The sequence below is a fragment of the Flavobacterium calami genome (assembly GCF_038290035.1).
In the GTDB taxonomy this organism is placed as follows: Bacteria; Bacteroidota; Bacteroidia; order Flavobacteriales; family Flavobacteriaceae; genus Flavobacterium; species Flavobacterium calami.
In genome coordinates this window covers 1-57671 of record NZ_JBBYHS010000011.1, presented here as the reverse complement: position 1 = coordinate 57671, position 57671 = coordinate 1, and the positions used below count along the sequence as shown (strand labels likewise).

The 57671-nt window shown below is 35.0% G+C and carries 52 protein-coding genes and 1 pseudogene (1 of these 53 running past the window's edge); 10 read left to right on the top strand and 43 right to left on the bottom strand.

The annotated features are described in order from the left end of the window. On the top strand, positions 1 to 882 hold the 3' portion of the coding sequence (locus tag AAEO57_RS11480; RefSeq protein ID WP_341692703.1) for a LacI family DNA-binding transcriptional regulator. Its footprint begins 147 nt before the window's first position; the window shows 882 of its 1029 coding nt (coding positions 148-1029); its start codon lies beyond the left edge, outside the window; it ends in the stop codon at positions 880 to 882. Positions 883 to 1008: 126 nt separating this feature from the next. Here the strand turns inward: AAEO57_RS11480 and AAEO57_RS11475 are convergent, their stop codons facing one another. From AAEO57_RS11475 to AAEO57_RS11435, 9 genes are all read right to left on the bottom strand, one after another. After that, positions 1009 to 2622: a UxaA family hydrolase gene (locus tag AAEO57_RS11475; RefSeq protein WP_341692701.1), complete on the bottom strand. Its 1614-nt coding sequence runs from the start codon at positions 2620 to 2622 to the stop codon at positions 1009 to 1011. A 24-nt stretch (positions 2623 to 2646) separates the two neighbouring features. Beyond that, a complete protein-coding gene (locus AAEO57_RS11470) occupies positions 2647 to 4089 on the bottom strand; it encodes a tagaturonate reductase (RefSeq protein WP_341692700.1) in 1443 nt (480 codons plus the stop codon). A 211-nt stretch (positions 4090 to 4300) separates the two neighbouring features. Then, positions 4301 to 4969, bottom strand: coding sequence for a bifunctional 4-hydroxy-2-oxoglutarate aldolase/2-dehydro-3-deoxy-phosphogluconate aldolase (locus AAEO57_RS11465; protein ID WP_025571673.1), 669 nt, complete (start codon positions 4967 to 4969; stop codon positions 4301 to 4303). Positions 4970 to 4975: 6 nt separating this feature from the next. Then, on the bottom strand, positions 4976 to 5998 hold the full coding sequence (locus AAEO57_RS11460; protein ID WP_341692698.1) for a PfkB family carbohydrate kinase: 1023 nt from the start codon (positions 5996 to 5998) through the stop codon (positions 4976 to 4978). 13 nt (positions 5999 to 6011) lie between these two features. Further along, the gene (gene uxaC, locus AAEO57_RS11455) at positions 6012 to 7418 is read right to left on the bottom strand and encodes a glucuronate isomerase (RefSeq protein WP_341692696.1); all 1407 of its coding nucleotides are present in this window, start codon (positions 7416 to 7418) and stop codon (positions 6012 to 6014) included. Between the two features lie 22 nt (positions 7419 to 7440). Next, entirely contained in the window at positions 7441 to 8232 is a 792-nt protein-coding gene (locus AAEO57_RS11450; RefSeq protein ID WP_341692695.1) for a gluconate 5-dehydrogenase, read from the bottom strand. Position 8233: 1 nt separating this feature from the next. Next, the gene (gene kduI / locus AAEO57_RS11445; protein ID WP_341692693.1) at positions 8234 to 9073 is read right to left on the bottom strand and encodes a 5-dehydro-4-deoxy-D-glucuronate isomerase; all 840 of its coding nucleotides are present in this window, start codon (positions 9071 to 9073) and stop codon (positions 8234 to 8236) included. Positions 9074 to 9160: 87 nt separating this feature from the next. Continuing rightward, a complete protein-coding gene (locus AAEO57_RS11440) occupies positions 9161 to 10477 on the bottom strand; it encodes an MFS transporter (protein WP_341692692.1) in 1317 nt (438 codons plus the stop codon). A gap of 46 nt (positions 10478 to 10523) precedes the next feature. Next, positions 10524 to 11969, bottom strand: coding sequence for an MFS transporter (locus AAEO57_RS11435; protein WP_341692690.1), 1446 nt, complete (start codon positions 11967 to 11969; stop codon positions 10524 to 10526). A gap of 519 nt (positions 11970 to 12488) precedes the next feature. On the opposite strand from AAEO57_RS11435, the gene AAEO57_RS11430 reads away from it, so the two are divergent. From AAEO57_RS11430 to AAEO57_RS11420, 3 genes are all read left to right on the top strand, one after another. Continuing rightward, positions 12489 to 13367 carry an alpha/beta hydrolase gene (locus AAEO57_RS11430; RefSeq protein ID WP_341692688.1) on the top strand — a complete coding sequence of 293 codons (879 nt, stop codon included), beginning with the start codon at positions 12489 to 12491 and terminating at the stop codon, positions 13365 to 13367. Positions 13368 to 13445: 78 nt separating this feature from the next. Then, on the top strand, positions 13446 to 13745 hold the full coding sequence (locus AAEO57_RS11425; RefSeq protein ID WP_163408259.1) for an ArsR/SmtB family transcription factor: 300 nt from the start codon (positions 13446 to 13448) through the stop codon (positions 13743 to 13745). Between the two features lie 6 nt (positions 13746 to 13751). Then, entirely contained in the window at positions 13752 to 14858 is a 1107-nt protein-coding gene (locus AAEO57_RS11420) for an NADH:flavin oxidoreductase (RefSeq protein WP_341692683.1), read from the top strand. 112 nt (positions 14859 to 14970) lie between these two features. Here the strand turns inward: AAEO57_RS11420 and AAEO57_RS11415 are convergent, their stop codons facing one another. The 6 genes from AAEO57_RS11415 to AAEO57_RS11390 form a co-directional block, all read right to left on the bottom strand. Next, positions 14971 to 16116, bottom strand: a complete 1146-nt coding sequence (locus AAEO57_RS11415; protein WP_341692681.1) for an acyltransferase family protein — start codon at positions 16114 to 16116, stop codon at positions 14971 to 14973. Between the two features lie 201 nt (positions 16117 to 16317). Further along, the gene (locus AAEO57_RS11410) at positions 16318 to 18534 is read right to left on the bottom strand and encodes a glycoside hydrolase family 3 C-terminal domain-containing protein (protein WP_341692679.1); all 2217 of its coding nucleotides are present in this window, start codon (positions 18532 to 18534) and stop codon (positions 16318 to 16320) included. A 186-nt stretch (positions 18535 to 18720) separates the two neighbouring features. Further along, complete coding sequence (locus AAEO57_RS11405) at positions 18721 to 20364, bottom strand: DUF6377 domain-containing protein (protein ID WP_341692677.1); 1644 nt, start codon at positions 20362 to 20364, stop codon at positions 18721 to 18723. Between the two features lie 43 nt (positions 20365 to 20407). Continuing rightward, complete coding sequence (locus AAEO57_RS11400) at positions 20408 to 22672, bottom strand: acyl-CoA dehydrogenase family protein (protein WP_341692675.1); 2265 nt, start codon at positions 22670 to 22672, stop codon at positions 20408 to 20410. 100 nt (positions 22673 to 22772) lie between these two features. Further along, positions 22773 to 23177 (bottom strand): GNAT family N-acetyltransferase, encoded by a 405-nt coding sequence (locus AAEO57_RS11395; protein WP_341692673.1) that lies wholly within the window; start codon positions 23175 to 23177, stop codon positions 22773 to 22775. 67 nt (positions 23178 to 23244) lie between these two features. After that, entirely contained in the window at positions 23245 to 24708 is a 1464-nt protein-coding gene (locus AAEO57_RS11390) for a glycosyltransferase family 2 protein (RefSeq protein WP_341692671.1), read from the bottom strand. 440 nt (positions 24709 to 25148) lie between these two features. On the opposite strand from AAEO57_RS11390, the gene AAEO57_RS11385 reads away from it, so the two are divergent. Further along, positions 25149 to 25712: a hypothetical protein gene (locus AAEO57_RS11385; protein ID WP_341692669.1), complete on the top strand. Its 564-nt coding sequence runs from the start codon at positions 25149 to 25151 to the stop codon at positions 25710 to 25712. Positions 25713 to 25819: 107 nt separating this feature from the next. On the opposite strand, the gene AAEO57_RS11380 is transcribed toward AAEO57_RS11385, so the two are convergent. Together AAEO57_RS11380 and AAEO57_RS11375 are read right to left on the bottom strand one after the other, a co-directional pair. Further along, entirely contained in the window at positions 25820 to 27400 is a 1581-nt protein-coding gene (locus AAEO57_RS11380; protein ID WP_341692667.1) for an NADP-dependent glyceraldehyde-3-phosphate dehydrogenase, read from the bottom strand. A 72-nt stretch (positions 27401 to 27472) separates the two neighbouring features. Further along, positions 27473 to 27784: a rhodanese-like domain-containing protein gene (locus tag AAEO57_RS11375; protein ID WP_341692665.1), complete on the bottom strand. Its 312-nt coding sequence runs from the start codon at positions 27782 to 27784 to the stop codon at positions 27473 to 27475. 378 nt (positions 27785 to 28162) lie between these two features. Here AAEO57_RS11375 and AAEO57_RS11370 point away from each other — a divergent pair, with 378 nt between their 5' ends. Beyond that, a complete protein-coding gene (locus AAEO57_RS11370) occupies positions 28163 to 28789 on the top strand; it encodes a Crp/Fnr family transcriptional regulator (RefSeq protein WP_341692663.1) in 627 nt (208 codons plus the stop codon). Positions 28790 to 28984: 195 nt separating this feature from the next. After that, positions 28985 to 29770, top strand: coding sequence for a sulfite exporter TauE/SafE family protein (locus AAEO57_RS11365; RefSeq protein WP_341692661.1), 786 nt, complete (start codon positions 28985 to 28987; stop codon positions 29768 to 29770). Between the two features lie 216 nt (positions 29771 to 29986). Here AAEO57_RS11365 and AAEO57_RS11360 read toward each other — a convergent pair whose 3' ends face one another. From AAEO57_RS11360 to AAEO57_RS11340, 5 genes are all read right to left on the bottom strand, one after another. Beyond that, entirely contained in the window at positions 29987 to 30373 is a 387-nt protein-coding gene (locus AAEO57_RS11360; RefSeq protein ID WP_341692660.1) for a helix-turn-helix transcriptional regulator, read from the bottom strand. Between the two features lie 229 nt (positions 30374 to 30602). Beyond that, positions 30603 to 31007 (bottom strand): hypothetical protein, encoded by a 405-nt coding sequence (locus AAEO57_RS11355; protein ID WP_341692657.1) that lies wholly within the window; start codon positions 31005 to 31007, stop codon positions 30603 to 30605. A gap of 438 nt (positions 31008 to 31445) precedes the next feature. Then, positions 31446 to 32522: a cytochrome d ubiquinol oxidase subunit II gene (gene cydB, locus AAEO57_RS11350; protein ID WP_341692655.1), complete on the bottom strand. Its 1077-nt coding sequence runs from the start codon at positions 32520 to 32522 to the stop codon at positions 31446 to 31448. A gap of 2 nt (positions 32523 to 32524) precedes the next feature. Then, on the bottom strand, positions 32525 to 33871 hold the full coding sequence (locus AAEO57_RS11345) for a cytochrome ubiquinol oxidase subunit I (protein WP_341692653.1): 1347 nt from the start codon (positions 33869 to 33871) through the stop codon (positions 32525 to 32527). A gap of 267 nt (positions 33872 to 34138) precedes the next feature. Continuing rightward, positions 34139 to 34732 carry an HD domain-containing protein gene (locus AAEO57_RS11340; RefSeq protein WP_341692651.1) on the bottom strand — a complete coding sequence of 198 codons (594 nt, stop codon included), beginning with the start codon at positions 34730 to 34732 and terminating at the stop codon, positions 34139 to 34141. 200 nt (positions 34733 to 34932) lie between these two features. Here AAEO57_RS11340 and AAEO57_RS11335 point away from each other — a divergent pair, with 200 nt between their 5' ends. The 3 genes from AAEO57_RS11335 (at position 34933) to AAEO57_RS11325 (ending at position 37497) form a co-directional block, all read left to right on the top strand. Then, the gene (locus tag AAEO57_RS11335; RefSeq protein WP_341692649.1) at positions 34933 to 36348 is read left to right on the top strand and encodes an MBL fold metallo-hydrolase; all 1416 of its coding nucleotides are present in this window, start codon (positions 34933 to 34935) and stop codon (positions 36346 to 36348) included. 95 nt (positions 36349 to 36443) lie between these two features. Continuing rightward, positions 36444 to 37007 (top strand): YeeE/YedE family protein, encoded by a 564-nt coding sequence (locus AAEO57_RS11330; protein WP_341692931.1) that lies wholly within the window; start codon positions 36444 to 36446, stop codon positions 37005 to 37007. Between the two features lie 10 nt (positions 37008 to 37017). Further along, entirely contained in the window at positions 37018 to 37497 is a 480-nt protein-coding gene (locus AAEO57_RS11325; RefSeq protein ID WP_341692647.1) for a DUF6691 family protein, read from the top strand. Positions 37498 to 37604: 107 nt separating this feature from the next. On the opposite strand, the gene AAEO57_RS11320 is transcribed toward AAEO57_RS11325, so the two are convergent. The 21 genes and pseudogenes from AAEO57_RS11320 to AAEO57_RS20870 form a co-directional block, all read right to left on the bottom strand. After that, positions 37605 to 39191, bottom strand: coding sequence for an MDR family MFS transporter (locus tag AAEO57_RS11320; protein ID WP_341692644.1), 1587 nt, complete (start codon positions 39189 to 39191; stop codon positions 37605 to 37607). Positions 39192 to 39195: 4 nt separating this feature from the next. Continuing rightward, positions 39196 to 40275, bottom strand: coding sequence for an HlyD family secretion protein (locus AAEO57_RS11315; RefSeq protein WP_341692642.1), 1080 nt, complete (start codon positions 40273 to 40275; stop codon positions 39196 to 39198). Positions 40276 to 40286: 11 nt separating this feature from the next. Further along, complete coding sequence (locus AAEO57_RS11310; protein ID WP_341692640.1) at positions 40287 to 41606, bottom strand: TolC family protein; 1320 nt, start codon at positions 41604 to 41606, stop codon at positions 40287 to 40289. Beyond that, positions 41596 to 42225 carry a TetR/AcrR family transcriptional regulator gene (locus AAEO57_RS11305; RefSeq protein WP_078226211.1) on the bottom strand — a complete coding sequence of 210 codons (630 nt, stop codon included), beginning with the start codon at positions 42223 to 42225 and terminating at the stop codon, positions 41596 to 41598. Before AAEO57_RS11305 ends, AAEO57_RS11310 begins: the two co-directional genes overlap by 11 nt. 166 nt (positions 42226 to 42391) lie before the next feature. After that, complete coding sequence (locus tag AAEO57_RS11300; protein WP_341692635.1) at positions 42392 to 42874, bottom strand: hypothetical protein; 483 nt, start codon at positions 42872 to 42874, stop codon at positions 42392 to 42394. Positions 42875 to 42885: 11 nt separating this feature from the next. After that, positions 42886 to 43647 carry a tryptophan synthase subunit alpha gene (gene trpA, locus AAEO57_RS11295; RefSeq protein WP_341692633.1) on the bottom strand — a complete coding sequence of 254 codons (762 nt, stop codon included), beginning with the start codon at positions 43645 to 43647 and terminating at the stop codon, positions 42886 to 42888. A 114-nt stretch (positions 43648 to 43761) separates the two neighbouring features. Further along, the gene (locus AAEO57_RS11290; protein ID WP_341692631.1) at positions 43762 to 44079 is read right to left on the bottom strand and encodes a gamma-glutamylcyclotransferase family protein; all 318 of its coding nucleotides are present in this window, start codon (positions 44077 to 44079) and stop codon (positions 43762 to 43764) included. 149 nt (positions 44080 to 44228) lie between these two features. After that, on the bottom strand, positions 44229 to 45410 hold the full coding sequence (gene trpB, locus AAEO57_RS11285) for a tryptophan synthase subunit beta (protein ID WP_341692629.1): 1182 nt from the start codon (positions 45408 to 45410) through the stop codon (positions 44229 to 44231). Positions 45411 to 45422: 12 nt separating this feature from the next. Further along, complete coding sequence (locus AAEO57_RS11280; protein WP_481129030.1) at positions 45423 to 46055, bottom strand: phosphoribosylanthranilate isomerase; 633 nt, start codon at positions 46053 to 46055, stop codon at positions 45423 to 45425. Positions 46056 to 46130: 75 nt separating this feature from the next. Further along, a complete protein-coding gene (gene trpC, locus AAEO57_RS11275) occupies positions 46131 to 46910 on the bottom strand; it encodes an indole-3-glycerol phosphate synthase TrpC (RefSeq protein ID WP_341692625.1) in 780 nt (259 codons plus the stop codon). 13 nt (positions 46911 to 46923) lie between these two features. Beyond that, positions 46924 to 47580, bottom strand: coding sequence for a GDSL-type esterase/lipase family protein (locus AAEO57_RS11270; protein ID WP_341692623.1), 657 nt, complete (start codon positions 47578 to 47580; stop codon positions 46924 to 46926). Positions 47581 to 47603: 23 nt separating this feature from the next. Beyond that, a complete protein-coding gene (trpD, locus tag AAEO57_RS11265) occupies positions 47604 to 48596 on the bottom strand; it encodes an anthranilate phosphoribosyltransferase (RefSeq protein ID WP_341692621.1) in 993 nt (330 codons plus the stop codon). Between the two features lie 285 nt (positions 48597 to 48881). After that, on the bottom strand, positions 48882 to 49448 hold the full coding sequence (locus AAEO57_RS11260; protein ID WP_341692619.1) for an anthranilate synthase component II: 567 nt from the start codon (positions 49446 to 49448) through the stop codon (positions 48882 to 48884). 98 nt (positions 49449 to 49546) lie between these two features. Next, positions 49547 to 50947, bottom strand: a complete 1401-nt coding sequence (locus AAEO57_RS11255) for an anthranilate synthase component I family protein (RefSeq protein ID WP_341692617.1) — start codon at positions 50945 to 50947, stop codon at positions 49547 to 49549. A 302-nt stretch (positions 50948 to 51249) separates the two neighbouring features. Further along, complete coding sequence (locus AAEO57_RS11250) at positions 51250 to 52524, bottom strand: hypothetical protein (RefSeq protein WP_341692615.1); 1275 nt, start codon at positions 52522 to 52524, stop codon at positions 51250 to 51252. Positions 52525 to 52757: 233 nt separating this feature from the next. After that, the gene (locus AAEO57_RS11245; RefSeq protein ID WP_341692613.1) at positions 52758 to 53324 is read right to left on the bottom strand and encodes a YceI family protein; all 567 of its coding nucleotides are present in this window, start codon (positions 53322 to 53324) and stop codon (positions 52758 to 52760) included. 33 nt (positions 53325 to 53357) lie between these two features. Beyond that, complete coding sequence (locus AAEO57_RS11240) at positions 53358 to 53990, bottom strand: NAD(P)H-dependent oxidoreductase (protein ID WP_341692610.1); 633 nt, start codon at positions 53988 to 53990, stop codon at positions 53358 to 53360. 10 nt (positions 53991 to 54000) lie between these two features. Then, the gene (locus AAEO57_RS11235; protein WP_341692608.1) at positions 54001 to 54456 is read right to left on the bottom strand and encodes a MarR family winged helix-turn-helix transcriptional regulator; all 456 of its coding nucleotides are present in this window, start codon (positions 54454 to 54456) and stop codon (positions 54001 to 54003) included. A gap of 323 nt (positions 54457 to 54779) precedes the next feature. Then, complete coding sequence (locus AAEO57_RS11230; protein ID WP_341692606.1) at positions 54780 to 56357, bottom strand: glycerol-3-phosphate dehydrogenase/oxidase; 1578 nt, start codon at positions 56355 to 56357, stop codon at positions 54780 to 54782. Positions 56358 to 56585: 228 nt separating this feature from the next. Next, complete coding sequence (gene yaaA / locus AAEO57_RS11225; protein ID WP_341692604.1) at positions 56586 to 57344, bottom strand: peroxide stress protein YaaA; 759 nt, start codon at positions 57342 to 57344, stop codon at positions 56586 to 56588. A 164-nt stretch (positions 57345 to 57508) separates the two neighbouring features. Beyond that, a pseudogene (locus tag AAEO57_RS20870) lies at positions 57509 to 57671 on the bottom strand (IS982 family transposase); the annotation flags it as partial.

Sequence of the window (57671 nt, the reverse complement as noted above, 5' to 3'; positions counted from 1 at the left end):
CAAAACAAATTAGCTTTGGCTTTAAAAAGCGGAAGGAGTAATAATATTGGTGTTATTGTTCCTCGTATTGACAGTAATTTTTTCGCATCTGTAATCCGAGGAATCGAAGAAGAGCTTTACCCACATGGATATCAGGTTATTATTTGCCAGACACATGAAAACCCAAAAAGAGAAAGCGAAAACCTTTATACCTTAATTGACGCTCAGGTTGACGGGATATTAATGTCAGTTTCAGGAGTTAATAACGAAAACGACAGTGCTTTTCGCAATGTATTAGAAAAAAATGTTCCTTTGATATTTTTTGACCGTAGTAAACATATAGAGGGTGTAAGCTCAGTTACAATTAATGATTTTAAAGGAGGATACATAGCCACAAAACAACTCATCAATCAGGGATGTAAAAATATCGCACATTTATCCGGTGACCAATCCTTGGAGATTTTCAAAAACAGGTTTTTAGGATACAAACAAGCCTTGATTGATAATGGCATAGAATTTAATGAAAAATACGTTATTCAGTCTAAAAGTAGTGTTGAAGCCGGAAAAGAGGCAATTGACATCTTATTAGAACTTGAAACTCCTCCAGATGCTATCTTCTCATCAAGTGATTTTGCCGCATTGGGTGCCATTCAGGAATTAAAAGAAAGAAATATAAACATCCCGGATGATTTTTGCGTCGCAGGATTCAGTAATGAACCATTCACAAAATTTATGGAAATGTCAATAACTTCTGTGGATCAGTCTCCTCTTGAAATGGGAAGGATGTCTGCACGCGTATTCTTAGAACAGGTAGACAAAACTGACACCATTAAAATCGAAAAAAAGGTAGTTCTTGCTCCAGAATTACACATTCGTAAATCTTCAACAAGAACTACCTCTTAATAGTTTTTTTTAGATACGATTAACATATCAAATATTAATTATTTACCATATAAGTCATTTAAGAAAACAAGCCGTAATTTACTTAAATAAACTCACACAACTTATATGGTTGACCTTTGAAACTCCTTAAAGCGAAACCCCTCTTTTCCAAGGAATAAATACATCTTGTTTCAGCTGGTCTGCTTTTGTTTCTACGTTTCCGCTTGCCAATTCTATAATATAATCTACGAGTTCTGCTCCAACTTCGGTGATGTTTTTTTCACCAGTAATCACAGTTCCAGCATTGAAATCGATAATATCCGACATTCTATTAGTTAATGCGGTGTTTGAAGCAATTTTCACAACGGGTGCAACCGGATTACCCATCGGATTTCCTAAACCTGTTGTAAATAAAACAACGGTCGCTCCCGATCCAACTAATCCTGTGGTACATTCAGCGTCATTTCCTGGTGTATTTAGAAGATTTAAACCCGGTTGCGAAATGTATTCGCCGTAATCCAAAACATCTACAATAGGTGCAGTTCCACCTTTTTTAGAAGCCCCTGCCGATTTCATAGCGTCGGTAATTAATCCGTCTTTAATATTTCCCGGAGACGGGTTCATATCAAAGCCTGAACCTGCATCTACAACTGATTTTTCAAAAGCTTTCATCAAAGCTAAAAACTTATCAGCTTTTTCTTCGTCCACACATCGGTTCATTAATTCTTGCTCAACGCCGCATAATTCCGGGAACTCTGCCAAAATGGATTTCGCTCCCAAAGCTGCAAAAATATCTGAAACAACTCCTAATGCTGGATTAGCAGAAATTCCTGAAAACCCGTCAGAACCACCACATTCTAAACCAATAGTTAGTTTTGAAATTGGAGCAGGTTTACGTTCGATTTTATTAGCTCTTTTAATAGCTTCATAAGAATCCTTAATCACCATTTGAAACATTTGATCGGTAGTTCCAATTTGTTGTTGCTCATAGATCAAAATTTCTTTATCACAATTTGGACTAATTGCTTTCAATGCATCTTTAAAAATATTTACCTGCAAATTTTGGCAGCCCAAACTTAAAATTGTTGCTCCGGCAACATTTGGATTGTTCACATATCCTGCAAGCAGTTTTGCCAACAATTCCGAATCTTGTCGAATTCCACCACAACCACCTTGATGGTTGATGAATTTTACTTCAATATTGTCTAAAAGATTTTCATTTCTATTTCTATCCGAAACTTCTTCTACGCTTTTTTCTTCAATTAAAGAACGTAACAAATTTTTATAAGAAACATCTTTTTTTGGCAGTAATTCATTTTCGAAAATATCTTTCAGTTTTTCGATATTTTTGTTTTCACAAAAAACTAATGGAATAAATAACCAAACGTTTTTGGTTCCGACTTGCCCATCAGCACGGTGGTATCCGTTGAAAGTTTTATCTTTCCAACGATCAACATTTGGTGGCGTCCAACCTAAATTTCCGGTTTTACCAAAAACTTTTTCACTTTGATGTTTTACGTTTTCAGTGGTAATTACTTCTCCCTTTTTTACAGGTTCTACAGCTTTTCCTACCAAAACGCCATACATTATTATTTCATCACCAATTGCAAAATCTTTCTCTGCGATTTTATGTTTTGCTTTAACATCTGTTATTGGTATGACTGTAGTTCCTTCAAACGCTATTTGTTCGTTTTGTACCAAATCGGTTAAAGCAACAATTACGTTATCTGCCGGATTTACTTTAATTAATTTCTTTTGCATGATTATATTTTTTTTATCTCTGGACTAAAATTGTTTGCTGAAATTTACGAAACCATTTTCGATTCCATTAGCCTCAATTTCACTCAAAGCTACCACTAAAGCTTCAGACAAACCGTTAATTTTTGTTAAATCTTCTCCCCAGAAATCTGTGTTTTCAAGTGTTTGTTTAACAACTAAATCTATAGATCCAGCTTTCCAAATGTTATTAAATGCTTCAACTAACTCTGGAGTATCTTTTACTGGTAATGCTTCGTTATTCCAAGTTCCTTTGTAGAATTGAATCAAACAAGCTAATGAATAAGTTAAACTAACAGGTAGTTTTTTATTATTGTTGTAATACCCTAATAAACTAGGTAAAACTCTTACTTTGAATTTAGAGATAGAGTTTAACGCAATATCAGCAAGTGCGTGTTTGATAAATGGATTTCTAAAACGATCCATTACCTCTTCACAGTAGGCAGTGATTTCATTTTTGTCCATAGCAAGGGTTTCACTGATTTCGGCAATAACGTTATCAACGAATTTCCCAGTAAAATCTCCGTTAACGGTTTCCATTACTAATTTGTTACCGTACAAAAGTGAACAAGGAACCATTGCAGTATGAGCACCATTCAAAATACGAACTTTAATCATTTTGAAAGGACGAATATCATCAACAATCTTCACATTCAAATCCGTTTTGTGGAATGGTAATTTAGCTTTCAAATCATCTCCGCCTTCGATTGCCCATAGGAAAAATGGTTCAGCAGCAACAATTAAATTGTCTTGATAGTCTAATTTGCTATTGTATTCTTCAATATTAGCTCTTGGATATCCAGGTACAATTCTATCAACCAAAGTACTGTGATACGTACAAGCATCCGATACCCATGTTTTGAATGCATCTTCTAACTTCCACAAATCAACATATTGTAAAATGATTTTTTTCAAAGTCTCTGAGTTGTAATCAATCAATTCACAAGGAATGATAGTTACAGCTTTAGAAGCATCTCCATTGAAATGTTTGAATCTTTCGTATAACAAAACAGTCAACTTTGCAGGAAATGCTGCTGGTGGCTGCATATCCGGAGTATCCGTTCCGATAAATTCAATTCCAGCTTCAGTAGTGTTTGAAACAATAAATTGAAGTTCTTCTTCTTTTGCTAAAGCTAGGTAATCAGCAAATTCAGTATATGGATTGATGGCTTTTACAACATTGTCAATTAATTGAATATCCTGTATTTTTTCGCCTTTTTTGATACCGTTCATAAACAAAGTATAAAGGCCGTCTTGATCATTAATCATGTTTACCATACCGTCTTTCAATGGCTGAACCATTGCAATTCCTGCATTGAAATCAACTTCTTTATTTAGTTTATGAAAAGCGTAATCAACGAAAGCTCTCAAGAAATTACCTTCACCAAATTGAACTACTTTAATAGGTTGTTTTTTTTCTAAACCTGTATTTACTCTATTTAATTTTTTCATTTTAAATCTTCTCTAAAAGTGTTATAAATAACCTCATTAATTCCTTACCCGTTTCATTATTGTAAAAGAAACATTACACTTGTAAAAAACAAACAAAACTTGCTGTGAGGAGTGACAAATTTTATTTCAAGCGTAATGTTCAATTACAACCTTTAAAACTCTAAAAAAAACTGCTTTCCAAATAAGAAACAAACTGATTATTCCTTATTTATTATTTTCTAATATTTTTTATGATGTTCAAAACATCACTTACTTTATTTTTCAAACCTTCAAAATCCTGTTTATCCAACAAATCCTTTGAAATTAACTGAGAACCCAAACCTACACATGTAGCACCTGCATTCAGCCATGAAGACAAACTTTCTTCCGTTGGATAAACCCCTCCTGTAGGCATAATAGTAGTCCACGGACATGGCCCTTTTATTGCTTTAATAAACTCTGGCCCGTAAGTATCCGCAGGAAACAACTTCACAACTTCACAACCTAATTCTTCTGCTCTTGCAATTTCTGAAAGAGTTCCGCAACCAGGAGACCATAAAACTTTTCTACGGTTACAAGCTATTGCAATATCTTCTCTAAATACCGGAGTTACAATAAAATTAGCACCAAGCTGCATGTATAATGAAGCTGCTGCAGCATCAGTAACAGAACCAACACCTAACATCATTCCCGGCAATTCAGCCAATGCATATTTATTTAATGCTCCAAAAACTTCAAAAGCAAAATCACCTCTGCTGGTAAACTCCATTAATCTGGATCCACCATCGTAACAAGCTTTTAATACTTTTTTACTGATTTCAATATCCGAATGAAAAAACAAAGGAACCATTCCGTTATCTTTCATCGTCTGAGCTACTTCAATTCTTGAATACTTTGCCATACTTTTTTATCTTGATACTAATCCCGCAGAATTTCCTCCTGCCATGTTTTCAACTTCTTTTAATGTAACTAAATTATAATCTCCGGCGATTGTGTGTTTCAAGCAACAAGCAGCTACTGCAAAATCTAATGCCTTTTGTTTATCCTCTTTATATTCAACTAATCCGTAAATTAGTCCTCCCATAAATGCATCACCACTACCTACCCTGTCAATTACAGGAGTCACTTCCTGTACTGCTGCATTAAAAATAGTTTTTCCGTCAAATAAAACTCCGCCAATTCTTTGGTGCGAAGCACTAACTGAATAACGCAATGTAGTCGCTACCGTTTTCAAGTTCGGGCAAAGCTCATATAATTTAGAATATAAAACCGGCAATGACTCTTTGTTTTGATAATCAGGATTTACTTTAGGGATTCCCAGCATAAAATAGGCTGTATCAATATCACCTAAAATAACGTGACTGTATTTTAATAATTCTGGCATAACCTCACTTGGAGTTTTGCCATATTGCCATAATTTTGATCTGTAATTCAAATCACATGAAATGGTCAATCCTAATTCATGCGCTATCTTAACTGCTTCCAGACAGGCTTCTGCAGCACTTTGAGAAATTGCAGCTGAAATTCCGCTAAAATGAAACCATGTCGCACCTTCCAGTACTTTCTTCCAGTCAATATCTCCTTTCTGAATAGTTGCCATCGAACTGTGTGCGCGATCATATACCACATTACTTCCTCTGGTTCCTGCTCCTGTTTCTAAATAATAAGTTCCTAAACGTTCTCCGCCGTAAACAATACTTTTAGATTCAACATTCATTTTACGCATCTCCTGCACTGCACAGTAACCAATTTCGTTCTCAGGTAATCTGGTCACAAATTCTGCATTAATCCCGTAATTAGCCAAAGAAACACAAACATTAAATTCACCTCCGCCGTAAGACGCTGTAAATGCTTTAGCCTGAGAAAAACGCAGATGTCTTTCTGTAGAAAACCGCAACATTATTTCGCCGAATGCAACTACTTTACTCATTGTCAATATTTAATTAAAATTTAAAATATTCTTTTGCATTATTATATGAAATATCAGAAACCATTTTTCCAATCCATTCCATATCAGCAGGAAGTTCACCTCTTTGAATTTCATCTCCTAAAAGATTACAAAGAATACGTCTGAAATATTCGTGTCTTGGGAAAGATAAGAAACTTCTTGAATCAGTAAGCATACCAACAAAACAGCTGATTAAACTCATATTCGAAAGAGCATTCAATTGTTTAGTCATTCCGTCTTTCTGATCCAAAAACCACCATCCTGAACCGAACTGTACTTTTCCTCTTACACTTCCGTCATTAAAGTTACCAATCATGGTAGCCATCACTTCGTTGTCAGCAGGATTTAAGTTGTAAATGATAGTTTTTGTTAATTTATCTTTACTATCTAATGTATTTAAGAAAGCAGAGAGTTTTTGAGCCTGTGGGTAATCTCCAATAGAATCCCAGCCTGTATCAGGTCCTAAAATCCTGTGCATACGGGCATTATTGTTACGCAAAGCTCCTAAGTGAAATTGCTGAACCCATCCTAATTCATGGTATGTTTCACATAGAAATAATAATACAGCACTTTGGAATTTCAATGCTTCTTCCGGACTAACTTCCTGATTTTCTCTTTTCTTTTTGAAGATTGCAGCAACTTCAGATTCAGTAAAGTTTTCGAAATAAATCTGATCCAATCCGTGATCACTTAATTTACAGCCATTTTCATTAAAGAAATCTATTCTTTTTCTTAATGCATCACGTAAATCAGCATAAGTATTGATTGCTATACCGGACACATCCCCCAATGTGTCCAGATAAGCATTGTACCCATCATTTGAAATCAAAATTGCTTTATCAGGTCTAAAAGCCGTACTCATTTTAGTTTCAAAAGGATTATTGTTTAATTTTTGGTGAAATTCTAAAGTATCAATTGGATCTTCAGTAGTACAAACCAATTCAGCATTTACTTTTTTTAGCAGGTTTCTTGTACTGTATTCAGCTGAATTTACTTTTGCAGAAGCTTCTTCATATATTCTTTCAGCTGATTTTTCATTCAGCAAATCATAAATATCGAAGTAACGTGCTAATTCTAAGTGTGTCCAGTGATACAAAGGATTACGCATTGTATAAGGAACTGTTTTTGCCCAGTTCAGGAATTTGTCTTTATCAGCACCGTTTCCTGTAATAAATTGCTCATTAATCCCTAACGTACGCATTGCACGCCATTTATAGTGATCCCCGTTTATCCACACATTTGTGATATTATCAAAAATTTTATCTTCTGCAATAAACTGTGGATTTAAGTGATTGTGGTAATCGATGATAGGCTGATTTTTTGAGTAGTTATGGTACAACTCTTCAGCATATTTATTTTCAAGTAAAAAATTATCGTTTATGAATGTTTTATTAGAACTCATGTCTTTTAATATAATAGAAAAATTATTCTTCGCTTGATGGTTTTCCAATGGTAGCAAGGATACCACCATCTACGTATAAAATGTGACCGTTTACAAAATCACTGGCTTTAGATGATAAAAATATTGCTGCACCAGCTAAATCACCTGGATCTCCCCATTTTGCTGCCGGTGTTCTGCTAATAATAAAATCATTAAACGGATGTCCATCCACTCTGATAGGTTTGGTTTGTTCAGTAGCAAAATAACCTGGTCCGATTCCGTTTATTTGAACATTATATTTAGCCCATTCTGTTGCCATATTTTTAGTCAGCATTTTCAAACCGCCTTTTGCAGCAGCATAAGCCGAAACAGTATTTCTTCCTAATTCGCTCATCATAGAGCAAATATTGATAATTTTCCCCTGTCTTCTTTCGATCATTCCTTTTGCCACATGCTTAGAAACGATAAACGGACTCACTAAATCAATATCAACAACTTCTCTAAAATCAGCAACTTCCATTTCCAGTAAAGGAATTCTTTTAATGATTCCGGCGTTGTTAATTAAGATATCAATTGGCCCAACTTCATTTTCAATTTTGGCTACAGCGGCACTAACTTCTTTTTCTTCTGTCACATTAAATTTGTAACCAACAGCATTAATTCCTTCACTTTTTAATTCGGCTACAGCATTATCAATTTTTTCCTGAGAAGAATTTCCGTTTACAACAATCGTTGCACCAGCCTGACCTAATCCTTTTGCCATTGCCATTCCCAATCCGTGAGTACTTCCTGTGATAAGGGCAACTTTTCCTTTTATATCAAATAAATTTGTCATTTTATCTTAAATCAGTGATTTTACAAACATCCATATCTCCGTAATCTAAATTCTCTCCTGCCATTCCCCAGATAAAAGTATAATTACTTGTTCCTGAACCAGAGTGAATAGACCAAGGCGGAGAAATTACAGCCTGATGATTATTCATCCAGATATGTCTTGTTTCCTGCGGCTGCCCCATAAAGTGACAAACTGCCTGATTTTCCGGAATATCTAAATAAAAATACACTTCCATTCTACGATCGTGAACGTGTGCCGGCATTGTATTCCAAACACTTCCCGGTTTTAATTCTGTCATTCCCATTTGTAATTGACAAGTTGTAACCACACTACCAATAATCATTTGATTTACGGTACGGTGATTTGCCGTTTCCATTGCACCTAAGTGTAATTTATTAGCTTCTTCCAGACTTACTTTTACAGTAGGATAAGTCGTATGTGCCGGAGCTGAGTTAATATAAAATTTAGCCGGATTATTTTTATCATCACTTTTGAAGACAACTTCTTTATTTCCACTACCAATGTACAAAGCATCTTTAAAACCTAATGCATAAGATATTCCTTCAACAACTACAGAACCATTTCCACCAACATTAATAACACCTAACTCCCTGCGTTCTAAAAAATAAGGTGCTTTTAACGGATCAATCGTCTCTAAAGCCAAATCACTATTTACAGGAACTGCAGAACCAGCAATATATCTGTCGTAGTGAGAATAAACCAGCACAACTTCATCTTCCTGCATTAAGTCATCAATTAAGAATTCTTCTCTCAATTGCTGCGTATCATATTTTTTTACAGCTTCAGGGCTTGATGCGTATCTTGAACTATACTTTGTCATAATTTTAAATTAATGTAATCGATTGCACAAAATTATATTTTTATATTTAAATATCATAATAGAAACGGAAATTTATTTGTGTAAATATTACACTTCTACCTTTTTCATCCTAGGAACTAAAATATGCATAATAAGCCAGGCTAATAAATAAGCTGCTCCACAAATACAGAACATAATAAAATAACCTGTTTCTATCTTACCTATTTTAGTATAATAAACGAACATATTTTTTTGAACCAGTAAAGTTAATAAAATTCCACCAAGTGCCCCGAACATACCTCCAATTCCAGTAACAGAAGCAGTTGCTTTTTTAGGAAACATATCTGACACCGTGGTAAAAATATTAGCGCTCCATGCCTGATGCGCAGAAACAGCCAAACCTATAACTAAAATTGCCCACCATATATTTATTGTACCCAAATATTGAGAAAACAATACAGGCAAAACTGCAAACGCATAAATCAACATACTTGTTTTTCGAGCTTTATAAGCAGGCCAGTTTTTTTCAATTAATTTCAACGGAAGCCATCCGCCAAAAATACTTCCTACACTCCCAATAACATAAACTAAAGCACATGGCCAGATAATTTCCGTAGCAGAAAGCTTATATTCTTTCATTAGAAAATCAGGCAACCAGAATAAATAAAACCACCAAACAGGGTCTGTTAATAGTTTTCCAATTGCAAAGGCCCAGGTTTGACGAAAACTTAATAATTTAAACCATGAAACTTTCTCATTATCTTCTGCTTCAATTACATCAGTTTTATCTGCATTAATATATTCAAGTTCAGCTTGTGACAACCGCTTTTGTTTTTCAGGCACTTCATATAAAACAAACCATAAGGCTAGCCAAACAAAACCAATAATTCCGGTTGCAATAAAAGCCCATTGCCATCCATAATTTTCAGCTATAAAAGGAACCGAAAGAGGAACAATTATAGCTCCAATATTACTTCCTGAATTAAATATTCCCGTAGCCAGAGCACGTTCTTTTTGAGGAAACCATTCAGCTGTTGCTTTTATAGCTGCAGGAAAATTCCCTGCTTCTGTGATTCCTAAAAATATACGAGCAATTAAAAAGCCTCCTGTACCAGTTGCAAAAGCATGACCAACAGCCGCTAAACTCCACAAACCGGTTGCAATTGCATACCCTATTTTTGTACCTAATTTATCAATAATCCCACCTGCAACCAACATCCCCAGCGCATAGGCAATTTTAAAAGCTAATTCAATATTAGAATAATCTATTACCTCTTGTTCCGGAGTCCAGTGAAAGGCTTCTGCAAGAAAAGGCCTTAAATAACTGATCACATTTCGATCTAAATAATTTACGGTAGTAGCAAAGAAAACTAAGCTACAGATTGTCCAGCGATACTTTCCTATCGCTGCGTTGGTTTGGTTCATAATTTTGGTTGGTTTGGTTGGTTAGTTTAGTTAGCATGAAAATCTTTTAAAGATCTGTAATCGGCGCATATTTAGGAACCAAAGTTTTCATCACAATCCAGCCTGTTAAGTAACAAACCGCACAAATTGAAAAAATGATAAAATATCCAGCCTCAATCCCCTGAAAGCCCATAAAAGACATATTTGTATCTTTACTATAATCGAACAATAATCCAGAACCTTTATTAATCAAAGTAGAACCAATACCTCCAGCTAAACCTCCAATTCCTGTAATGGTTGCAATTGCTTTTTTAGGAAACATATCTCCTACTGTTGTAAAAATATTAGCAGACCAAGACTGGTGAGCTGCTCCGGCAATACCAATGATAATTACCGGAATCCAGTAACTAATATAACCTAATGGCTGAGCAATTAAAGCTAATAACGGGAAGAAAGCAAAAATCAACATGGCTCTCATTCTTCCTTCGTATGGATTCATCCCTTTTTTTTCAACAAAATAAGTTGGAAGCCATCCTCCTATAATTGATAATAAAGTAATCATATATAAAACAAACAAAGGTAAAGCCGCTTCAGTAGAATCCATTCCATAAACTGAACTCAAATAAGCAGGAGTCCAGAACAAGAAGAACCACCAAACACCATCAGTCATAAATTTTCCAAAAGCAAAAGCCCAGGTTTGTTTGTATTTAAAACAATCTACAAGAGAAACCTTTGTAGCTGTTTCTGGCTTATAACCTTCAATTTTACTATCTGCAAGATCATCCTGCTGGATATAAGCTAATTCTGCAGCACTAACTTTTGGGTGTTTTTCAGGCTTATCATACATAAAAACCCAGAATCCCATCCATACAAAACCTAAAGCTCCAATAATAATAAACGCCATTTCCCAACCAAAAGCCTTAGCAATGAAAGGAATTGTTATTGGCGCTGCTAAAGCCCCCACTGTTGCTCCGGCATTGAAAATACTTGTTGAAAATGCTCTGTCTTTTTTAGGAAAATATTCAGCTGTAGTTTTGATAGCAGCAGGAAAATTCCCAGCTTCTCCAACAGCTAGGACAAAACGAGCAAAAATAAACAGAGTAACACTCACATTAATTACCAGTGCAGTATCATTTACTGTATGGATTGCATCTTTCGCACCTTCAAAACCTACAAACCAGTCTCCTGTAATAATCCCTGAGGTTGCAATACCACAAAATGCATGTAAACACGCTCCTAAAGACCAAATTCCAATTGCCCAAAGAAAACCTTTTTTAGTATCCAGCCAATCCACAAATCTTCCGGCAAACAATAAAGAAACTGCATAAAAGATAGAAAATAAAGCAGTAATATTTCCATAATCATTGTTTGTCCAGTGAAATTCCGGTGCGATAAAATCACTCCATGTTAATGAAAGAACTTGTCTGTCCAAATAATTAATGGTTGTTGCAAAAAACAACAATGCACAAATACTCCAACGATAATTTCCAATAGATTGGTTGTTTTGACTCATAGTAACTATGTTTGTTTGGTTTATCTAAAACCTTTAATTAATTAAAAATGTATTTTTTACAATTACAAACAAACGTAATATTTTCATATTAACCATAAGTTTTTAAAATATAATTAATTTGCAAATAAAATACCAAAATGTAATCGATTGCACAAATATAGGTTTAAATACGTAGATTCCAAATAAATTACTTAAAAAATTATTTCAAACCACAAATTAAACATATATTGCAAAAAAAGAGATTCAAAATTACACATTAAACAATACATTTGTTAAATCAATCTCCCCAAAAGAAAGAACCAAAACATTGATATAAAACGAAATAAAACTTGTTAGCCTTACTCAATTTCGACTATTTATTTTATTAAACATAGTAACTTTAAGCAATCATTTAACCCCAAATTTTCAGACTCAAAAACTACTTAGTATTAAAAAATCTAACATCTTAAAAAATTGAAAACATTTAAAAAAAATAATCTGAGAAAAAGCTTTTTTATATGCAGTTTCTTATTTGTATCTATGCAAAATTTACATTCTCAAAACGAAATTTTACCTCTCTGGAGCAAAATACCTGATGAAATAAATACTCCGGATTATACCGAAAAAGAAGATATAAAAGAGGGTAAAATTCAACGCACAAGCCAGGTTATTATCCCTACATTAAATGTTTTTCTTCCAAAAGAAATAAAACCTAATCAAACAGCAGTTCTTATTTTTCCGGGCGGAGGATATTCACATTTATCAATGAATAAAGAAGGAACAAAAGTTGCAGAATGGTTTAACACTTTAGGAATTACTGCTTTTGTTGTAAAATATCGATTGCCAAGTGATTTAATCATGAAAAACAAATCCGTCGGACCTTTACAGGATGCTCAGGAAGCCATTCGTTATGTTCGGTCTAATGCCGCAAAATGGAATATCAATCCCAATAAAGTTGGTGTAATAGGTTTTTCTGCCGGTGGACATTTAGCCTCAACTCTGGCAACACATTTTGATGATAAAACCTATGAATCAAAATTCAACACTAGTGCCAGACCTGATTTTTCAATATTAATTTACCCTGTAATCTCAATGGACAGCAATATCACCCACAAAGGTTCTCAGTCCAATTTGTTAGGAAAAAATCCTTCTCAGACACTTATTGATAATTTTTCGAATGATAAAAGAATTACACCTCAAACACCCCCGACATTTTTAATTCATGCTTCTGATGATAGCGCCGTTCTACCTGAAAACAGCATCAATTATTATTTAGGTCTAAAAAAGAATAACGTTTCAGCGGAATTACATATTTACGAAAAAGGAGGCCATGGCTTTGGTTTAGGCGTAAAAGACACTAGTCAGTTTTGGACTAATGATTGTAAAGAATGGCTGAAAACCAATAATTATATTTTCTAAACACTCTGTTAATCATAAATTTATCTAAAATTATTTTTAATTAATTCATATATCGGGAAAAGTCGATATATTTACAACATGGAACAAATTGAAATTTTTAAGGCATTGTCTAACAAATCCAGATTACAAATGCTGGAATGGCTAAAAGAACCAGAGCTCAACTTTCCGGATCAGATTACTGCAGGATTTGAACATGGAGTTTGCGTAGGACAGATACAAGCCAAGGCAGGTCTTACACAATCAACTGTTTCTGAATATTTGTCAATTTTACAACGCGCAGGATTTATAGAATCTACTCGTGTTGGCCAATGGACATACTACAAACGCAACGAAAGTGCCTTTGAAGCACTCAGTAAATTAATTCAAAATAATTTGTAAATTACTATGAGTACAAACAGCCTGTTTTCTCCATTTAACTTAAAAACGTTAAATCTTAAGAATAGAATCGTAATGGCGCCAATGACGCGCTCTTTTTCTCCAAACGGAACTCCAACCGAGCAAGTTGCTTCCTACTACCAAAAAAGGGCTGAAGACGAAGTTGGTCTAATACTGTCTGAAGGTACAGTTATCGACAGACCATCATCCTCAAACGATGCAAATGTACCGCACTTTTATGGCAATGAAGCATTGAAAGGCTGGAAGAAAGTCATTGACGAAGTTCATGCAGCCGGAGGTAAGATGGGACCGCAAATCTGGCACATGGGAATTATGGACAATCATCACTCCGGATGGGTTCCTCCTGTTCCTTTTGAAGGTCCTTCAGGATTCAACCGTCCTGATTTAAGAAACGGTATTGCTATGTCTGAGAAAGATATTGAAAATACTATTTTAGCTTTTGGAAAAGCTGCTGCCGATGCCAAAAAGTTAGGTTTTGACACTATCGAAATCCACGGTGCACATGGTTATTTGATTGATCAGTTCTTTAGAGCAGAAACCAATTTGAGAGAAGATATTTATGGAGGTAAAACTTTACCGGAACGTAACCGTTTTGCTATTGAAGTGGTAAAAGAAATCAGAAAACAAGTTGGCAACGATTTCGCAGTAATTATGCGTTTCTCTCAATTCAAACCTTCTGATTACAATTATAAACTGGCTAAAAATCCACAGGAATTAGAAGCCTGGCTTACTCCTATTGTTGACGCCGGGGTTGATATTTTACATTGTTCTCAAAGAAGATTTTGGGAACCTGAATTTGAAGATTCTGACTTAAATTTTGCAGGATGGGCTAAAAAAGTAACAGGAACTCCAACCATTACTGTTGGTTCTGTTGGACTTTCAAGCGATTTCTTTGGTGCATTTGCCGGAGAAAGTTCTGAACCGACTTCTTTAGAAGAATTAACCAGACGTTTCGACAGAGGCGATTTTGATTTGGTTGCTGTTGGAAGACCACTTTTATCAGATCCAAACTGGGCTGCTAAAATTAAAGCCGGAAAAACTGCCGAATTGAAAGGTTTTAGTAAAGAAGCATTGGGTGAATTGGTTTTGGAATAAATACCAATCATTTTACATTGTAAAAATTAGACGCACTGCTGTGTGTCTCTACAAATAAAATTTCATGAAAACTGAAGGAATGAGCAGTTACGCTCATCCCTTTAGTTTTTTTTTATTCTTTAACGGAAACTTTATGTTTTTGAAATTTATTCTGCAACCAGTTTCGAACCGGTTCATCGTATAATTTCAAACAAATAAAAGCAATAATTATACTAGAAACTAAAACTCCAATTCCGACTAAATATCCGTCTTCTAAAGAAATTTTATTATCTACCACCCAGGTAGAATACCAATAAATCAATGGATAATGTGTGATGTAAAGCGGATACGAAATATCACCCAAAGCTTTGCAGATTTTAAGTGAAAACGGATTTTTAATTTCGCCTCCTGCACCAATTGATACGATCAGAGGAAAAACAAGAATAATACAAAAAGACTCATACAGACCGTTCATCCAAAGACTGTTTTCGTCTCCAATTCTCGGAATCGCCAGAACAATTGCAATTAATACGCTACACATCCAAAAAGCTCCTTTTATCTGGATTAATTTTCCTAATCGGGAAAGCAAAATTCCGGCAAAGAAAGGATACAATAATCGCGTAAAACCAATATTCATTTGTTCCAGATCTAAAGACCATCCACCAATAACATCTCCTTTTGGTCCAAAAACGGTGTAATTAATGAGCATTCCGGCAAATACCAAAACAAAGATTCCTAATACTTTATTGGAAAATTTTCGGAATACCAAAGCATATAAAATATTGGCAATGTATTCGAAAAAAAGTGACCAGGCCGGTCCATCAAGCGGATGCATTTCGCTCCAACCCCTAATATCCATACCTTTTGGAACCGGAATCAGGGTAAAACCAATCAACATTACTAACAGCAATTTCCAGACTGGTGTTTCTGCAATTTTCGGAAATAAATTATCCGAAGCCTGAAAATAGTAAAAAGCTGCGCCAATGATCATTCCCATAACCACCATAGGCTGCAGTCGGATTAATCGTCGTTTGTAAAACTCCCATTGCGTCATTCTTCCCCAGCGGTCATCATACGCATACGCTACAACAAATCCGGATAAAAGAAAAAAGAAATCTACGGCAAGATAACCGTGATTGATAATTTGTTTAAAACGGTTTCCTAATGCAAAAGTTTCGAAAATATGAAATGCAACAACAAGAATTGCTGCCACGCCACGCAGGCCGTCTAAAATTTCATAATGCTTTTTGGGCTTTATATCATTAAAAATTTTACTCATAAAATTAATTGATGGTTAGATAGTTAGTTGTATTTTTTGACAGAATCTAAAATAGCTAAATTAAACTGAAGTTTTTTAACAAACAGAAACTTAGTTTTTATAATTCCAAAAATGTGTAATTCTTCAATGTCTTTTTTAAAAAGTAAAGCTGCAACTTTTTTAGAATTGCAGCTTTACAACCAACCAATTTAGAAAATGAAATTATTGAAGTGAAAAGCTTACTTTAGATTTTATATCGGTAGAAGATGCTCCAACAAGAGCTTCAAACACCCCTGGTTCAGCAACCCAATCGTGTTTTTTATCATCAAAAAAGCTTAAAGCCGTTTTATCAATTGTAAAAGTTACCGTTTTTTCTTCTCCCGCTTTTAGGTAAATTTTATCAAAACCTTTTAATTCTTTTATCGGACGAGGCAATGAAGATTTTAAATCACTGATATAAAGCTGAACAGTCTCAGAACCTTCCCTATTTCCGGTGTTTTTTACTTTCACAGAAAATGTAATGTGATCGTTGACAGAAATTTGTTTTTTATCAGCAGTAACTTTTCCATATTCGAAAGTGGTATAACTCAATCCGTGACCGAAAGAAAATAACGGTTTTATTTTTTGTTTATCAGTCCAGCGGTAACCCACGAAAATCCCTTCATTGTATTTAACCTCATCACCTCCTGGAAATTCTCCTAACGCATGAGCTCCGTTATCAGATAGTTTTGCTGGAAAAGTAAAAGTTAATTTTCCGGACGGATTCACATCTCCAACCAAAACAGCCGCCAAAGCATTTCCGGCTTCGGTTCCTAAAAACCATCCCTGAACAATTCCAGGAACTTCTTTTACCCACGGCATCGCTACGGCATTTCCAGAAATATTTACAAAAACTACATTTTTATTTACTTTAGCCAATTCACTGATTAATTTATCCTGATTGTATGGAAGATTTAATTCCTTACGATCATACCCTTCGTCATCCTGATTTGGACTTTTATTCAGACCTCCAATAAAAAGGACTAAATCAGCGTTTTTAGCAATTCTTAAGGCTTCAGCAGTCAATTCAGCTTCAGATCGTTTTTCTTCCAAACTTACTTTTGCAACAACTCCGTTATAATTACTCGTTGGATCTCCAACATAGCCACGAGCATATATGATTTCAGCCTGATTCCCGATTCTTTTCTTCAGTCCTTCAAGCGGAGTAATTTCATATCTTGCTTTTAGCGAAGAACTTCCACCACCAACAGTCATCATTTTAATTGCGTTTTCTCCAATAACCGCAATCTTTTTAGTTTTAGAAAGATTAATTGGCAAAATATTGTGGTTGTTTTGAAGCAATACGATGCCTTCTTCTGCAATTTTCAATCCTGCTTTAGCGTGTTCATCTGTTCCAAATGAGCCAAAAGGACGGTTTTTATTCATATTTGTCAAGAAAGATAAACGTAAAATACGACGTACTTTTTCATCTAATTCTTTAGTTCCAACTTCTCCTTTTCTAATCATTTCTGAATATGGTTTTGCCAGATAATAGTTATCATAGGCATTACTGGTTCCCCATGTAAGTCCGTTTGTCCAGGAACCAAACTCCATATCCAGTCCGTTATGAATGGCTTGTTTTGTATCGTGGACTCCTCCCCAGTCTGAGATTACAACCCCTTTGAATCCCCATTCCCCACGAAGGATATCATTTAGCAGAAACTCATTGTGGCAGCATTGCTGCCCTTTGTATTTATTATAAGATCCCATAATTGCCCAGGCATCTCCTTCCTGAACAGCCGCTTTAAAAGCAGGCAGATAAATTTCGTATAAGGCACGATCATCTACAATTACGTTTACCGAATTACGATTGGTTTCCTGATTGTTCAGTGCAAAATGCTTTACACAGGCAGCCACTCCAATTGACTGCACACCTTTAATGTAAGGAACTACCATTTTTGAAGCCAGAAAAGGATCTTCGCCCATATATTCGAAGTTTCGTCCGTTTAAAGGGCTTCTGTAGATATTAACCCCGGGACCTAACAGTACATTTTTGTTACGATAACGTGCTTCCTCTCCTATTGATTTTCCGTATAATGAAGCCAATTCCTTGTTCCAGGTTGCAGAAAGAGCTGTTAAAGCCGGAAATGCAATACAGGAATCGTTGGTCCAGCCAGCCTGCTCCCATTCGTCCCATTTTACTTCGGTACGAATTCCGTGTGGTCCGTCGGTCATCCAGTTTTCAGGAATACCTAAACGCGGAACGCCCGGTGAACTGAATTTAGACTGCGCATGAATCATAGCAATTTTTTCACTGGTTGTCATTTGTGAAAGCGCATCTTCTACACGCTCATTGATCGATTTTTTATCATCCAGATAAATTGGAATTTTATTTTGTGCTTTAATTCCAAAAGAAATCAGCAATAGTAAAACACTTATTGCTTTAACGTTTTTAAACATAACTTTTTATTTTTTTGTCCGTACTAAAATGAGGTTTTCTAAATAGTATGGTAAAACTAAAACGTTATCGTATTCGCAAGAATTCTAAATAAAAAAAGTAGTGATTCAAAAAATTAAAACACTGAAAACAAACACTTTAATCACAAAAAAAGCAATAAAAAAAGTAGTGATTTTAAAATCAAAAAATCAGGATTTTAACGAAATTAAACCTATTTTCATCACCATTTCTTCAAAGTCATTTCGGGAAACTATAGCTTTGTTTCTGGCTCTGGTGCGATAGTTATAAATGGTACTTAAAGAGTAACGAAGAAACGCTGCAATTTTTACACTATCTGTTATTCCGAGTCGTATTAATGCAAAAATTCGAAGTTCCGTGTTGAGTACTTCACCTTGTTTCAATACAATTTGTTCTTCTTTAATGAGCAATGCATTGAAATCTTTCACGAAAGTGGGATATAAACTCAAAAAGATAATATCAAAATTCTTGTAGAGTTCTTCCAGTTCATTATCAACCAGAGTAGTCGATTTGAGCATTCTGTATATCTCGTCGAATTGTTTGGCCGTTGCTTTTTTGTTTAATATGGCACGATAATTTTCCAGTTTGTTGATGTAGGCAGAACACAAATTGAAGAAATGGGCAATATATTCTTCCTTAATATGATTGGATTCTGATAATTGGGCATTGCGTTCCTGGAGCTGGTTGTTGGCTTCTGAAATATCTTTGTTTAATTCGGCTAGTTTCTGACTGGTTTCATAAAGTTCTCCACGAATTCTGGATACTTTTTTCATCTGTTTGTAAACGTAAATAACGGCTGCAATCAAAAACAGGGACAACAGACTAATGCAAAGAAGATATACCTTGAGCTCCGATTTTCGTTGGGCTTCACGCTCTAAATAAGCTGTGTTGATAATGGAATACACCTGCGACATTAAAAGCGTACGAAACTGTACATTACAAAAAAGCGCATCCTCAATAGCAGATTGTGTTAATTTGTAAGCCATATCTACATCACCGCTTTTATAAAAAACCAATGCCAGTTCCTGAAGCGAAGCATTGTCTTTGATAGCTTGCTTAATATCTGAGGTTGCAGACAGCGCATAGTATTTCTTTCTTAGCTCTAATGGTCCTTTGGCTTCATAAATGCTTCCCAAAAGATAGGTAATCATGGCGTATTGCGGATTTCCGTCTTTGGTTATTTTTAGTAAATTCATTAATTCTTTTTCGGCAATATCAAACTTCCTGTAAAAAATATTTCGCTGGATTTTATTGATTTTATAGTCTAAAGAATTTGGATTTAAAACAACCAGCAATGAATCACGGTATTTGCTTATTTGTGCAATAAACTCTTTACTGACACTGTTAGCGTTATAATGTTCATAAAATTCACGGTACACAACATAATAATTCGGCACTAATGACTGGTCTAATTCTTTTTTATTAATGCTTTTTAAAATAGCTTCAGATTCGCGATATTTTCCCGATGAAGAATACAGATTTGCCAATTGCAACTGAGCCAGGTTCAGCAAATTCTTTTTCTGAAGCTCCTCTGCAATCTTCAGGTTTTTCTTTACATAATGAATAGCAGAATCAGAGTTGAATTTCTGATACTCAGTATACAACACATTATTATAATTGTATTCCTGCTCTTTTGATAATCCCTGAGATTTTATTTTTTTGAAATTTAAAATCCGCTCTTCTTTTAAACGTACATAATGCTGTTTGTTTTTGATAGCGTCATTTAGCCTTTCTAAAATAACATCTGTACTATCCAATGAATAAACCGGAAAGTGAACCAGAAGGATTATAAAAAACAGAAAATATTTTTTCAAGTGGTAATGAAATTTATAATTACAATATTAAAGAATTTAATTTTTAATTATACACGGCAATTGGCGCGCCCAGACAACTTTGAGGAATATCAAATGCATTTACCAAAGAAACTGCATCAGGTCTGATGTCCCAACAAAGCTGATTAACCATTTTACGGATTGCTTTGGTTTTTACAGCTTCCATATATCCGTCTTCTAAATACCAAGCTTTGTTTTTTTCTATTTGCGAAAGCGCGTACAACTGATTTAATTTCACTAAAATTTCTTTTGTTTTTGAATCTTCTGTTTTTTCTATGGCAATTTGAAACTGCTCTAAAATCACACGCTCTAAATAAGCCGTAGCAACTTCAATCATTTGGTGCTGCACAACATTAAAAGCATCGTAGGCTTCTAAACCACTGTCAACGAGTTTTTTTATACGCTTTGCCGCAGATGCCAGAATAGTCCTTTCTCTGTGCTGAAAAGCCTGCAAATGAAACTGATAATCTAATAAATGATCTTCGTCTGTTCTTCTGGTTGCAATCGGATTTTTTTCGGAAATGGCAATTTTGGCATTTTCATACACATAATTAATGATTCCGAAAGACCCCATTTCTCCAAATGCTTTTCTAAATTCAGCCAGCCTGTTTTTGGCTACTAATTGCATTAAAACAGTGTTATCGCCCTCAAAAGTGGTATAAATTTCAGTATCATTTTTCAAAGCGTCAATTCGGTTCTCAGACAAATAGCCTTTTCCGCCACAGGCCTCGCGGCATTCCTGTAAAATATCTCGGGTACTCCAGGTAGAATAGGATTTCATTCCGGCAGCCAAAGCTTCAATATCCTGCATTTCAGATTCGGTTTTGTTTAAAAACCGACTCGTCAAATATTGGAGACCAAAATGTACCGCATAGGTTTTGGCTAACGGAATAAGTAATCTCCGCTGGTGCATTCTGTAATTTAAGATTGGCACCTCAGAACCTCCTTCCGGTCCAAATTGTCTTCGCTGATCGCTATATCTGATGGCAATTGTAAGCCCTGACTTTGCAGCTGCCAAAGCCGATCTCGGAATTCCGATTCGACCGCCAACTAAAGTGCCCAACATGGTAAAAAAGCGTCTGTTATCACTCGGAATCGGGCTTTCGAATTCGCCTTTATCGTTTACAGAAGCAAATCGATCCAGCATATTTTCTTTCGGAATCACCACATTATCAAAACGGATAGTTCCGTTATCCACACCATTCAGTCCCATTTTATGACCGCAATCACCAATAGTAATTCCTTTTAAAGTTTTTCCATTTGTATCACGCAGCGGAACCACAAAGGCATTTACACCATAATCGTGACCGTCAATAATCAGTTTGGCAAAAACGGTAGCCATTTGTCCATGAACGGCTGCATTTCCTATATATTCTTTTTGCGCTTTTTCATGAGGAGTATGAATCGTAAAAGTTAAATCAGCATGGTTATACGTTGCTGTTGTTTCGAGGCCTTTTACATTTGAGCCATGATGGGTTTCGGTCATCGCAAAACAGCCCGGAAGTTTTAATTCCCCAATATCTTTAAGGTATTTAGCATAATGTTTTTCGGTTCCTAATGACTGAACACTCATTCCCCAAAGTCCGAACTGCACACCAAATTTTATCACAAGGCTTAAATCATGATAACTCAGCGTTTCCATAATGGCAAAATAATCGGCTATATTTTCGCCTCCACCATATTGTTTTGGATACGCCATATTACCCAAATTTTCATCAGCCAGAATTTTGCACCAATCGTATACTTTTTGGCGATACACATTTATTTCTGTAGAAGTTTCATAAGCGAATTCAGGCCGCGAAATAATTGATTTTACCCTTTTGATAATAGCTGCCTGTTCTCCATCCAGAATTTCAGTTAATTTCTGAATATCAAAATTATCGGTAGTTTTAGTTGTAGCGGTAAGGGAATCTCCTTTGGTTTTGAAGTTCTGAATTAATTCTTCGCCTAATACTCCCAGATCATTTTCCAGTTTTGTAAAATCTGATTCCAGTGAGGAAATATTCAGGTTTTCATCTGAAAGTGCTGTGGCGATATCAAAAATCGATTTTATAGACGATTTATCTTTAATACTTCTCTCAATATCCGATTTCCAAAGAGTGAGTTCATTTCGCGAAGGCGGATTAGAAATATCCACTTTGGAAAGAAGATACTGTTGTTCTTCAGTGGAAAGCAGCGTTAGGGAAGTAATAAATTCACGTAAAGTCGTAAATTCTTTTTGGGTTAAAAGATCATCTGACCAAACAAGATATAAAAGTGGTATAAAAGCCTTGATTTTTGAATTTTCCATGGAAACTAAAAGTATTAATTTGTCTGAGGTTAAATTAATATATTTAATTGACCTGTTCTAAAAATTGCTTTCAATTAAGATTTTTTTCACATTTAAAAAACTACAGGTAAATCTCCATTATTGTAAATTCCTGACCTGCCTTATTAAAAGTTTGAAAAGTATCTTTCATACCGATTTTTTCGTAAAAAGATTTTTTATTGCTTCTTGCATTGCACCAGATTCTTTTCAAACTCTTTTTTTGAGCCAGATCGAAAATGTGTTTCAAAAGTTCAGAAGCTATTCCAAGACCTTGGTATTCGGGCAAAGTAGCGAGTTTTCTAAACTGCATTTCATCATCAGAAATAAAACAGGATACAATTGAAACCAGCTTATCTTTTTCGAAAACGCCAAAATGCAAGCCCAATTCATCTTCTTCCAACTGAACAAATTCGAAAGGCTGATCCGGCCACATTACTTCATGTCTTATCTGCCAGGTTTCTGAGGGTTTAATTTGTTTTATTACCATTTAAAAAAAAATAAAAAACCGTCTAAATCGAGAGAAACAGACGGCTCTAATTTACTTATTTTTTTTATTATTTAATTTCCGATAATCCACGGGTTAGCCATCCTCTTTTATTTGCCGTAACAATTGCGTAGGGTGCAATCCAGAATAATCCAAAAGTGTAAAAAATGCTATATGAATACGCCCAGAATGCCTCTGAGAAATTATATCTTTTTGCATAAAACATAACCGGAAAACTGGACACAATTAATATGGCTAAAAATGTTGAACTCAGGAACAATAACGGATGAGTAACTATAAGAAATAGCATAAACAATAATAAAGGAAAGGTCATGATCTGTTTTAGGGACTGATTTATAAATAAAAGTCTTGCTCCAAATTTAGATTCATTTCTGAAATTTTTAAAAACATATTGAGCCATCATAAGGTTCTCACGTACATTACTTCTTCCCCATCTGATAAACATTTTGTATAAACCTGTGTATTCTTCCGGTACACTCGTTAATACCACTGCATTTTTTTGGAATAAAACGTGATGCCCTTGTTTTAATATCATATTGGTCATTGCACGATCCTCACCTATATCTGAAGGCTGTCCCATAAAAGTTTGATTAATCCATTCCGGAAGACATCCAAATACAGCTGTTTTTCGATAAGCTGCTGCAGCTCCGGGTGTACAAAGTACAGCACCCAACATACTTTCTGCCGAACGAACGAATTCGAAACTCATCACAAAACTTACATTCAGCATTTTCGGAAGTATCGCTTTTTTATTATTCAAAACCTGAACATTTCCTGCAACGGCTCCGCATTTTTCGTTCACAACAAACGGACTCACTAAATTTCGTAAAGTATCTTTTTTTACAATTGAATCACTGTCTACAGTTACAAAAATTTCTCCTGTACCAAGTTCAAATCCACGGTATAAAGCGTGCCGTTTTCCTTTATTTTCCGGCTGTTGAAAAATTGTAAGACGATCGCCCAGTTTTATTTTTGCCTGCTGCATCCAATACCAGGTATCATCCTTACTTCCGTCATCAATGGCAAGCAACTGCATTTTATGTTCAGGGAAATCACTTTCTGCAAGACTCAACAAGGTATCCCAAACCAGTTTCCCTTCGTTGTAAGCCGGAACAATAACGGTGCAGGTTGGCAGCAAATCGTCTGTAACAGATTCTATTGGTTTGTAGCGAAAATACAGGTAAACATTGTATAGAAAAACTCCGGTCTGAAAGAAAAACAATAAAATCGTCAAAATCAAAAATGGATAGCCCCATGTCGAATTTATTCTGTCGATATGAAACTGATCAAAATCTGACTGGAATTCATACACAAAAAAAGCACCTGTCAACATTAAAACAAAGCTGATTATGAGTACCGCAATCCCTAATGGACTTGAGGTTTTATCATTATTATTGTTTTTAGATTTATTCTGAAAATTAAAAATAGAACTCTTTACAATAAGTTCTTCGTTATGGCTTTCACTAAGGGTTGAGGCATAAAATTGTTCTGAAGTAATTGTCTCGCTTTTCATATAGGTCGTATTATGTATTTTCTAATTAAATGGCTTTAAATTTTAATCTCTATCGGATGTGTATTTTAGAGAATTATTATAACCGTGATTTTACAAGGTTTATGCCATTAGACTTCTGAACTGATAACTAAGCGATTAGGACATTTTTCCAGATTTAATGTGTGTATTTATTACCCACTTTACGAAACACTATACACTTTTTTTGCTTCTGCACTCAATAAATAAAAAAGCTGAAAAAATTCATTAATCAGATTTTATGAATATAAAAAAGCTTCGCCCCTGCTTCATCCTGAACGAAGTCGAATGGAATCAGGCGGACATTTATTTATTTCAAAAAAACAAACCACTCATTTTCAAAACATTGCAATGAAATAAATATATAAATCTCTCAATATGTGATTATTAATATTTATTTTTATGTAATCAAAAAAAAATCCGTCATGAAAAAATTCATTTTAGCAGCATTGTTATGTTTTGGCGTAAATGGTTTTGCGCAATTAGTACAATTTGGCCCGCAGTTGTCATACAACATCACTTCTCCAATTACAGACGATTTCAGTACAAAAAATTCGGGAACCGGTATGGGGGCTGCCGCTTTTGTGAGAGTCAACATTTTTCTTTTTTACGGACAGGGAGAAATCGGCTATTCAAAATCAAAGTTTAGTCTTGCCCAAAGCGGAATTGGAGAAACAGAGTATGAATTAGCCGGAGCAGATGCCACTCTAATTGCCGGATTTAGAATTATTCCTTTGGGGAAATTAGGAAATGTGCGTCTTTTTGTCGGATACAACTGGAAAAACAATTCAGACATTAGTTCCAACAACAATCTGAATCCTGTGGACTTTGAGAACAGCAATAGCAGCGTCCTTGGCGGAGTTGGTGTAGATTTATGGAGAGTGACTGTTGAGTACCGATATCTTGCCGGACTTTCAGATCTTGATGCTTCAGGCAGAAGCATAAAAACGGGAGCTTCTCAACTCTCTGTTGGGTTTAAATTTTTATAACCCCTCATTCGAAAAAAATTCCAGAACCTTACATATCAAACCTAAAAAAACCGCCTGATCCCAAAAGAAAAAAGCGGTTTTTGAAAATTAATATATAACCTTGAAGATTATAAAATATAATCTGTATTGATGAAATTAGACTCTTTACTGTTTAATAACTCCTGAAGGATTTCATTATTGTAATCAATATCTTTTGAAGCCACAAAAGTACGGATTGAGAATGAACGCAATGCATCCGGAATACTCAAAGTTCCTACTGCAGAATCTTTACGGCCTGTGAACGGGAATGCATCCGGACCTCTCTGGCAAGAACTGTTCAGGTTTACCCTGCACACCAAATTTACCAAAGCATCGATAAGCGGAGCTAAAGTTTTGATATTTTTTCCAAACAAACTTACCTGTTGCCCGTAATTAGATTCGGCCATATCTTCAAGAGGTTCATTAATATCTTTGAAAGAAATAATTGGAACTACCGGTCCAAACTGCTCTTCATGATATACTCTCATTTCTTTATTCACAGGGAATAAAACTGAAGGGAAAATATAATTTTCTGTATGTTTTCCTCCTTTTTCATTCAATATTTTTGCTCCCTTTGCTTTAGCATCATCAATTAATCCCTGAATATAAGCAGGTTTTTCAGGTTCAGGAAGCGGAGTCAAAGAAGCTCCTTTTTCCCAGGGATTTCCGAACACCAAAGCATCTACTTTTTCAGAAAAACGCTTGTTAAATTCCTCTGCTATTGATTCATGCACATACAATACTTTTAAAGCCGTACAACGCTGACCGTTAAAAGACAACGCTCCAGTAATACATTCCTGAATTGCCAAATCTAAGTCGGCATCCGGTAAAATGATCGCAGGGTTTTTGGCTTCAAGACCTAAAATCAGACGCAATCTGTTTTTGTTTGGATGCTGATCCTGCAAAGCAATCGCAGACTTACTGTTTCCTATTAAAGCCAGAACATCAATTTTTCCTGATTTCATAATTGGAGAAGCTACTTCACGGCCTCTTCCGTACACGATATTGATTACTCCTTTTGGAAAACTGCTTCTAAATGCTTCCAATAACGGTGTAATACAAAGAACACCGTGTTTAGCTGGTTTAAATATTACAGCATTACCCATAATCAGGGCAGGAATAAGTAATGAGAAAGTTTCATTAAGAGGATAATTATAAGGTCCAAGACACAACACCACTCCAAGAGGTCCACGGCGAATCATAGCATGCACTCCCTGCACTTTAGAAAAATGCGAACTGCGTCTGTTTAATTCTTTGTAACTGTCAATAGTATCCTGAATATATTCAACTGTTCTGTCAAATTCTTTTTGTGAATCCCCAAGATTTTTTCCAATTTCCCACATCAAAAGTTTTACTACCTCTTCACGGATTTCCTTCATCTGCTTTACGAAATTTTCCATGCATTTGATACGGTCAATCACTTTCATGGTTGGCCATAGCCCCTGACCTTTGTCATAAGCCGCAGTTGCAGCTTCAACCACCTCAGCAGCTTCTTTTTCCGCCATAAACGGAATAGATCCTAATAATGTTGGCGCATATTTCTCTGTAGACGATATTGTAGAAAAAACAGGTGTAGTTTGTCCCGTCCACTTTTTTAATTCTCCGTTTACAAGATAAGTATCTTGGTTTATAAGGGTTTTAATTTGATACTCCTCGGGTATAAAACTCATAATCTGGTAATTTTAAGTTGGTTATTTAATTGTTTTTAAAAGAAAAAGAGGCTTTAGCGCCTCTTTCACTTTTTATGGGTTTACGGTTTCACCTTCCCAGTCCAGGATTCCGCCAAGCAGATTATAGGCATTTTCAAAACCTAATTCGTTCATAATCTGACATGCTTTTGCGCTTCTTGCTCCTGAGCGGCAATACACATAGTAATTTTTGTTTTTATCTAATTCTTCTATTTCATAAATAAAAGCCTGGCCTTTATTGATGTCAATATTCACAGCGTTTTCAATATAACCGTCGTTAAACTCGTCTTCAGTTCGTACGTCAAGTATAACTGCATTTTCGTCAGTGCTTAATTGTGCAACCCAATCTTCTTGTGATAAATTCATAGTATTGTGTTTTTTGTAAAATTAAAAGTTTTTACTAAATAAAATACGCACAAAATACGATTTCGATTATTATTCACAGAAAACGTTTTAGGATACGTATTATAATTAGTGTTTTACAAATTTACTCACTATTTTTAAAAAACCGGTCTATAAAACCGATAGAAAATAGGATTTTTTTATTTTAGGATTTCTTATCTTAAAAATAGTTTTCTGACAATTTATACCATTCGAATCTGTTATCTTTGCAAACAATTGTAAATTTTAGTTTGTTTTTAATAAAATCTATAATAACAAATATTACGATTTTATTTTCCTACAGGAAGGCAAACCGAAAAATTTAATGATTAAAATAATATCGTTTATTTTTAAATATTACCCATGCAGCATTCATTAAAAACCCTTTTTCCAAATTTCTCAGCTGAACTGATTGCTACTATCGAAGAAAAAGGCAACGCACAAGATTTTAAGGCCGGAACTGTGTTAATGCGAACCGGACAGTACATTAAAAATACCGTTTTAATTACCAAAGGAAAAATCAAAATCTACCGCGAGGGAGAAGATGGCGGTGAGTTTTTAATGTATTATTTGCAGCCGGGACAGGCCTGCGCTATTTCGATGATTTGTACCGCCAAAAGCGAAAAAAGCCAGATTATGGCAAAAGTGGTCGAAGATGTTTCGGTTATGATGATTCCGCTGCAGCTTATGGACAAATGGATGATGGAACACCGCTCCTGGTACGAATTTGTAATAGAAACCTACAGAAGCCGTTTTGAAGAAATACTGGAAGTTGTTGATAACATCGCTTTTCGTTCTATGGATGAACGTTTAGAATTTTACCTCAAAAGACATTCTGACTCCTGTGGCTGTTCTGAAGTCAAACTTTCGCATCAGGAAATTGCAACCGAGCTCAATACCTCAAGAGAAGTCGTTTCGAGATTGCTCAAAAAAATGGAACAAAGAGGATTGGTCAAACTCAACCGAAACCAGATTGAACTTTTAAAATAAAGCTTTTTTTATTTTAAACCATTAAGAGATTAAGTTGATTAAGTTTTAGTACTTATTTTTCTTTAGTCACCTAAAAAAATAAAGTTAGGCCTAATTATTTTAATGCCTTAATGGTAAAAACAAAATTCCCTTCTGTGATAAATGTTACTGTAGATTTCTAATTTACAAACCACCTTTGCATCAAAACAAAATGCAATGGAATATCTGGGTTATTTTGCCTCTATCATTATCGGAATTTCACTGGGCTTAATTGGCGGTGGCGGATCGATACTGACAATTCCGATTCTTGTTTATTTGTTTAAAGTAAATCCGGAACAAGCCACTTCATATTCTTTATTTATTGTTGGAATAACTGCCATGTCCGGAAGTTACAGTCATTACAAAATGGGCAACCTGAAACTCAAATCAGCCTTGTATTTTGCTATTCCGTCAGTGGTATCCATTTTAATCATTCGTGAAGTTATTTTTCCTCAAATTGCAGCCACTTTATTTTCAGTAGCCTCTTATTCTGTTTCTAAAGATTTCCTGATTATGATTGTATTTTCAATTTTGATGATTACAGCAGCGATTTCGATGATAAAAAAAGACCAGCCCGAAATAAAAAATGCCGAAACCAATTACTTTCAATTAAGCTCAATCGGTTTTGTAGTCGGAATTGTAACCGGTTTCCTGGGTGCCGGTGGAGGATTTTTAATTATTCCAGCCTTGCTGTTTTTTGCCAATTTGCCTATGAAACAGGCCGTTGGAACTTCGTTATTAATCATTACCATCAATTCGTCAATCGGTTTTGGAGGTGATTTGTACATAGGAACACCCATAAATTATCCTTTTTTATTAAGCGTTTCTGCCATGGCACTCATCGGAATGGTAATTGGAAGTCAGCTTTCTAAAAAAATTGACGGAGCAAAACTAAAACCTCTCTTTGGATGGTTTGTACTCGTAATGGGTTTTTACATTATTACAAAAGAAGTTCTCTTTTAAATTATAGTTTCACGCATTATGCGCAAATTTTTCATTTGAATATTTTGAATTTAGTTTCACTTGTAGAGTAGTCTTTGTCAGAGTTATAAACTTTGACAAGGATGAAACTAAAAATTTGGGTGTACTGAAACAGTATTTGTATTTCCCCCGTTTCTAAAAAAATAGCCCAAAAGTATTTTTTGGGCTAAAACAAGACGCATTTCAATTGGAGTTACTTCAAATTTCCCCAAATTTTTGTTTATAACGTCCAAGCTCAATTTCTGTCCTGCTTAAAAGTTTTTCCAATAACTTGATTTTGTCTTCATAAAGTTCTTTTATTGTAGAAGTGTTTTCTGTGTTAATCAAAATACTCCCATTATTATTTCCGTTGATTCTATTAAAATTATTAAAGTACCGGTCGTAATCAAAACTGATAATATCTTCAACGCTCACATCAAGAATTCTCCCTATTTCAACCAGCTTTTCGTAACTCAGAGAAGTTTTTCCCTTTTCTATTTTACTATAACCAGCCTGAGTTACACCTAATTTTTCTGCCATATATTCCTGAGTGTAATTTTTTAACTCTCTAATGTTTTTAATTTTGTTTTTAATTGTTGTGGCCATATTTTTAAAATTTGGGTAGGTATAATTAAAACAGCCCGCTGTTAAACTTTTAACAGCATAACTATACCTTATTGAGGTATTCTAAGACCGCTTTATCATCAGGAATAATAAGGCAGTACTTTTATTATTTTTTTCTGCTGGTAACAAAATAACCATACATCAAAGCTGCCATTATGAGAACTAAATCATGATGGGAAATTCCGAATAAATACATTCTTTAATCTTTTATTTAAGCAGTCTTTTTTATATTTCTTTCAAATTGAAAATCCAGATACTGGTCTATCTGTTTGCCTATCGGGAGTCGGTCTTTTAAGTCAATTTTAATCCTTATTTCTTTTCTGTAAATATCTTTCACAATTACGAAATATACAAATTCTGAAGGCTTGTCAAATCTTGCGATTATAATAAAAACGTAGCATAGAAGTGTTGGTATAATGTAGTATAAATCCATCAGGTCTGTAAAAATCATACAGTAATAAGCTACGGCGGTTACGGCAATAAAAACGCCGTTTTCAAGAAAATATTTTTTCTTTTTTTTGAGCAGTCCAAGTTCTTTAATTTCATCAAAATGATACTGCCAGTTTTTAGATTTGTAGTGAAGTTTAATCGTGTCGGAAAAAATAGTAATGAACATAATAATAAGAAAATAAAGGTTTGCGTGAAAAAAATGTTCCTTTTAGATATCTTCAGGAAAAATTCTTAGATACGCAATATTAAGCATTAACTTCTTTTTTTTCTTACAACACAAATTATAGAATATAACTAATAGTTGTAATTAAATCCTTAGAAAAAACTAAGGCAAATAGTGTTTACTTTGTATCTTATTTACTAAAAATAGGAAATATTATTTTGGGCGTTTCCTACGGCCGGGCTATCCGCTAAATTCCCGATTAACAAATTCAATGCAGGCACTCTTTGTAAACGAAACCAGTAGTGATAAACAAATGCATTCAAAAAAGAGTTTAGCCAAATTTAGAACGTTTGGCTAAAGACCAAATCATTTTATACAAAAAAAAACTCCAGCTAAAGCTGGAGACAATTCATATAATTAGTGATTTGTGGCTATAAAAATTCAATGCTCTCCATACCCAATATCATCCATTTTCCCACTAAACACACGATACTGAATAATAAAATAAACAATCACCAGAAACAAAGCGATAAAAAACCAGCTCAATCCTGCATTCAATCCGTATTCTCCGGCAGCTGTATTGTAAATAGTCAATGACGGATTTACTTTATTTGTTGAAGGCAAAACGTTCGGAAAAATAGAAACGGCTGTTGAGGCAAATCCACCTACTAAAAACAAGGTAGAGAACAGAAATCCGTAACCGTCTTTTTTAAAGGAACGCACTTTAAATAACCCTAAAATTCCAACAAAAGTCAATAGCGGAAAAAACCACAAAATCGGATTTTCAACAAAATTGTGAAACGGCTTAGGCTCAATAAAATGCCAGACCTGCAATGAAATAAAAACCAAAATAAGTAAAACGATATTCAGTTTAAAAACCACATTTTTAAGTTTTGGATTCAAAGAAGAATTCGTTTTATAAATAATCCAGTTGGCGCCATGAATCGTCAGCGCAACCACACTCACAATTCCTAAGAAAAGAGTAAACCAGTCAATAATCCCTAATTCATTCGCCTGCGGGCTAAAAGTCGGATTCCATAATGGCAGAAAGAAATAATGTGCTTCCTGAGTAGAAACTCCGTTTTGAACCATTCCGAGGTTCACACCGCGAACGATATTCCCCAAAGCCATTCCGAAGAACAAAGCCAAAAGTAAACTTGCCATTCCGAAAGCTTTATCCCAAATCGCTTCCCACATGTGATTATGTACCTGTCCGCGCATTTCAAGTCCAATCGCACGAAAAATCAACAGCCATAAAATCATAATCAAGGGCAGATAAAATCCGCTGAAAGAAGAAGCATACAAAGTTGGAAAAGCGAAAAACAAAACACCTCCGGCGGCAATCAGCCAAACCTCATTGGCGTCCCAAAAAGGCCCAATGGAGTTCGTAATGACTTTTTTGTCTCTTTCTGTTTTCGCAAAAAACAAATGAATAATTCCTGCTCCAAAATCATAACCGTCCAATACGAGATAGACAGCCAGAATTCCCATTAAAACTACGTACCAAAAAAATTCCATACTTATATTTTTTCTGTTGAAAGTTCCACATGTTGTGGCCCTTTATTGATAATTTTTCCAACCAAAAGCAAAAACAACATTCCGAGCAAAAGGTATAAACCTATAAACCCTAATAATGTAAACAAAGTATTTCCCGAAGAAACCGTTGGTGAAGCGCCTGATGCAGTTCGCATTAAATTATACACCAGCCAGGGCTGTCTTCCTAATTCTGCCGTGTACCAGCCTGTTGTATTGGCGATGTACGGAAACGGCATCATAAACATCAGCGACCATAAAAGCCATTTGGTTTCAAACAATTTTCCTCTTATTAATTGAAAAAGCGAAAGCACCATTAAACCGATAAATACGGTTCCAAGTCCTACCATAATATGATACGCATAATACAATCCTGAAATATTAATTGGATGCAGGTCTTCTTCGAATTGGTCTAGCCCTTGAATTTCCTGATCCCAGTTTCCATACGTCAGGAAGCTCAATATATTCGGAACAGCTATTTTATTATCGAGTTTTTTGTCTTTTACATCGGGCTGTCCGATTAAAACAATTTCAGAGCCTTTTTCTTCTGTATGGAAAATTCCTTCCATAGCCGCAAAAGTCACAGGCTGGTATTTTACGACGTTTTTAGCCAATAAATCTCCTGTTGGAACTGCCACAACAAGACTCGAAATCAATCCGAAAACAACACCTGTTTTCAAAAATAATTTTCCGAAAGAAACATTTTTTCTGCTTAAAATATAAAAAGCCCCAATTCCGGCCACAACAAATGAACTCGTTACCAAAGAAGCTGCCTGATTGTGCAGATAAGAAGGCCATAACCAAGGATTTAAAAATAATGCCTGAAAATTATTCAGTACAAATTTTCCGTTCTCCAAGATTTCATAGCCTACCGGATTCTGCATCCACGAATGTGTGGCAATGATTAAAAATCCGCTGGCCCAGGAACCGATCATGATTAATAATCCGGTTACAAAATGCCATTTATGTCCGAGGAGTTTTTCTCCAAATAAAAACAATCCCAGAAAAGAAGATTCGAGAAAGAACGAAAACATTCCTTCCATAGCCAGTGTCTGACCTATGATTCCTCCGGTTAATTCGGAAAATTTGGCCCAGTTGGTACCAAACTGAAACTCCATCGGGATTCCGGTTACAACCCCCATTGCAAAATTCAGGGCAAAAATTTTCATCCAGAAATGAGTGGCATGATTGTATTGTTCGTTACTGGTTTTGAGGTATTTCCACTTGAAGCAAACAATGATAAGTGAAAGCCCCATTGTAAGCTGTGGAAAAAGATAATGAAAAGTAATGGTGAAGGCGAATTGCATTCGGTCATAAAAGAGCATTTCTTCCATAAGGTAATTTGTATATGAAGTTCCACAAATTTACCGATTATAACCCGAATTGCTGTCCTGTAAAAAGACTTTATCGTATAATATCTGTGAAACTTTTCAACAATTACAGAAAAGCAGAATTCACATTTACGTTTTGGGAGATTTGCAAAGTGTGTCATTTCGACGAAGGAGAAATCCCACTAGAAATTCAGTAATCAAAATCGCCAATCTTTGCCGAATATTGGATGTGATTTCTCCTTCGTCGAAATGACAAGATTACAAGAAAAATCACTCCTTTTTCAGAATCCCTTTTTCAACGCTTTCGTCTATCAAACCTTCAGCGTAATTCCACAACGTTTTTGAGCCTTCTTTTATCACACTCTTTTTTTCGTAAACCCTTTGGTAATTTACACCAAACTCTTTCCAGGTTCCTCCATCGTTAGAAGTATTCTGCAATAAAGGTTCCAGTCTGTCCATCGATTTTGCAAATTTAGCTTCATTGGTTTCTCCTGCTTCAAATTCTTCCCAGATTGCGATTAGTTCTTCGGCCTGATTTTTTGGAAGTAAGCCAAAAATTCGATTTGCAGCCAATCGTTCTTCATCAGTATTCGAATGATTTTTTACCGTATCATAAATAAACACATCTCCTGCATCAATCTCTACAATATCATGTATCAGAACCATTTTTACCACTTTCAAAACATCTATAGGTTCGTTGGAATGTTCTGCAAGGACTATTGCCATCAAAGCCAGATGCCAGCTGTGTTCAGCATCATTTTCGCATCGGTCACTGTTAAACAATTTTGTTTTACGCTGTATGTATTTTACTTTATCAATCTCTTTTATAAAAGCGATTTGATCTAATAAATCTTTAGTGTTCATTTTATTTTGTTTTGAAATGACATTCGTCATATGCAAAATTAAAGCTTAAAGCGTAATTGCTGAACTTTAAATTCATTTATCTCAAATCACATGGCAAAATCTGCACTTTTTCACCCAAAAATCAAATTTCTGTAACATTAGTCACCTATTTTAAGAAAAAACAAAACTACCTTTGTTATCCCATTATTATTAACTGAATCATGAAAATCGAACAAATTTACACCGGATGCCTCGCACAAGGTGCATACTATATTACATCAAACGGAGAAGCTGCGATTATTGATCCGCTTAGGGAAATCCAGCCTTATTTAGACCGTTTAGAACGCGATAAGGTTAAGCTAAAATATATTTTTGAAACGCATTTCCACGCCGATTTTGTTTCCGGACATGTTGATCTGAGCAAAGAAACCGGAGCTCCAATAGTTTACGGACCAAATGCTGCCTGTGAGTTTGACTGTATTTCTGCAAAAGACGGACAAGAATTTAAAATCGGAAAGATTACCATAAAAGTCCTTCATACACCTGGACACACCATGGAAAGCACTACTTTTTTACTCATTGACGAAAACGGAAAAGATCACGCGATTTTCTCCGGAGACACATTGTTTATTGGTGATGTAGGTCGTCCTGACCTGGCCCAGAAAGCAGCTGGAATGACTCAGGATGAATTAGCCGGAATTTTGTTTCATTCATTAAGAGATAAAATCATGACTTTGGCTGATGACGTTATTGTGTATCCTGCTCACGGTGCCGGAAGTGCCTGTGGAAAAAACATGAGCAAAGAGACGGTTTCGACTATCGGGAATCAAAAAGCGACCAATTATGCGTTGCGCGCCAATATGACTGAAGCCGAATTCATCAAAGAAGTTACTGATGGTTTATTGCCTCCTCCAGCCTATTTTAGTATGAATGTTGCGATGAACAAACAAGGTTACGAAACCTTTGAATCGGTTTTACACAATGGAATGAAAGAGATTGATGTAAAAGATTTTGAAGCTGTTATTGAAGAAACCGGAGCATTGATTCTGGATACAAGAACCGCAGCTGATTTCTGTAAAGGATTTATTCCTCAATCTATTAATATCGGAATCAATGGTGATTTTGCTCCATGGGTTGGAACTTTAATTGCCAATGTAAAACAACCTATTATATTGGTTACTGCAATCGGTATGGAAGAAGAAACCGTAACCCGTCTAAGCCGTGTAGGTTTTGATACAATCATTGGACATTTGAAAGATGGTTTTGAAGCCTGGGAAAAAGCAGGTCAGGAAACAGATTCTGTAAACCGAATCACAGCTGAACAATTCGCAGGAGAAGCAGACATAAAAAAAGACAAAATAATTGACATTCGTAAAGAAACCGAATACGAAGCAGAACATATCGAAGATGCTTACAGTAAACCTCTGGCTTATATTAATGACTGGGTAAAAGACATTGATCCGAATGAGCATTTTTATCTGCATTGCGCAGGAGGTTACCGCAGCATGATTGCAGCTTCGATTTTACAGGCACGCGGTTTCAGAAATTTTACCGAAATTGAGGGTGGTTTCGGAGCCATCTCTAAAACGAATATTCCAAAATCAGATTTTGTCTGCCAAAGTAAAGTTTTAAAATAATTTTTTAAGGTACAGAGATACAAAGGTGCAAAGCAACAAAGTTTTTCCCTTTGAACCTCTGCTCCTTTGAACCTTTGAACCTAAAAAAAATGAGTATACTCGAAATCATCAAAGAACCATGGCCTTGGTACGTTGCAGGCCCGTTGATTGGATTAACTGTTCCAATTTTGTTAATTATCGGAAATAAATCTTTCGGAATCAGTTCGTCATTACGACATATTTGTGCAATGTGTATTCCGGCTAATATTCCGTTTTTTAAATACGACTGGAAAAAAGAAAGCTGGAATTTATTCTTCGTTCTCGGAATTTTTATTGGTGGTTTTATTGCTGCATATTTCCTATCCAACCCAAATGCAGTTATCATCACACCCGAATTATCAGCCAAATTAGCCACTTACGGAATCACAGATCATACCGGTTTGGTTCCGGCTCAATTATTTTCCTGGGAAAGTCTGTTAACGCTTCGCGGATTCATCATGATTGTCGTGGGCGGGTTTTTAGTAGGTTTTGGAACTCGTTACGCAGGCGGATGCACCAGCGGACATGCGATTATGGGATTATCAAACCTGCAATGGCCTTCATTAGTAGCAACCATCTGTTTTATGATTGGCGGTTTTGTAATGGCACTTTTGATTTTACCGCATATTCTTTCACTTTAAAATTTCAAAAATGAATACTTTAGAAAATAAAAATACGGACAGCGAAGGTATCAACGCTAGTCAGCAAAAAGAATCTCCTTTTGGAAACCTAAAATATTTAATTGTTGGAATCCTTTTCGGAATTGTATTTGTAAAAGCCGAAATCATTAGCTGGTTCCGCATTCAGGAGATGTTCAACCTGGAATCTTTTTTCATGTACGGTGTAATCGGAAGCGCTGTTGTTGTTGGCGTAATTTCTGTATTTCTGATTAAAAAGTTCAATATCAAAACTCTCGCTGGCGAAAAAATCGAAATCCAGCCAAAAACTTTTAACAAAGGTCAAATCTACGGCGGATTGTTATTTGGTTTCGGATGGGCCATTACTGGAGCTTGTCCGGGTCCATTGTTCGCTCAAATCGGAACGGGAGCGACTGTAATTTTGGTCACTTTATTGAGTGCTATTGCAGGAACCTGGGTGTATGGTTTAATTAAAGACAAACTTCCTCATTAAAGATTACAGTTAATCCAGCCGCGTAAAGTTTAGAAGAATTATATTAAAAATAACGCCGAATTCTAATTATTGAATTCGGCGTTTTGCGTATTATAAAATTATTATTATTAATGCATTGCGTCGGCTGCACTAATTTTGTTCTTCCCTTTTTTGATAAAGAGAATAATCGGTATGCAACATAAAAACATAATTCCCAGATACAGAAAAATATCCATATAAGCCATTACTGTACTTTGTTTCATTACAGAAAGCTCTATAGCCTGATAGGCTTTTTTCAGCGCCACATCTGCACTGTATCCTTTTGCCATAAAAGCGTGCTGCATTCCTGCAATTCGCTGCTGTACTTCGAATTTGGCAGGATCTAGGTTATTAATCAAATCTACTCTATGCGACTGACTGAAACGTGTAATAAAAGTGGTAATAATGGCAATCCCAAAAGAACCTCCTAACTGACGCATCATTCCTGTAAAAGCCGCTCCTTCGCCAATTTGTTTTCCTTTCAAAGTAGAAAGAGAAAGTGTTGTAATAGGTACAAAAAGTAGTCCTAAACCAATTCCTCTTAAGATTAAAGGCCAGTACATGTGTTCTACACCAGTATCTGGCGTCATACGGCTGTACATCATAAAGGTAAAGAAGAAGAAAACTAAAAATCCAACTCCTACCATATAACCTTGTGGTACACCTTTTTGGATCATATTTCCAACAAAAGGCATCATAATCGCCGTTGTAATAGATCCTGGAATTAACAATAATCCTGCGTCAGTTGCTGTCCATCCTAAGATTGACTGTGTATAAATTGGAATAATTAAAGTAGAACCATATAAACCAAAACCCAGAATAAAACACATTATAGTTCCAATTCTTAAGTTTCCGTCTTTTAACACACTTAAGTTTACGATTGGGTATTTATAGGTAAGCTCTCTCCATATAAACAAAACCAGTCCAAGAACTGTAACAACACTTAAGGTTACAATTAAAGAATCATTGAACCAATCGTCCTGCTGTCCGTGTTCTAATACGAATTGTAAAGAACCAATAAAAGCACTTAACAGAATAATTCCCCACCAGTCAACCTGATTCGCTTTCAGTTTCTCTCCATATTTTGGACTTCTAACAAAAGTTAAAGCCAAAATTGTAGCTATAATTCCCAACGGGATATTAATATAGAAAATATAAGGCCAGGAATAATTATCAACCAAATAACCTCCTAATGGCGGTCCAAGAGTTGGCCCAACAATTACGCCCATTCCGTAAATCGCCTGTGCCATTCCACGCTTTGCAACGGGGTAACTTTCTGTAATAATCGTTTGGGCTGTTACCAGTAGCGCTCCACCACCCATACCTTGTACGAATCGAAAGGCTACAAGTTCCCATATATTTGTGGCATTACCACACAAGAAGGAACAGACAGTGAATATTATGATCGAAGCCACAAAATAATTTCGTCTTCCAAATTGCTGTGATAGCCAGCTCGTCATCGGAATTACAATCACATTCGCAATAGCGTATGCTGTAATTACCCATGCAACGTCAGTCAGGGTTGCCCCAAGACTTCCCCGCATGTCTGTCAGTGCTACGTTTACAATCGTGGTATCCACAATTTCCAGCAATGCACAAAGTACTGCCGTAATCGTAATGACAACACGCCTGAAACCGTATTCTACTAAATCGTCATCTTGTACTGCTGCTGCCATTTATTTATTTTAAATGTACGTCTACATCCACATTCATCCCTGGTCTTAAAAGTTTTACTTTTTCAGGATCGTTTGAAGAGTCCAAACTAATTTTTACCGGTAATCTCTGAATCGTTTTCACAAAGTTTCCTGTAGCATTATCAGGAGGTAATAATGAAAAACGTGATCCCGTAGCCGGAGAGAAAGAAGTTACAGTTCCTTTGAATTCGTAGTTTGGGTATGCATCCACTTTTAAACTTACTTTTTGTCCCACAACCATTTTGTTTAATTGTGTTTCTTTAAAATTCGCTACAACCCAGGCTTCATTGTTATTGATGATGTAAAATAAAGATTGTCCTGGCTGTACTAATTGTCCTGGCTGAATATCAACTTTTGAAACCTGACCGTCAATTGCAGCTGTCACTACAGTGTACGAAAGATTTAAATGTGCAACATCAAGCATCGTTTTTGCTTTTTTGATGTTTGCTGCAGCAACTTCTGTCTGTTTATCTGAAACTTTAGATTTTGACTGAATAACCGATTTTTGGTAAGAACTTGCTCTTTGTTGCTGTTCTAAAACACGTACCTGATTTTCAGCTTCCTCTTTAGCAGTTAAAGCCTGCTCATATTGCTGCTTTGTTATTGTATGCGTTTTGTACAAATTATTGTAACGGTTATAATCGTTTGTAAGCTGTCTCAGCCTTATTTTAGCACTTTCGATAGATCCGCTTGCAGATTTCATGTTCGCATCAGAAACATTAATATTTGCGTAAGCACTTCCGATATCCGCTTTTGCAGCTTCGTACTGGCCTTCAGCAGCCAATAAGGCAGCATTAGCTTCATCAATCTTCAATTGATAATCTCTCTTATCGATAGTAAACAAAGTATCTCCTTTTTTCACATAATCATTATCTTTCACATAAACCTTGCTGATATATCCTGAAACTCTCGGGATAATCGGGTTCATTCTTTTCTCGATCTGAGCATCATCTGTTTCTTCGTGAGCCTGTCCGTGTAAATATTTAGATATTCCGTAAGTCCCTCCCACTAAAACCAAAATGGTTAGTATGATGATGAATTTTTTATTTGTCTTTTTCTTTTCCATGAGAACTGCGATTATATTTTAGAAAGATTGAATGATTGTGATAATTGTCCTGATACTGAAAGTAATTCGTAATATTTTTGAATAATGGTTGCTTTGGCTACAGCAGTATTGATTTTGGCACTTAATTGTTCAACATCGGCTTCCACCAAATCATTAGTGTCAGCAAGACCATTGTCAAATTTATCTTTTACCAATCTATAGTTTTCTGCTGCTTGTTGAAGCGCTTCTTCGTAAACCACACTTTGATTTATAGCCAGGTCATAATCTTCAATAGATTTTTGAACTTCAACTTTAATGCGGTCTGTCATGATTGCCTCAGTATTTTTTACCTCAAGAGCTTTACTTTCAGCCTCTTTTACATGTGCACTATTTTTTAAGATTCCAGATAAATCATAAGATAATCCTAAACCAAAATTCATTGCATATTTTACTGTAACAATATCTTTAAGATCCAAAGCAGTGTACCCTCCAAGTAATGAAAGTGTTGGATAATATCCAGCTTTTGCAATCTTAACATTTGCTTCAGAAGCTTTTTGCTGTAAACGAATAGCTTCAAGATCTTTTCTGTTTTCAAGAGCCATTGCATCTGTTGAAGGCGCTCCTGTTGTTTTTAAATTGAAAAAATCATCCTCGTTTACCTGTATTTTAACCGTTGAGTCTAATTTAAGCAATGTTGTTAGATAGAAATTGATGTTATTGATATTGTTATTAGCTTCATCAATAGATAATTGTGTTTTTGAAACCAATAACTGCGCTTTCAATAAATCATTTCTCGGGATAATTCCGTTTTTCTCTAATTCAGTAAAATCAGTCACACGTTGTTTCGCACTTTTTTGATTTTCGTTCAGAGCGTCTAATGTTTTTTGCGCTTTATACAAAGCTGTGTAATAAACGATTACTCTTAAAGCAATATCTTCTTTAGTTTTGGCCGCATTAGCAGTTTCGGCTTCATACATGCTATCGTAAGCATCGATACTGCTTTGAATTTTAAATCCGGCAAAAATTGGTAAGCTTAAATTAGCCATTCCAAGCATTGCTCGGTCTGGAGAAGCTAAAGAAGCACTTTGCCCCTGATTTGGCAAATCAATAGAAGCTTTAGTAAGACGTTGGTACTGACCAGAAATTTTTAAATCAGGATATTGGTTGTTCTTGACCGTCTGTAATTCGTATTTTTTTGTGTTTACCTTGGTGTTGGCAAGCGTAACTTCGTCACTCTTTTCCCAGGCCATTTTTACGGCTTCACCTAAGGTTAAACTTGTTTTTTCTTGTGCTTCTATTGAAGATATTCCGATAAAGAAAACTCCAAAGAGCATTAATTGACTAATTTTCATAAACAAGTAGTGCTTTTATAGTTTGTTGAATGTGCTTTTTAAGAGTCGTTTTTATATAATTATCATACAATTCTTCGGTGTTTAAATTCAGTAATTCTACGAAAAAAGGTTTATTCATATGAAAATGAAAAAAGGTTCCGATTATTGTAGGTGTGATAAGCGGAATGATAACATCTTTTCTGAAAACGCCTTTTGCCTGACCCTGGGAAATAATACTTTCAACAGATTTTAAATTTCCTTTTTTTAGCTCGGTAAAGGCGGTCATACTTTTTTCTCTCTCTTTTGAATTGAGTTCAAAATGTAAAACCCTGAAAATCCCTTTGTTACAATTTATTCTGGTAATGTAAATTTCAATTAATTTATTGACTTTTTCAAGAGGTTCAATGTTTTCTTGTAATAAATTTTCAAGTTTTAATTTTAAATCAGATGTTTTGTAGATAATCAGTGATTCCAGTAGTCGGTCTTTTGAACCAAAATAATACGAGATCATGGCCACATTAATTTTGGCAATCTTTGAGATATCCCGTATTGAGGTGCCTTCAAATCCCTTTTCAGAAAACAGCTTTTCAGCCACTTCCAGAATCTGAATTTTTTTATCGTTTAATTCGATGTTTGACATGATAATATTTTGTAATCGACTACAAAATTAAACACTTGTTTAATTTAAACACTTGTTTAGTTTTTGTTTAACATAATATTAACATAAAACGGTTTCGGTATTTTTCGAATAAAAAAAGCTGAAACACTTAGTATTCCAGCTTTTATCTAATTTTTATGCACTCAAATTATCTTTTGTAATTTCGATATGAGAGATAAAGAATAAAAAATCCGGCAATTAATCCAATATATAAAAGACTGCCTTCTTTCTGTTCGTATTCACTTTTATTAATTATAATCTTTCCATCTTTCTCAAGTTGAATTAGATTAATATTTATATTTTCATTTTTATTAGAATTTGCTTGATAATAGACTTTAACCTTGTCTCCAATATTTACTTTTTGCAGTAAATCATTATAGTTTTGAGACATCCTGTAAACCCCTAAATCTTCATCTAGATTTTTTAGATATATAAAAAATACATCTGATTTTTGCCCTTTACTTCCATAATGAATATCAATCCCTTTGTCGATTATTATACTTTCAAACTTATCTTGCTTAGATAAGTCGATGTTTCTTTTTTCGTAACCTATATAAGCTAAAAAGAAAAATAATATAGAAAATAATCCCGAAGTAATTGAGTTTATCAGCTGTTTAGTTTTCTTAGTCATGAAAGATGTTTTTATCGAATCTCCCCAACAAACTCCTTAATCTTCCTACTTCCGCTTTCAGATAAATGTTTGATAAAAGCACTACCGATAATAGCTCCTTTTGCATATTTTGTAGCCTGGTTGAAGGTTTCTTTATTTGAAATTCCGAAACCTACGATTTGAGGATTTTTCAGGTTTAAGTTTGAAATTCTTTCAAAATAGGTTTCCTGAGTATTTCCAAAACCAGACTGAGATCCTGTAACACTTGCAGAACTTACCATATAAATAAATCCGTTTGAAACGCTGTCAATAAAACGAATACGCTCGTTTGAAGTTTGTGGCGTAATCAAAAACACATTAATTAAACCGTATTTTTCAAAAATAGCTTTGTATTGGTCTGCATATACATCAACCGGAAGATCCGGAATAATTAAACCGTCGATACCAATTTCGGCACATTTTTTACAGAAAGCTTCAACTCCATATTGTAGCATTGGGTTAAAATAGCCCATGATAATCAACGGAATTTTTACGCTTTCGCGGATGTTGCTCAGTTGATTAAATAAAATCTCAGTAGTCATTCCGTTGTGAAGTGCCTGGGTAGAACTTGCCTGAATAGTTGGTCCGTCAGCCAAAGGATCACTGAAAGGAAGACCAATTTCGATTAAGTCAACTCCGTTTTTTTCTAAATCCTGAATAATCTGCACGGTATCGTTTAAGTTAGGATATCCCGCAGAAAAATAGATAGAAAGGATCTTTTTATCTTCTTGTAATTTTTGAGTTATTCTGTTCATTGTTTTATTTTTTTATTCCTGCAAGGTTTTGAAAACCTTACAGGTATTGTCGTTTATTAATGTAAACCTACAAGGTTTTGAAAATTGCAGGTTTAAAAACTAATCTGAAACAGATTAATTTTCAATATAAATCCATGCCACAACTCCGGATTTCAGTGTTATTTGAACTCTCTTGTATGCATTGGATTCGAATTGATCCGCTTTGGCTAAATCAGTACTGGAAATAGTGTACACGATACCCTTTACAGCATCCGATGGATTTTCACTTGGTGTTGCCACAAAATAGTCTTCAATTCCAAATTCTTCCTCTATTTGAAGGTCTTTTAGCTTATAACCTACTAACTGATCCGGTGTTCCGATTAATAATTTATTAAAAACCTGCATCTGGATTTCTTTAGACTGTAATGTCCCGTAAGAGAATAACTGTTCCATAAATCTATATTTTCTCGTTATTTGTTTGCGTTAGGGATGGGAGCGGCATCTCCCGATTAGAAAAACAAGGCTTTTTAGCCGTAGTTTTTGTTATCGGGAATATAGCGGACAGCCCGACCCTTGGGTAACGCCCAAAAATACAACTTTTATTACAATTTAAAATAGTCAATATAATTGTCTAAATCTTTATCTCCACGACCCGAAAGACTAATTACAACCACATCTGTCGGTTTGAATTTCTTTTGATCCAAAACTGCAAAGGCGTGAGCACTTTCAATAGCCGGAATAATTCCTTCTAATTTAGTCAGCTGAAGACCCGCATTCATGGCATCATCATCTGTAACAGAGAAAAATTCTCCACGACCTGTTTGTGCCAAATGAGCGTGCAAAGGCCCAACTCCCGGATAATCCAATCCTGCTGAAATTGAATACGGTTCTGTGATTTGACCATCAGGCGTTTGCATTAAAAGGGTTTTGCAACCATGAATAACGCCTACTTTTCCTAATTTACTCGTTGCGGCGCTGTGTCCGCTATCAACACCTTTTCCGGCTGCTTCCACTGCGATAATTCCAACTTCAGGCTCGTGCAAAAAGTGGTAATACGTTCCGGCAGCATTACTTCCTCCGCCAATACAAGCAACCACATAATCAGGATTTTCACGTCCTTCTTTTTCTTTTAACTGCCATTTAATTTCCTCAGAAATAATACTTTGAAAACGGGTTACCATATCCGGATAAGGATGCGGTCCAATTGCCGATCCGATAATATAATGTGTATCTACCGGATTGTTGATCCAGTCACGGATAGCTTCGTTTGTGGCATCTTTTAAGGTTCTTGAACCCGAAAGTGCCGGACGAACTTCTGCACCCAGCATTTTCATACGTGCCACGTTTGGAGCCTGACGCGCAATGTCAATTTCGCCCATGTACACGATACATTCGATACCCATTAAAGCACAAACTGTTGCAGTTGCCACACCGTGCTGACCCGCTCCTGTTTCGGCAATGATTCTTTTTTTACCCAAACGTTTTGCAAGCAGAATCTGCCCGATTGTGTTATTTACTTTATGTGCACCGGTATGATTTAAATCTTCTCTTTTCAGGTAGATTTTGGTATTGTATTTTTCAGACAAACGTTTTGCAAAATACAGCGGACTAGGGCGTCCCACGTAATCTTTTAGCAATTGGCTGAACTCTGCTTTAAAATCAGGTTCATCCATGATGCTTAAATATTTTTGCCGTAATTCTTCTACATTTGGATAAAGCATTTCCGGAATATAAGCTCCTCCAAATTCTCCGTAATATCCTTTTTCGTCAACGTTAAAATTCATTTTTTTTAAATTTTAGATGTTTACAATTTCAAATTTGCGTTTAAAATTGCTTAATAGATTTTTATTTTTCAGACCTGGTTCGATTTCAAATTTACTATTTACATCGACAGCATAAATAGGTAATTTTGTTTTTGAAACCTCTTCAATGGCTTTTAATTCGTTCATTCCGATACCGCCGCTTAAAAAGAAAGGTTTTTTCGAATTGTATTTTTTTAATATATTCCAGTCGAAAGTTGTTCCGTTGCCGCCCGGTAATTTCCCTTTGGTGTCAAAAAGAAAATAATCGCAGACATTTTCAAAAGGTGTAATAATTTCAAAATCAAAATTTTCATCAGCCGAAAATACTTTAATAATTTCGATTTTCTTTGAAAGCTGTTTTTTTAATTCTGAACAAAATTCAACCGATTCATTTCCGTGTAACTGAACAGCCTGTAAATGATATTTTTTCACTTTTTCAAGAATTTCCTCTTGGCTTTGATTAACAAAAACACCTACTTTTTTGATTGTTTTCACTAATTCAGGTACATTTTCGTTACAATATCTCGCGGACTTTTCCCAGAAAATAAATCCCATATAATCAGGCAGGAGTGAGCCTACTTCGAGTATATTTTGGGGAAATTTCATGCCGCATATTTTGAGTTTCATTTTTTGTTTGCTTTGAGCAATGGGCTTTGGGCTTTGGGCTTTGAACTGAGTTGCTCATTGCCGACTGCCGATAGCTCATAGCTGATTAATAAATTCTGTTGCGGCTTGTCCGGCGTTATCGGTTTTCATGAAATTTTCTCCGATTAAGAAACCTTTGTAGCCGTAAGGCTTGAGTTCCTGAATCGCTTCAACAGAAGAAATACCGCTTTCTGAAACTTTTACAAATTCATCAGGAATTTGAGAAGCCAGTTCTTTGCTGAAATCAAGGCTTACTTCAAAAGTTTTTAAGTTTCTGTTATTCACGCCAATCATGTCTAAACTTGGCATAATTGATTTTTCCAGTTCTTCCTGATTGTGAACTTCCAGTAAAACTTCCAAACCTAATTTTTTAGCAAATTCAGATAATGATTTGATTTCTTCGTGCGTTAAAACCGCTGCGATTAGTAAAATCAAATCGGCTCCGTGTGCTTTTGCTTCTAAAATTTGGTATTCGTCTACAATAAATTCTTTTCGCAAAAGCGGAATATTTACACTCGCTCTTGCTAAAAGCAAATCGTCCAGAGAACCTCCGAAATATTTTCCGTCAGTAAGAACTGAAATTCCACAGGCTCCTGCATCTTCATATCCTTTAACAACTTCTTCCACAGTAAAACCATGATTAATTACTGATTTTGAAGGCGAACGACGTTTGTGCTCTGCTATAATTCCGGTTGAACTTGCTTTTAATTTCTGGCTTAAAGAAATTGTTTCTCTTCCAAAAAACACTGAACTTTCCAATTGAGAAATCGGAATGATGGATTTTTTAAGAACAACTTCTCTTTGTTTGTCTACGATTATTTTATCTAATATATTCATTTCTATTTTTTGTCTAATTCAGTTTATCTTTTAAAGCCTTAATCCATATTTCATATCCTTTTTCATTCATGTGTAGATTATCGGAACTGAATATGTCTTTTTTAGGGCTGCCATCTTCGTCAAGCATTTTTTTCCAAATATCTACAAAAACGATGTTTCTGTTTTTATTGATGAAAGCTTCGATTAGTTTATTGGTTTCGATTTGTCTTTCTTTCATTTTCCATCTGGAAATGCTTGGTTTTATCGAAATATAAACGATAGGAACTTTTGGTTGCTGTTTTCTAATGTTTTCATATAAAATTTTAAAGCGATTGAAAACCTCGGCCGGTGTAATCTTTTCAGAACTTGCTAAATCATTTTCTCCACAATAGATTACTATTTTTCTAGCCTGGTATTTAAAAATAACTTCTTCTTTAAAACGAATTATATCTAATAAATCAGAACCTCCAAAAGCACGGTTTAAAACCGGAATCGATGGAAAATCCTGTTGTAAACTAGTCCATTTTGTAAAAGAGGAACTGCCAATAAAAAGCACAGGATTCTTTAGAGGAGCCTTTAAACTATCTTCTTTTTTGAAAGCCTGAATATCATTATAAAATGGTACTTTCTGAGCAAAAGAATGAATCGACAGAAAGAGTGCGAACGCAAAAATAAATTTTTTAAGCATCATAATTTTATTTGAATTGTTGAATTTTAAAGACTCAATTCTTGTAATTTTTTCAAAGAAGCCAATCCTTTTCCGGAAAACAAACTCTCTTTTGCCAATTCAAATCCTTCAATAGGAGAACATTTTGTGACTGTTGCTATAGCCATGGCTGCATTGGCACAAACAACATTATTTTGTGCTTCGGTTCCATTTCCTGAAATGATTTTCATAAAAATTTCTGCCGATTCCGCAACAGTTTCACCACCTTTGATGTCATTTTGTTTAATTAATTTAACACCAAAGTCTTCTGGATTAAGCATACCTTCGGTACTATGTGTAATTATTTTGGTTGGTCCTGTCAAAGAGATTTCATCATAACCATCCAAAGCGTGTACAATCGTAAAATTACTATCGGTATTTTGATAGAGATAAGCATACATTCTGGCTAACTCCAGATTGAAAACCCCTAATAATTGATTTTTTGGAAAAGAAGGATTAATTAGTGGTCCGAGAATATTAAAAATGGTTCTGACTGCGAGTTCTTTACGAAGTGGTCCAACATGTTTCATAGCAGGATGGAACAGAGGAGCATGCAAAATACAAATACCGGCCTTGTCTACACATTTTTCAAGGAAACCAGGATCGTTACTAAATTTAACACCTAAAGCTTCCATAACATTACTGGAACCTGTGATCGAAGAAACCCCGTAATTACCATGTTTTGTAACCTTTATTCCGGCTCCGGCTGTTACAAATGACGCCAAAGTCGAAATGTTAAAAGTGTCTTTTCCGTCACCTCCGGTACCTACCAAATCGATAGTATTGTAATCAGATAAATCAATACGGATACACAATTCAGAAAGTGCTTCCCTGAAACCGATTAATTCTTCAATCGTAATGCTTCGCATCATAAATACGGTCAAAAATGCCGAAATCTGACTCGGATTGTATTGACCGCTTGAAATATTAATCAATACGTTTTTTGCTTCTTCTTTCGTAAGCACTTCATGATTGATTAATTTGTTTAATATAGTTTTCATTTAATTTAGTCTTAAAGTCAAAAGTCGAAAGTCTTAAAGTTTTCTGACTTTTGGTATTTATTTTTAGAGTTGATTTTTTTTAGTTTTAGATATGGAAGATTAAGTTTTAATATTAGACTTTATAACTTTCGACTTTAAAACTTTTGACTAATTTTTTAGCCTTAATGTCGAATGTCAAAAGTCTTAATGTCTTTTTATTACGATATTTGTTTTAGTGTTGCTTTTTTTTAGTTTTAAAATGTTGAAAGTATTTCACTTTATGACTTTCGGCTTTAAAACTTTTGACTAGCTTTTAATCCAATTCTCTAAAATCCTTTTTCCGTTAGGAGTCAATACGCTTTCAGGATGAAATTGTACTCCTCGTACATCGTATGTTTTATGGCGTAACGACATAACCTGCCCATTTTCTTCAAATGAAGTCGCTTCCAGAACATCTGGTAAATCAGCGTTTACTACCCATGAATGGTAGCGTCCTACTTCAAATTCATCTTCAAGACCATCAAATAATGATTCATCAGATACTGATTTTTTTACATTTGTGGCCACACCGTGATATACTTTGTCAAGGTTTGAAAGTGTTCCTCCAAAAACTTCTCCAATTGCCTGTTGTCCTAAACAAACGCCTAAAATGCTTTTTGTTGGCGCATATTTGCGAATTACATCCTTTAGTAAACCTGCTTCATCGGGGATTCCAGGTCCTGGTGAAAGCAATATTTTATCGAAAGAAGCAATTTCGTCAATATCAAATTCGTCGTTTCTGTAAACGGTTACTTCGCAGTTTAAATCTTCCAGATAGTGTACTAAGTTGTAAGTGAAACTATCGTAATTGTCTATAACTAATATTTTTTTCATTGTGTATGTTTTTTTTGTTTCAGGTTTCAAGTTTCAGATTTTCACGTTGTAGTTAACCTGAAACTTGAAACAAAGAAAACTTGAAACTGTTTTTTTAACTAAATTTTCTCAGCCATTTCCAGAGCGGTATTCAATGCTCTTAATTTATTGTAAACTTCCTGCATTTCGCTTTCTTCGTCAGAACTTGCTACGATTCCGGCTCCAGCCTGACAGTGTAATTGATGATTTTTAGAAAGGAAAGTTCGAATCATAATCGCATGGTTGAAATTGCCTTCAAAATCCATGAAACCAATTGCGCCTCCGTAGAAATTACGGTTTGTTTTTTCGTAATCCTCAATCAGCTGCATTGCTCTGTGTTTTGGAGCTCCGCTTAATGTTCCTGCCGGGAAAGTATCGGCTACAACCTGCATAGTCGTAGCTTTATCGTGCAAATGTCCCGTAACTTTTGAAACCAGATGAATCACATGCGAGAAAAACTGAACTTCTCTGTATCTTTCTACGTTTACATCATGACCGTTTCGGCTTAAATCATTTCTCGCCAAATCGACCAGCATTACGTGTTCGCTGTTTTCTTTTTTATCTTCGGATAATTTTTTGGCCAGTTCAGCATCTTTTTCATCATTTCCGGTTCTTCTGAAAGTTCCAGCGATGGGATGAATTTCTGCTTTTCTGTTTTTTACAATAATTTGTGCTTCGGGTGAAGAACCAAATATTTTGAAATCCCCGTAATCAAAAAAGAATAAATACGGAGATGGATTGATGCTTCTTAAAGCTCGATAAACATTAAACTCGTCACCTTTGAAGCCTTGCGTAAAACGACGTGAAAGAACCAATTGAAAAACGTCTCCACGGAAACAATGTTTTTTAGCTAAAGCTACATTGTGCTTAAACTCTTCGTCAGTCAGATTTGAGAAACCTTCTCCTTCTTTTGTGAATTTATAAGAAGCAATATTTCTGGATTGTAATAATTGTTCAATTTCAGAGATATTATTTCTTCCATCTAAACTGTGGCAAAAAATATACGCTTCGTTTTTGAAGTGATTGATAGCAATGATGTTTTGATAAACCGCATAAAAAACATCCGGAATTAAAGTTGCCGAATCTTTTTTAGCTATTTCTACTTTTTCGAAATAACGAACGGCATCATAAGAAATGTATCCAAACAAACCATTATTGATGAATTTAAAATCATTTTTCTCAGATTTAAACTGACTAGAAAATTGCTGAATTACTTCCGGAATATTAGTTGAAGTATCAATTGCGTTTTGCTCTGATGATCCGTCAGGGAAAGTTTTGGTAATAGTTTCATTTTCGATTTTAATCGTGGCAATCGGGTTGCAGCAGATGTAAGAGAAACTATTGTCATTTCCATGATAATCACTACTTTCCAACAATAAGCTATTCGGAAATTTATCTCTGATTTTAAAATAAATACTTACCGGCGTAATGGTGTCTGCCAGGATTTGTTTGTAATGGGTGTTGAGTATAAAAGGTTTCAATGTATGTTGTTTTTTAGTTTAATATTTTTTTTTGTTAAAGTTTTGGCCATAAAAAAAGGCTTGTCGTGATGACAAGCCTTTTTTTATTTATAGTTTACAATACCATAGGAAGCTTTGTTCACGACGTCTGACGTAAATTCTTCCACCACCAAGTATTGTTCATTGTAATTTTCATAATCTTATTCTGTTGATGCAAATATATAAATGTAATTTGAATTAGAGTATATCAAAAATAAAAAAAAAACTTTTCTTAATTTATAAATTTGTTAAAATTGTAAAAAAGAAAAGTGCTTTTGAATGCCTTAATTATGGGAAGCAAGATTGTTCTGTCTCATTCTAAAGTCCGGATTCCCTTTAATATTAGGCACTAAGAACAATTCACTGCTTTTGATTTTTGTAAATTCTATAGCATATTCAGGTTTGCTGTACCAGTTTTTTATTCCGACATCATTGCTTGAAGATTCACTAACAATTCCGTCATTACAATTGTTTGCCATTACGTTTTTTAATGTAATTTTTGACAAATTTGCGTCACCATTTCCGATATTTCCATTCAAAAGCATAAAAGGAGCGAAACCTGAAACAATACTATTGGTTAAATTGAAAAAAGTATTTTCTCCAATATGAGCAGATTCACGAACTAATCCCTGATTGTTTTCTTCCAGATTCACCAGTGTGATGTTGCTGGCATTTATTTTGGTCATTTTTTTAGTCATGTCTGTATTTTCAATTTTATCGTATGAATCTACTTCAAAACATCTTGAACCCGAAATATCAGATGAAAAAGGATGACGGACAGCAATACTGTTACTGAGGTTGATTTGCGCTCCTTGCGTAAAATCAAAATCATCATCTGTTGTTCGATAAGAAATCAGGTTATTCATGTTTAAATCTCCACCGTAGCATTCAAATGAATCATCATTAGAATAACTGATCTGAATGTTGCTTAAAACTGTTTTTCTTCCAACGCCAGCTAACGAAAGTCCGTTAAGTTCTTTCAAAGCGCTCAATTTTCTGCCAGAATATTCAATTCGTACATATTTAAGTATTCCCGAATTATCATCAGCATCAGTACCGCCATAATGGTTTAGCGTTGCTTCCAGATTAAAAGGAAGCGTTGCAATTCCTCCTAATTTATTTATAGGCGCTTTTCCAAGGATGATTATTCCGCCCCAATCGCCTGGTTTTCTTTCTGTAGTCCCTTTATTTGAAGTAAAAACGATTGGATCAGTTTCTAAACCTTCGGCCATAATTTTTGCACCGTTGGTGATTACCAAAGTTCCGCAGGTTTTATCGTCGCCCCGTATTACCGTTCCGGGTTCGATAGATAGTACAGCATTATTGGTTACATAAACGATGCCTACTATCTGATATACATTACGTTTTAGCAGTTTGGTGTCTTTGTCTATGGTACCGGCAATAATATTTGTTGCTTCACCATATTCTATATTTGCTGGCTTAAAACTGGTCCAGTTATCCATCCAGTTTGATGTTCCGATGATTCCTTTTTGTTGTTGTGCCTGAAGATAAAGTGTGCTTAAGAGTGTTATAATGGCAATGTGGATTTTAGTTTTCATAACTATAATTTTGATTTCTAGTTTTTGATTTTACTGTTTTTTAACTAATCCAAAATTAGAAGCCAAATGTTAATCAAAACATTTTACCATGTTATCATAGTGTTAACACAACTTTAAGAACGTTACTATTGTGTTTTTGGTCGGGCTTTTCAAGTCTTTTATCGGTGTGCTATAAAAAAAGAAACCCCAACTGTTAAATTAACGGTTGGGGTTTATGAATTTTTATATGAAATTTAGAACTTCAAAGACACAGCCAATTCGAAATCGTCATTGATAGTTTTATCTCCTAAATTCTGGAAGAAGTTACCAGAGTTGTATTTGATATCGTATTTAGTTCTGTCAACTTTGAAAGCAGTTGTAGCAGTATTTCCTTTTACAGTGATGTCAAAAGTAACCGGTTTAGTGATTCCTTTGATAGTCAAATCAGCAGTTACAGTGTACACATCAGCAGACTTAGCTCCGATTGTTTTGAAAACTAATTTTGAAGTTGGGAATTTATCAGTTCCGAAGAAATCATCAGCTTTTAAGTGACCGTTTAATTTTTGTTGGTATTCTCCAGTTAAATCAGTTGCAGTTAATGAAGTCATATCAACAGTAAAACTACCTCCAGTTAATTTTTTTCCTTTCAAAACTACAGCTCCTTCTTTGAAGTTTACAGTTCCGGAGTGCTCACCTGTTACTTTTTTACCTACCCATTTGATAGTAGATGCCTTTACGTCGATTTTTTTAGTTTGTGCGTTTACTGAAACTCCAGCTACTGCTACGAATAATGCTATTGCAATTGTTTTTAAATTTTTCATGTTGTGAAATTGATTTTGATTGTTATTAAATAATTATAGTGTGATAAATAATTCTTCCTGAGATTTTCTAACTTTTTTGTAATGCTGAGCTTCGTCCTCATCATGTCTGTAACCTACAGTTGCGATAACAGAAGCATTTAATCCTAATTTATCGAAACCTAAGATTTCGTTGAATGCAGCAGGATTGAAACCTTCCATTGGAGTTGCATCGATTTTTAATTCTGCAGCAGCGGCAAGCAAAGTTCCTAAAGCAATATAAGTTTGTTTTGCTGTCCAGATATTTTTAGCATCTTGTGATAAGTTTGAAATCACGCCATTCATCATATCTGCAAATCCGCCTAATGCTTCAGTAGGAACACCTCTTGTTTCACTGATGTTTTTAATGTAAGCAGCTACAGATTCCGGTCCAGCATTTAAATCGTTTGCAAAAACAAATATTTGAGAAGCATCTGTAATTTGAGTTTGTCCGTAAGCTGCCGCTTTTAACTTCTCTCTTAATTCAGGGTTTTCTACGATAACCACTTTATAAGGTTGTAATCCGTATGAAGAAGCAGCTAATCTAACAGCTTCTTTTAATGTATTTAAATCTGCATCAGAGATTTTTTTGGTTGCATCAAATTTTTTGGTTGCATATCTCCAGTTTAAATTGTCTAATAATGTGCTCATGATTTTAATTTTATTGGGTTCGGTATTTTTCTAATAATTGGTTTAATAATTCTAACTCTTCTGCTGTTACATTTTTTGCAAATCGTTGTTCGTGCGCATCTACTTTCGGATCTAATTCTTTTAAAACATCTAATCCTTTTTGGGTGATTAGAACTTCTATTTTCCTTCTGTTTTCCGGACACACATTTCGGGTAACATACTCCTTTAATAATAGTTTGTCAACAAGCCTTGTGGTGTTGCTGGTTTTTGCCAGCATCCGCTCCTGTATCACACACATATTGGCAGGATTACCTTTTTGTCCTCTTAGTATACGTAGTACATTGTATTGCTCTCCCGATAAATCATATGGCTTCATCAATTCGCTAAAATCATCCTGAATCACATGTTGTGTGTACATAATATTTAGAATAACTTTTCTCGCATTATCCATCTTAACAGTACTTTTTATAACTTCTTCAATTGTCATAGTTGTAAGTGTATAATTTGTATATACAAATGTATAACTTTTTAATTGTTGTATATACAAGTGTTGTGTTAATTTTTCGTTAATAAAAATAAGTTGTTTTTATAGAAGCCTTATATAATTAGTGTAAAAGTTATATTGATTAAAGATATAATTTAACAAATGTCATCCTGAGCGGAGTCGAAGACTTTTAGACAAGAAAGGGCTTCGACTCCGCTCAGCCTGACATTGATTTTTAATTTTATTATGATTTAAGAATAATTAGTGAATGTTTTAAATAGAGTTAGGATGTTTATCTCTTATAAGAGTATGACTTAGATCCTTTCTTATTGAAATTCAGATAAGAGGTATCCTTTGGCTATTTTTTTAAAATCTGAAATTTCTTTACTGACCCATACCTCATCATGTCCGAGTTCTTTTGCCATTAATCTTGCTGTTTTTTCTGAAGATTCAATTGCAGCTCTGGCGTCTAAGAATAATAAACGCACACGTCTTGCTAAGACATCATCAACTGTTCTTGCCATTTCAAAACGAACAGCCCAGACTACTTCTGCCATTGTGAATTCATGGTTGGGGTGTAATTTTTCGTTTAATTCTGGTTCGCTTTGTTGCAGTTCAGTTATTTTAATAATATCCGAACCATAGATATAAAGATGACTTTCGCGGTCAACAGTACTGGTGGGTTTATTTCCATGAATGGAAAGATGTTCAGTAACACATTCTTTTTTAAGTAATTTTCCTGTTTTGATAGCTTTATCCACAATTTCCTCAGCCATTTTTCTGTAGGTAGTCCATTTTCCTCCAGTAATGGTGATTAAACCGGTTTTAGAAACAAGTATTTTATGGCTTCTGGAAACTTCTTTGGTGCTTTTTCCTTCTTCTTTTGGTGCTGCTAAAGGGCGTAATCCTGCAAAAACAGATAAAACATCTGCTCTGTTTGGTTTTTTTGCTAAAAAACGCTGAGCCGTTTCGAGGACAAACTCAATTTCGCTTTCAAGTGCCACAGGTTCTAAACTGTGACTTTTGATTAGGGTGTCTGTTGTTCCTACGACAACACGATTATGCCACGGAACTGCAAATAAAACCCTTCCGTCTTTTGTTTTCGGAATCATTAGTGCGTGATCTCCGGGTAAAAAAGATTTATCAAAAACCAAATGAATTCCCTGACTGGGAACAATGTATTTTTTATAAACCTTATCATTGAGCTTCATTATAGCATTTGTAAAAACGCCGGTAGCATTTATGATGGCTGATCCTTTTATGTCGTATTTAGTCCCGGTTTCCTGATCGATTGCCTGTACGCCCACAACAGCTTCTTTGTCGTCTTTTATAAGATTGACAACTTTTATGTAATTGACAACACAGGCTCCTTTTTCTACGGCCGTCTGTGCAAGATTGATAGCCAAACGGGAATCATCAAATTGTCCGTCATGATAAATAACGCCATTGGCTAAACCATTTTCCTCCACATTAGGAAGCATTTCGATCGTTTTTTCTTTTGAAATATATTTTGAAGCGCCTAAACTTAAGCTACCCGCCAGTAAATCATAAACTTTTAATCCTAACGTATAAAAATAACCGCTCCAGCGATTGTAATTCGGAATAACAAACGATTGGTTTTTAACCAAGTGACCAGCATTTTGAGCCAGCAGTCCTCTTTCTTTTAATGCCTCACGCACCAGATGCACATCTCCTTGAGCGAGATAACGTACTCCACCATGAACCAGTTTTGTACTTCTGCTTGAAGTTCCTTTTGCAAAATCAACTGCTTCAAGTAAGATTGTTTTGTAACCTCTGCTGGCAGCATCAAGAGCGGTTCCAAGACCGCTTGCTCCTCCTCCAATAATTATTACGTCCCAATTTTGTGTGTTTTGTAGTTTTAATAGCTGTTCAGAACGATTCATGCTTGTTTAAATATTTATTTTTGCGGAAGTGCTGTTAAAGACAAACTTAACGAAATGAAATTAAAAATCGATGAATAAAAGATGCTGAATTTGTCCTTTATCTTGCAATTAAGCCGATTCATTTTATACATTTAATTAAGACTCTTATAAATGTAAAATTCGCAAAGTTTTATAAAATGAACTTTGCGAATTTTACAATAAAAACTTAAAAAATTATGCCTTCAAAAATCATCTTGTAAAAACCAAATGATTTCCTTTTGAAAGATTGGCATCAAACTGATATCCTTCATAATTGAAACCTTTTAAATCATCAATAGTTTCTGCATTGGTATCAATAATATAACGCACCATCATACCTCTCGCCTTTTTCGCAAAGAAACTGATCATTTTTAATTTTCCGTCTTTGTAGTCTTTAAAATCCGGCGTAATTACAGGAACTTTTAAAGCTTTTACATCAACTGCCGAAAAATATTCGTTACTCGCTAAATTCACAAACAATTCGTCTTTTTTCAATTCTTTATTTAAAGCTTTAGTAACTGTAGGCTTCCAGAATTCGTGAAGGTTTTTAGATTCGGCAACCGGCATTTTAGTTCCCATTTCTAAACGGTAAGCCTGCATTAAATCTAATGGTTTTAAAAGTCCATAAAGTCCCGATAAGATTCTTAATTTATCTTGTAAAACATCTAATTTTTCTAACGGAATTGTATAAGCATCTAATCCTGTATAAACGTCACCATCGAAAGTATAAACTGCCGGCCGCGCATTTTCAGGCGTAAAAGGTGTTTTCCAATCCTGATTTCTTTTCCAGTTTAAATCGGCTAGTTTGTCTGAAATTGACATTAATTCTGATAATTCAGAAGGCTTTTTTTGTTTAACCACTTTATGAACCACTCTTGCTTCTTTTAAGAATGAAGGTTCAGTATATTGAGATGTTGGTAATTCTTTTTCGAAATTCAGTGATTTCGCTGGAGATATAACAATTTTCATGTGTGCATTTTTCTATGATTCAAAAATACAAATTGCATTTCTAAAAACAGATTATTGTAATTGATTTGTTCTATAGCTTTATTTTTTCTGCCACGAATTCACGAATTATTTTTTACAATCTTTGAGTTTAACATCACATGAATCCGTATAATTAATTCAAGTTGCTAGTTAATTGATTTGTTTAATTGGAGTCCAAACACAAAGAGAGTTAACTTTATTAGAAAACCTTCAAGTGTAACTGCATGTATTGTTCTAGGAAACATTTTCTTGATGTCACTAATTGCTGTTTCTACTCTTTTCCTCATTTTTAACTTTTTATATTTTTGT

Excerpts from the sequence above, each read along its gene's own strand:
- AAEO57_RS11475 (WP_341692701.1), bottom strand. The coding sequence starts at position 2,622 with ATGCAAAAGAAATTAATTAAAGTAAATCCGGCAGATAACGTAATTGTT.
- AAEO57_RS11470 (WP_341692700.1), bottom strand. The coding sequence starts at position 4,089 with ATGAAAAAATTAAATAGAGTAAATACAGGTTTAGAAAAAAAACAACCT.
- AAEO57_RS11465 (WP_025571673.1), bottom strand. The coding sequence starts at position 4,969 with ATGGCAAAGTATTCAAGAATTGAAGTAGCTCAGACGATGAAAGATAAC.
- AAEO57_RS11460 (WP_341692698.1), bottom strand. The coding sequence starts at position 5,998 with ATGAGTAAAGTAGTTGCATTCGGCGAAATAATGTTGCGGTTTTCTACA.
- uxaC (WP_341692696.1), bottom strand. The coding sequence starts at position 7,418 with ATGAGTTCTAATAAAACATTCATAAACGATAATTTTTTACTTGAAAAT.
- AAEO57_RS11450 (WP_341692695.1), bottom strand. The coding sequence starts at position 8,232 with ATGACAAATTTATTTGATATAAAAGGAAAAGTTGCCCTTATCACAGGA.
- kduI (WP_341692693.1), bottom strand. The coding sequence starts at position 9,073 with ATGACAAAGTATAGTTCAAGATACGCATCAAGCCCTGAAGCTGTAAAA.
- AAEO57_RS11440 (WP_341692692.1), bottom strand. The coding sequence starts at position 10,477 with ATGAACCAAACCAACGCAGCGATAGGAAAGTATCGCTGGACAATCTGT.
- AAEO57_RS11435 (WP_341692690.1), bottom strand. The coding sequence starts at position 11,969 with ATGAGTCAAAACAACCAATCTATTGGAAATTATCGTTGGAGTATTTGT.
- AAEO57_RS11430 (WP_341692688.1), top strand. The coding sequence starts at position 12,489 with ATGCAAAATTTACATTCTCAAAACGAAATTTTACCTCTCTGGAGCAAA.
- AAEO57_RS11425 (WP_163408259.1), top strand. The coding sequence starts at position 13,446 with ATGGAACAAATTGAAATTTTTAAGGCATTGTCTAACAAATCCAGATTA.
- AAEO57_RS11420 (WP_341692683.1), top strand. The coding sequence starts at position 13,752 with ATGAGTACAAACAGCCTGTTTTCTCCATTTAACTTAAAAACGTTAAAT.
- AAEO57_RS11415 (WP_341692681.1), bottom strand. The coding sequence starts at position 16,116 with ATGAGTAAAATTTTTAATGATATAAAGCCCAAAAAGCATTATGAAATT.
- AAEO57_RS11410 (WP_341692679.1), bottom strand. The coding sequence starts at position 18,534 with ATGTTTAAAAACGTTAAAGCAATAAGTGTTTTACTATTGCTGATTTCT.
- AAEO57_RS11400 (WP_341692675.1), bottom strand. The coding sequence starts at position 22,672 with ATGGAAAATTCAAAAATCAAGGCTTTTATACCACTTTTATATCTTGTT.
- AAEO57_RS11395 (WP_341692673.1), bottom strand. The coding sequence starts at position 23,177 with ATGGTAATAAAACAAATTAAACCCTCAGAAACCTGGCAGATAAGACAT.
- AAEO57_RS11390 (WP_341692671.1), bottom strand. The coding sequence starts at position 24,708 with ATGAAAAGCGAGACAATTACTTCAGAACAATTTTATGCCTCAACCCTT.
- AAEO57_RS11385 (WP_341692669.1), top strand. The coding sequence starts at position 25,149 with ATGAAAAAATTCATTTTAGCAGCATTGTTATGTTTTGGCGTAAATGGT.
- AAEO57_RS11380 (WP_341692667.1), bottom strand. The coding sequence starts at position 27,400 with ATGAGTTTTATACCCGAGGAGTATCAAATTAAAACCCTTATAAACCAA.
- AAEO57_RS11375 (WP_341692665.1), bottom strand. The coding sequence starts at position 27,784 with ATGAATTTATCACAAGAAGATTGGGTTGCACAATTAAGCACTGACGAA.
- AAEO57_RS11370 (WP_341692663.1), top strand. The coding sequence starts at position 28,163 with ATGCAGCATTCATTAAAAACCCTTTTTCCAAATTTCTCAGCTGAACTG.
- AAEO57_RS11365 (WP_341692661.1), top strand. The coding sequence starts at position 28,985 with ATGGAATATCTGGGTTATTTTGCCTCTATCATTATCGGAATTTCACTG.
- AAEO57_RS11360 (WP_341692660.1), bottom strand. The coding sequence starts at position 30,373 with ATGGCCACAACAATTAAAAACAAAATTAAAAACATTAGAGAGTTAAAA.
- AAEO57_RS11355 (WP_341692657.1), bottom strand. The coding sequence starts at position 31,007 with ATGTTCATTACTATTTTTTCCGACACGATTAAACTTCACTACAAATCT.
- cydB (WP_341692655.1), bottom strand. The coding sequence starts at position 32,522 with ATGGAATTTTTTTGGTACGTAGTTTTAATGGGAATTCTGGCTGTCTAT.
- AAEO57_RS11345 (WP_341692653.1), bottom strand. The coding sequence starts at position 33,871 with ATGGAAGAAATGCTCTTTTATGACCGAATGCAATTCGCCTTCACCATT.
- AAEO57_RS11340 (WP_341692651.1), bottom strand. The coding sequence starts at position 34,732 with ATGAACACTAAAGATTTATTAGATCAAATCGCTTTTATAAAAGAGATT.
- AAEO57_RS11335 (WP_341692649.1), top strand. The coding sequence starts at position 34,933 with ATGAAAATCGAACAAATTTACACCGGATGCCTCGCACAAGGTGCATAC.
- AAEO57_RS11325 (WP_341692647.1), top strand. The coding sequence starts at position 37,018 with ATGAATACTTTAGAAAATAAAAATACGGACAGCGAAGGTATCAACGCT.
- AAEO57_RS11320 (WP_341692644.1), bottom strand. The coding sequence starts at position 39,191 with ATGGCAGCAGCAGTACAAGATGACGATTTAGTAGAATACGGTTTCAGG.
- AAEO57_RS11315 (WP_341692642.1), bottom strand. The coding sequence starts at position 40,275 with ATGGAAAAGAAAAAGACAAATAAAAAATTCATCATCATACTAACCATT.
- AAEO57_RS11310 (WP_341692640.1), bottom strand. The coding sequence starts at position 41,606 with ATGAAAATTAGTCAATTAATGCTCTTTGGAGTTTTCTTTATCGGAATA.
- AAEO57_RS11305 (WP_078226211.1), bottom strand. The coding sequence starts at position 42,225 with ATGTCAAACATCGAATTAAACGATAAAAAAATTCAGATTCTGGAAGTG.
- AAEO57_RS11300 (WP_341692635.1), bottom strand. The coding sequence starts at position 42,874 with ATGACTAAGAAAACTAAACAGCTGATAAACTCAATTACTTCGGGATTA.
- trpA (WP_341692633.1), bottom strand. The coding sequence starts at position 43,647 with ATGAACAGAATAACTCAAAAATTACAAGAAGATAAAAAGATCCTTTCT.
- AAEO57_RS11290 (WP_341692631.1), bottom strand. The coding sequence starts at position 44,079 with ATGGAACAGTTATTCTCTTACGGGACATTACAGTCTAAAGAAATCCAG.
- trpB (WP_341692629.1), bottom strand. The coding sequence starts at position 45,410 with ATGAATTTTAACGTTGACGAAAAAGGATATTACGGAGAATTTGGAGGA.
- AAEO57_RS11280 (WP_481129030.1), bottom strand. The coding sequence starts at position 46,055 with ATGAAACTCAAAATATGCGGCATGAAATTTCCCCAAAATATACTCGAA.
- trpC (WP_341692625.1), bottom strand. The coding sequence starts at position 46,910 with ATGAATATATTAGATAAAATAATCGTAGACAAACAAAGAGAAGTTGTT.
- AAEO57_RS11270 (WP_341692623.1), bottom strand. The coding sequence starts at position 47,580 with ATGATGCTTAAAAAATTTATTTTTGCGTTCGCACTCTTTCTGTCGATT.
- trpD (WP_341692621.1), bottom strand. The coding sequence starts at position 48,596 with ATGAAAACTATATTAAACAAATTAATCAATCATGAAGTGCTTACGAAA.
- AAEO57_RS11260 (WP_341692619.1), bottom strand. The coding sequence starts at position 49,448 with ATGAAAAAAATATTAGTTATAGACAATTACGATAGTTTCACTTACAAC.
- AAEO57_RS11250 (WP_341692615.1), bottom strand. The coding sequence starts at position 52,524 with ATGAAAACTAAAATCCACATTGCCATTATAACACTCTTAAGCACACTT.
- AAEO57_RS11245 (WP_341692613.1), bottom strand. The coding sequence starts at position 53,324 with ATGAAAAATTTAAAAACAATTGCAATAGCATTATTCGTAGCAGTAGCT.
- AAEO57_RS11240 (WP_341692610.1), bottom strand. The coding sequence starts at position 53,990 with ATGAGCACATTATTAGACAATTTAAACTGGAGATATGCAACCAAAAAA.
- AAEO57_RS11235 (WP_341692608.1), bottom strand. The coding sequence starts at position 54,456 with ATGACAATTGAAGAAGTTATAAAAAGTACTGTTAAGATGGATAATGCG.
- AAEO57_RS11230 (WP_341692606.1), bottom strand. The coding sequence starts at position 56,357 with ATGAATCGTTCTGAACAGCTATTAAAACTACAAAACACACAAAATTGG.
- yaaA (WP_341692604.1), bottom strand. The coding sequence starts at position 57,344 with ATGAAAATTGTTATATCTCCAGCGAAATCACTGAATTTCGAAAAAGAA.